General features: G+C 64.6%; 50 protein-coding genes and 1 rRNA gene (1 of these 51 only partly in view). 33 read left to right on the top strand and 18 right to left on the bottom strand.

The genetic code is table 11. The features are described from left to right. The first annotated feature begins 227 nt into the window (after positions 1-227). The 4 genes from rrf to FURADRAFT_RS11135 all read left to right on the top strand — a co-directional run bounded on the left by rrf (position 228) and on the right by FURADRAFT_RS11135 (position 7035). Positions 228-341, top strand: a 5S ribosomal RNA gene (gene rrf, locus FURADRAFT_RS11120). A gap of 615 nt (positions 342-956) precedes the next feature. Further along, positions 957-4574 (top strand): trifunctional transcriptional regulator/proline dehydrogenase/L-glutamate gamma-semialdehyde dehydrogenase, encoded by a 3618-nt coding sequence (gene putA / locus FURADRAFT_RS11125; protein WP_008954250.1) that lies wholly within the window; start codon positions 957-959, stop codon positions 4572-4574. A gap of 140 nt (positions 4575-4714) precedes the next feature. Beyond that, on the top strand, positions 4715-5938 hold the full coding sequence (locus FURADRAFT_RS11130; RefSeq protein WP_008954251.1) for a branched-chain amino acid ABC transporter substrate-binding protein: 1224 nt from the start codon (positions 4715-4717) through the stop codon (positions 5936-5938). Between the two features lie 68 nt (positions 5939-6006). Continuing rightward, on the top strand, positions 6007-7035 hold the full coding sequence (locus FURADRAFT_RS11135) for an adenosine deaminase (RefSeq protein ID WP_008954252.1): 1029 nt from the start codon (positions 6007-6009) through the stop codon (positions 7033-7035). 50 nt (positions 7036-7085) lie between these two features. Here FURADRAFT_RS11135 and FURADRAFT_RS11140 read toward each other — a convergent pair whose 3' ends face one another. After that, positions 7086-7658 (bottom strand): cysteine hydrolase family protein, encoded by a 573-nt coding sequence (locus tag FURADRAFT_RS11140; RefSeq protein ID WP_236261577.1) that lies wholly within the window; start codon positions 7656-7658, stop codon positions 7086-7088. Between the two features lie 133 nt (positions 7659-7791). On the opposite strand from FURADRAFT_RS11140, the gene FURADRAFT_RS11145 reads away from it, so the two are divergent. From FURADRAFT_RS11145 to FURADRAFT_RS11165, 5 genes are all read left to right on the top strand, one after another. Then, entirely contained in the window at positions 7792-8163 is a 372-nt protein-coding gene (locus FURADRAFT_RS11145) for a cysteine-rich CWC family protein (protein WP_008954254.1), read from the top strand. Between the two features lie 189 nt (positions 8164-8352). Then, entirely contained in the window at positions 8353-8988 is a 636-nt protein-coding gene (locus tag FURADRAFT_RS11150; protein WP_008954255.1) for a DUF1326 domain-containing protein, read from the top strand. 10 nt (positions 8989-8998) lie between these two features. Next, positions 8999-9820 (top strand): DUF2182 domain-containing protein, encoded by an 822-nt coding sequence (locus FURADRAFT_RS11155; protein WP_008954256.1) that lies wholly within the window; start codon positions 8999-9001, stop codon positions 9818-9820. A 10-nt stretch (positions 9821-9830) separates the two neighbouring features. Further along, positions 9831-12377 (top strand): cation-translocating P-type ATPase, encoded by a 2547-nt coding sequence (locus FURADRAFT_RS11160; RefSeq protein ID WP_008954257.1) that lies wholly within the window; start codon positions 9831-9833, stop codon positions 12375-12377. A gap of 251 nt (positions 12378-12628) precedes the next feature. Further along, positions 12629-14608, top strand: a complete 1980-nt coding sequence (locus FURADRAFT_RS11165) for a methyl-accepting chemotaxis protein (RefSeq protein WP_008954258.1) — start codon at positions 12629-12631, stop codon at positions 14606-14608. Positions 14609-14914: 306 nt separating this feature from the next. Here the strand turns inward: FURADRAFT_RS11165 and fabI are convergent, their stop codons facing one another. Beyond that, a complete protein-coding gene (gene fabI / locus FURADRAFT_RS11170; RefSeq protein WP_008954259.1) occupies positions 14915-15703 on the bottom strand; it encodes an enoyl-ACP reductase FabI in 789 nt (262 codons plus the stop codon). Between the two features lie 230 nt (positions 15704-15933). On the opposite strand from fabI, the gene FURADRAFT_RS11175 reads away from it, so the two are divergent. From FURADRAFT_RS11175 to FURADRAFT_RS11210, 8 genes are all read left to right on the top strand, one after another. Then, the gene (locus FURADRAFT_RS11175; RefSeq protein ID WP_008954260.1) at positions 15934-17733 is read left to right on the top strand and encodes an extracellular solute-binding protein; all 1800 of its coding nucleotides are present in this window, start codon (positions 15934-15936) and stop codon (positions 17731-17733) included. Then, the gene (locus FURADRAFT_RS11180; RefSeq protein WP_008954261.1) at positions 17733-18788 is read left to right on the top strand and encodes a microcin C ABC transporter permease YejB; all 1056 of its coding nucleotides are present in this window, start codon (positions 17733-17735) and stop codon (positions 18786-18788) included. Before FURADRAFT_RS11175 ends, FURADRAFT_RS11180 begins: the two co-directional genes overlap by 1 nt. Then, positions 18785-19804 (top strand): ABC transporter permease, encoded by a 1020-nt coding sequence (locus FURADRAFT_RS11185; RefSeq protein WP_008954262.1) that lies wholly within the window; start codon positions 18785-18787, stop codon positions 19802-19804. Before FURADRAFT_RS11180 ends, FURADRAFT_RS11185 begins: the two co-directional genes overlap by 4 nt. A 1-nt stretch (position 19805) precedes the next feature. Next, complete coding sequence (locus tag FURADRAFT_RS11190) at positions 19806-21374, top strand: ABC transporter ATP-binding protein (protein ID WP_008954263.1); 1569 nt, start codon at positions 19806-19808, stop codon at positions 21372-21374. 128 nt (positions 21375-21502) lie between these two features. Further along, positions 21503-21829 (top strand): thioredoxin TrxA, encoded by a 327-nt coding sequence (gene trxA, locus FURADRAFT_RS11195; protein WP_008954264.1) that lies wholly within the window; start codon positions 21503-21505, stop codon positions 21827-21829. Between the two features lie 124 nt (positions 21830-21953). Then, positions 21954-23210, top strand: coding sequence for a transcription termination factor Rho (gene rho / locus FURADRAFT_RS11200; RefSeq protein WP_008954265.1), 1257 nt, complete (start codon positions 21954-21956; stop codon positions 23208-23210). 64 nt (positions 23211-23274) lie between these two features. Beyond that, entirely contained in the window at positions 23275-23916 is a 642-nt protein-coding gene (locus FURADRAFT_RS11205) for a trimeric intracellular cation channel family protein (protein WP_008954266.1), read from the top strand. A gap of 5 nt (positions 23917-23921) precedes the next feature. After that, positions 23922-24539, top strand: a complete 618-nt coding sequence (locus FURADRAFT_RS11210; RefSeq protein ID WP_008954267.1) for a CoA pyrophosphatase — start codon at positions 23922-23924, stop codon at positions 24537-24539. Positions 24540-24736: 197 nt separating this feature from the next. On the opposite strand, the gene nadC is transcribed toward FURADRAFT_RS11210, so the two are convergent. Next, positions 24737-25579, bottom strand: coding sequence for a carboxylating nicotinate-nucleotide diphosphorylase (gene nadC / locus FURADRAFT_RS11215; RefSeq protein WP_008954269.1), 843 nt, complete (start codon positions 25577-25579; stop codon positions 24737-24739). Positions 25580-25692: 113 nt separating this feature from the next. Here nadC and FURADRAFT_RS11220 point away from each other — a divergent pair, with 113 nt between their 5' ends. Further along, positions 25693-26370, top strand: coding sequence for an energy-coupling factor ABC transporter permease (locus tag FURADRAFT_RS11220; RefSeq protein ID WP_008954270.1), 678 nt, complete (start codon positions 25693-25695; stop codon positions 26368-26370). A gap of 2 nt (positions 26371-26372) precedes the next feature. After that, complete coding sequence (locus tag FURADRAFT_RS11225) at positions 26373-27140, top strand: ABC transporter permease (protein ID WP_008954271.1); 768 nt, start codon at positions 26373-26375, stop codon at positions 27138-27140. A 49-nt stretch (positions 27141-27189) separates the two neighbouring features. Here FURADRAFT_RS11225 and murB read toward each other — a convergent pair whose 3' ends face one another. The 4 genes from murB to FURADRAFT_RS11245 all read right to left on the bottom strand — a co-directional run bounded on the left by murB (position 27190) and on the right by FURADRAFT_RS11245 (position 31016). Continuing rightward, positions 27190-28218 (bottom strand): UDP-N-acetylmuramate dehydrogenase, encoded by a 1029-nt coding sequence (gene murB / locus FURADRAFT_RS11230; RefSeq protein WP_040652807.1) that lies wholly within the window; start codon positions 28216-28218, stop codon positions 27190-27192. A gap of 6 nt (positions 28219-28224) precedes the next feature. Beyond that, complete coding sequence (locus FURADRAFT_RS11235; protein ID WP_008954273.1) at positions 28225-29631, bottom strand: MATE family efflux transporter; 1407 nt, start codon at positions 29629-29631, stop codon at positions 28225-28227. A gap of 77 nt (positions 29632-29708) precedes the next feature. Next, positions 29709-30011 (bottom strand): hypothetical protein, encoded by a 303-nt coding sequence (locus tag FURADRAFT_RS11240; RefSeq protein WP_008954274.1) that lies wholly within the window; start codon positions 30009-30011, stop codon positions 29709-29711. Positions 30012-30290: 279 nt separating this feature from the next. Then, positions 30291-31016, bottom strand: a complete 726-nt coding sequence (locus FURADRAFT_RS11245) for a 3'-5' exonuclease (protein WP_236261578.1) — start codon at positions 31014-31016, stop codon at positions 30291-30293. A 202-nt stretch (positions 31017-31218) separates the two neighbouring features. Between FURADRAFT_RS11245 and pcnB the strand changes: the two genes are divergently transcribed. The 7 genes from pcnB (at position 31219) to FURADRAFT_RS11280 (ending at position 36601) form a co-directional block, all read left to right on the top strand. Next, on the top strand, positions 31219-32586 hold the full coding sequence (pcnB, locus tag FURADRAFT_RS11250) for a polynucleotide adenylyltransferase PcnB (protein ID WP_008954276.1): 1368 nt from the start codon (positions 31219-31221) through the stop codon (positions 32584-32586). Beyond that, positions 32583-33065 carry a 2-amino-4-hydroxy-6-hydroxymethyldihydropteridine diphosphokinase gene (folK, locus tag FURADRAFT_RS11255; protein WP_008954277.1) on the top strand — a complete coding sequence of 161 codons (483 nt, stop codon included), beginning with the start codon at positions 32583-32585 and terminating at the stop codon, positions 33063-33065. The genes pcnB and folK overlap by 4 nt, the downstream gene beginning before the upstream one ends. A 15-nt stretch (positions 33066-33080) precedes the next feature. Then, positions 33081-33716, top strand: a complete 636-nt coding sequence (locus FURADRAFT_RS11260) for a deoxynucleoside kinase (RefSeq protein ID WP_008954278.1) — start codon at positions 33081-33083, stop codon at positions 33714-33716. Between the two features lie 79 nt (positions 33717-33795). Beyond that, a complete protein-coding gene (gene panB, locus FURADRAFT_RS11265; protein WP_008954279.1) occupies positions 33796-34587 on the top strand; it encodes a 3-methyl-2-oxobutanoate hydroxymethyltransferase in 792 nt (263 codons plus the stop codon). A gap of 185 nt (positions 34588-34772) precedes the next feature. Next, positions 34773-35606: a pantoate--beta-alanine ligase gene (gene panC / locus FURADRAFT_RS11270; protein WP_008954280.1), complete on the top strand. Its 834-nt coding sequence runs from the start codon at positions 34773-34775 to the stop codon at positions 35604-35606. Positions 35607-35638: 32 nt separating this feature from the next. Next, positions 35639-36019 carry an aspartate 1-decarboxylase gene (gene panD, locus FURADRAFT_RS11275; protein ID WP_008954281.1) on the top strand — a complete coding sequence of 127 codons (381 nt, stop codon included), beginning with the start codon at positions 35639-35641 and terminating at the stop codon, positions 36017-36019. A gap of 171 nt (positions 36020-36190) precedes the next feature. Further along, on the top strand, positions 36191-36601 hold the full coding sequence (locus FURADRAFT_RS11280) for a GFA family protein (protein WP_008954282.1): 411 nt from the start codon (positions 36191-36193) through the stop codon (positions 36599-36601). Between the two features lie 70 nt (positions 36602-36671). Here the strand turns inward: FURADRAFT_RS11280 and rraA are convergent, their stop codons facing one another. The 5 genes from rraA to FURADRAFT_RS11305 form a co-directional block, all read right to left on the bottom strand. Then, on the bottom strand, positions 36672-37151 hold the full coding sequence (gene rraA / locus FURADRAFT_RS11285; protein WP_008954283.1) for a ribonuclease E activity regulator RraA: 480 nt from the start codon (positions 37149-37151) through the stop codon (positions 36672-36674). A 123-nt stretch (positions 37152-37274) separates the two neighbouring features. Next, complete coding sequence (locus tag FURADRAFT_RS11290; RefSeq protein ID WP_008954284.1) at positions 37275-38801, bottom strand: DegQ family serine endoprotease; 1527 nt, start codon at positions 38799-38801, stop codon at positions 37275-37277. A 55-nt stretch (positions 38802-38856) separates the two neighbouring features. Beyond that, positions 38857-39489, bottom strand: coding sequence for an endonuclease III (gene nth, locus FURADRAFT_RS11295; protein WP_008954285.1), 633 nt, complete (start codon positions 39487-39489; stop codon positions 38857-38859). Continuing rightward, positions 39486-40184: an electron transport complex subunit RsxB gene (gene rsxB, locus FURADRAFT_RS11300; protein WP_008954286.1), complete on the bottom strand. Its 699-nt coding sequence runs from the start codon at positions 40182-40184 to the stop codon at positions 39486-39488. Before rsxB ends, nth begins: the two co-directional genes overlap by 4 nt. A 101-nt stretch (positions 40185-40285) precedes the next feature. Beyond that, on the bottom strand, positions 40286-42370 hold the full coding sequence (locus tag FURADRAFT_RS11305; RefSeq protein WP_008954287.1) for a TonB-dependent siderophore receptor: 2085 nt from the start codon (positions 42368-42370) through the stop codon (positions 40286-40288). Between the two features lie 150 nt (positions 42371-42520). On the opposite strand from FURADRAFT_RS11305, the gene FURADRAFT_RS11310 reads away from it, so the two are divergent. Further along, the gene (locus FURADRAFT_RS11310; RefSeq protein WP_008954288.1) at positions 42521-43609 is read left to right on the top strand and encodes a PepSY-associated TM helix domain-containing protein; all 1089 of its coding nucleotides are present in this window, start codon (positions 42521-42523) and stop codon (positions 43607-43609) included. A gap of 221 nt (positions 43610-43830) precedes the next feature. Here the strand turns inward: FURADRAFT_RS11310 and ctlX are convergent, their stop codons facing one another. After that, a complete protein-coding gene (gene ctlX / locus FURADRAFT_RS11315) occupies positions 43831-44751 on the bottom strand; it encodes a citrulline utilization hydrolase CtlX (RefSeq protein WP_008954289.1) in 921 nt (306 codons plus the stop codon). 200 nt (positions 44752-44951) lie between these two features. On the opposite strand from ctlX, the gene FURADRAFT_RS11320 reads away from it, so the two are divergent. After that, on the top strand, positions 44952-45374 hold the full coding sequence (locus FURADRAFT_RS11320) for an Lrp/AsnC family transcriptional regulator (RefSeq protein WP_008954290.1): 423 nt from the start codon (positions 44952-44954) through the stop codon (positions 45372-45374). 292 nt (positions 45375-45666) lie between these two features. On the opposite strand, the gene acs is transcribed toward FURADRAFT_RS11320, so the two are convergent. The 3 genes from acs to FURADRAFT_RS11335 all read right to left on the bottom strand — a co-directional run bounded on the left by acs (position 45667) and on the right by FURADRAFT_RS11335 (position 49686). Further along, the gene (gene acs / locus FURADRAFT_RS11325; RefSeq protein ID WP_008954291.1) at positions 45667-47634 is read right to left on the bottom strand and encodes an acetate--CoA ligase; all 1968 of its coding nucleotides are present in this window, start codon (positions 47632-47634) and stop codon (positions 45667-45669) included. A gap of 64 nt (positions 47635-47698) precedes the next feature. Next, positions 47699-49378 (bottom strand): cation acetate symporter, encoded by a 1680-nt coding sequence (locus tag FURADRAFT_RS11330; protein WP_008954292.1) that lies wholly within the window; start codon positions 49376-49378, stop codon positions 47699-47701. Continuing rightward, on the bottom strand, positions 49375-49686 hold the full coding sequence (locus tag FURADRAFT_RS11335) for a DUF485 domain-containing protein (protein WP_008954293.1): 312 nt from the start codon (positions 49684-49686) through the stop codon (positions 49375-49377). Before FURADRAFT_RS11335 ends, FURADRAFT_RS11330 begins: the two co-directional genes overlap by 4 nt. 425 nt (positions 49687-50111) lie before the next feature. Here FURADRAFT_RS11335 and FURADRAFT_RS11340 point away from each other — a divergent pair, with 425 nt between their 5' ends. The 5 genes from FURADRAFT_RS11340 to FURADRAFT_RS11360 all read left to right on the top strand — a co-directional run bounded on the left by FURADRAFT_RS11340 (position 50112) and on the right by FURADRAFT_RS11360 (position 55364). Further along, the gene (locus FURADRAFT_RS11340; RefSeq protein WP_008954294.1) at positions 50112-51008 is read left to right on the top strand and encodes a LysR family transcriptional regulator; all 897 of its coding nucleotides are present in this window, start codon (positions 50112-50114) and stop codon (positions 51006-51008) included. A gap of 23 nt (positions 51009-51031) precedes the next feature. Then, a complete protein-coding gene (locus FURADRAFT_RS11345) occupies positions 51032-51493 on the top strand; it encodes a hypothetical protein (protein WP_008954295.1) in 462 nt (153 codons plus the stop codon). 85 nt (positions 51494-51578) lie between these two features. Next, positions 51579-53045 carry a protein adenylyltransferase SelO gene (locus tag FURADRAFT_RS11350; RefSeq protein WP_008954296.1) on the top strand — a complete coding sequence of 489 codons (1467 nt, stop codon included), beginning with the start codon at positions 51579-51581 and terminating at the stop codon, positions 53043-53045. A gap of 195 nt (positions 53046-53240) precedes the next feature. Next, positions 53241-54398 (top strand): metallophosphoesterase, encoded by a 1158-nt coding sequence (locus tag FURADRAFT_RS11355; protein ID WP_008954297.1) that lies wholly within the window; start codon positions 53241-53243, stop codon positions 54396-54398. A gap of 258 nt (positions 54399-54656) precedes the next feature. Next, the gene (locus tag FURADRAFT_RS11360; protein ID WP_008954298.1) at positions 54657-55364 is read left to right on the top strand and encodes a DNA-3-methyladenine glycosylase I; all 708 of its coding nucleotides are present in this window, start codon (positions 54657-54659) and stop codon (positions 55362-55364) included. 36 nt (positions 55365-55400) lie between these two features. Here FURADRAFT_RS11360 and FURADRAFT_RS11365 read toward each other — a convergent pair whose 3' ends face one another. Together FURADRAFT_RS11365 and FURADRAFT_RS11370 are read right to left on the bottom strand one after the other, a co-directional pair. Next, positions 55401-56540, bottom strand: a complete 1140-nt coding sequence (locus tag FURADRAFT_RS11365) for an ABC transporter permease (RefSeq protein WP_008954299.1) — start codon at positions 56538-56540, stop codon at positions 55401-55403. Then, on the bottom strand, positions 56537-56553 hold the 3' end of the coding sequence (locus FURADRAFT_RS11370; protein ID WP_008954300.1) for an ABC transporter ATP-binding protein. It continues 913 nt past the right edge of the window; only the last 17 of its 930 coding nucleotides appear in the window; its start codon lies off the right edge, out of view — the gene reads right to left on this strand; its stop codon occupies positions 56537-56539. The genes FURADRAFT_RS11365 and FURADRAFT_RS11370 overlap by 4 nt, the downstream gene beginning before the upstream one ends.

The following is a 56553-nucleotide window of genomic DNA, read 5'->3' on the forward strand; positions in this document are numbered from 1 at the left end:
GGCTGACCCTCCTGAGAAGTCGTCGAGAACCAGACGTTGATAAGTCGGGTGTGGAAGCGCTGTGAGGCGTGAAGCTAACCGATACTAATTGCTCGTGAGGCTTGATCCTATCATTTGAGTGGCTTGGGCCACGCGGTGAATAGAGAGTGCGACGTACGATCGATTACCCAATTCGAAATGGAAGCCAGCTGGCTTCCAGGCTTCTTCTAGTTTGTTGACAGTTTATGTCTGGCGGCCTTAGCGAGGTGGTCCCACCCCTTCCCATCCCGAACAGGACCGTGAAACGCCTTAGCGCCGATGATAGTGCGGCATTGCCGTGTGAAAGTAGGACACCGCCAGACTCCCCATGCAGACCCTCAGTGCCACGCACTGGGGGTTTTTGCGTTTAGTCGGCCGAACGCCCGAACCGCCCGTCGGGGCTCGACGAGCTGGCGCTGGCTCCTCATTCCCCCTCCGCAGACGGCAAGAAAAAAGGCCGAAGAACCGGTCATGACGTCCCGTCAGCGCGGTACCCCAATAAAACTCTGAACGAATGGCTGATCGAAAGTGCAGCCCCGCCTGGCCTCCCTTACGGTGGCGTGTACCATTACCTCGAGGTCGGCGTGGTGGCACAGCATCTCGATCATGGACGACAGCGCCGATCGATTTTTGGCTGTTCGGGCAAGTTTGCTGGTACCGGTAGCTTTGGAGCTACTTCCCATTCCCCGGCTTTTTCCCTTCTTTGTTTTTGTTGCCTTGTTCCCATCCCAATATTTTCGTCTACAACGATAGGGCGTTGTTCGTTGCCTTCATGCAACATTTGACGCGTTGCTCGCTGGGCACTTGCGCTCGTTTTCACCGATTTTCCAGCTTTCCTGACGTGTCGCCGCTATATTTCGCCAAGGTTAAAAAATAATGTATACAATAGGCAAAAATTCATTGTTAGCCAAAGCTGATACATAGAGCAGGAGTTCAAGATGCAATTCGAGGTGTTTGCCCATACCCAGTCGCCTCTCCGGGACGCGATCACCGCGGCGTACCGCCGGGACGAGCGGGAGTGTGTACAGGCTTTGCTGCCGCAGGCGGCGATGAGCGAGGCGGAGGTGCGTACGGCTCAAGATCTGGCGCGTCGTCTGGTATCGCGTGTTCGCAAGGAGCGGACCCGGGCCAGTGGGGTGGACGCCTTGATGCACGAGTTTTCGTTGTCGAGCCAGGAGGGGATCGCCCTGATGTGCCTGGCCGAGGCGCTGCTGCGCATTCCCGACAAGGAGACGGCCGATCGCCTGATCCGCGACAAGATCAGCAAGGGTGACTGGAGTGCTCACCTGGGCAATAGCTCGTCGTTGTTCGTCAACGCGGCGGCATGGGGCTTGCTGGTGACCGGCAAGCTGGTGGCGTCTCACAGTGCGAAAGGGTTGTCGGCGGCGATGACCAAGCTGATCGCCAAGGGTGGCGAGCCGCTGATCCGCAAGGGTGTGGACATGGCGATGCGCATGCTGGGCAAGCAGTTCGTGACCGGCGAGACCATCGGCGAGGCGCTGGACAACGGTGTCGAGCGCGAGTCGCGAGGCTACCGTTTCAGCTACGACATGCTGGGCGAGGCGGCGATGACCGAGGAGGACGCGCAGCGCTATCTCGACGATTACGTGATGGCGATCCACGCCATCGGCAAGGCGTCCAACGGCCGTGGCGTCTACCAGGGGCCGGGTATTTCGGTGAAACTGTCCGCCATCCATCCGCGCTACGCCCGCGCCAAGCATGAGCGCATGATGGGCGAGCTGCTGCCGCGCCTGAAGCAGCTGTTCCTGCAGGCCAAAGAATACAATATCGGTTTGAACATCGATGCCGAGGAGGCTGACCGCCTGGAAATCTCGATGGACCTGGTCGAGGCTTTGGCCAACGATCCGGACCTGGCCGGTTTCGAGGGCATCGGTATCGTGGTGCAGGCCTATCAGAAGCGCTGTCCTTATGTCATCGACTTCCTGATCGATCTGGCGCGCCGCACCAAGCATCGTTTCATGGTCCGTCTGGTGAAGGGCGCCTACTGGGATGCCGAGATCAAGCGCGCTCAGGTGGATGGCCTGCCGGGCTACCCGGTGTACACGCGCAAGGTTTACACCGATGTGTCCTACCTGGCCTGCGCCAAGAAGCTGCTGTCGGCCCAGGATGCCATCTATCCGCAGTTCGCCACGCACAACGCCTACAGCCTGTCGGCCATTCACACGCTGGCCGGTGACAAGGATTACGAGTTCCAGTGCCTGCACGGCATGGGCGAAACGCTGTACGACCAGGTGGTCGGTTCGGCCAACCTGGGCCGAGCCTGCCGTATCTATGCCCCGGTGGGCTCGCATGAAACGCTGCTGGCGTACCTGGTGCGTCGTCTGCTGGAAAACGGCGCCAACTCGTCCTTCGTCAACCGCATTGTCGACGAGTCGGTCTCGATCGACGAATTGGTGGGCGATCCGGTGGCCGAGGCGGCGCGTCATGGTGGCCAGCCGCATGCCAAGATTGCCTTGCCGCTGGAACTGTACGGCAGCGAGCGGGCCAATTCGCGTGGCCTCGATTTGTCCAACGAGCAGCTACTGGCAACCTTGCAGATGGGCCTGATCGACTCCGAAAAACAGAGCTGGCAGGCTTGCCCGTTGCTGGGCGATGGCGAGGTGACCAGCGCCGAGCCGCTGCCGGTGCGCAATCCGGCCGATCGCAACGACGTCGTCGGCCAGGTGCATGAAGCGACCGAGGCCGACGTGGCACATGCGCTGGATCTGGCCGAAACCGCTGCCGCGGCGTGGGCCGGCACGCCGGTGGCCGACCGCGCCGCCTGCCTCGAGCGCATGGCGACGCTGATGGAAGACAATATGCCGGCGCTGATGGGGCTGGCGGTGCGCGAGGCCGGCAAGACGCTGACCAACGCGATTGCCGAGGTGCGTGAGGCGGTCGACTTCTGCCGCTACTACGCCGCCCAGATCCGTGCCGAGTTCAAGAACGACAGCCATGTGCCGCTGGGTCCGGTGGTGTGTATCAGCCCGTGGAACTTCCCACTGGCGATCTTCACCGGCGAGGTGAGCGCCGCGCTGGCCGCCGGCAACCCGGTACTGGCCAAGCCGGCCGAGCAGACCAGCCTGATCGCGGCGTTTGCCGTGCGTCTGTTCCACGAGGCCGGCGTGCCGCGCCAAGTGCTGCAATTGCTGCCGGGCCGAGGCGAGGTGGTCGGTGCGGCGCTGACGCGTGACCCGCGCATTCAAGGGGTGATCTTCACCGGCTCGACCGAAGTGGCGCAGATCATCCACCGCACCCTGGCCCAACGTGGCGGCGAGGTACCGTTGGTGGCGGAGACCGGCGGCCAGAACGCGATGATTGTCGACAGCTCGGCGCTGCCGGAGCAGGTGGTGACCGATGTGCTGTCCTCGGCGTTCGATTCGGCGGGTCAGCGCTGTTCGGCGCTACGCGTGCTCTACCTGCAAAGCGACATCGCCGACAAGGTGATCCGCATGATCAAGGGGGCGATGGACGAGCTGACCGTGGGCAATCCGGCGCACCTCACCACCGATGTGGGGCCGGTGATCGATGCCGAGGCCCAGCAGAACCTGCTGGCGCACATCGAGAAGATGAAGCCGCGCGCGCGCTGGACCTATCAGGCCAAGTTGGCCGAAGATGCCGGACAGGGCACCTTCGTGCCGCCGACGATGTTCGAAATCGACAGCCTGAAAGACCTGACGCGCGAGGTGTTCGGCCCGGTGCTGCATGTGTTGCGCTTCGAGGCATCCGACATCGACCGCGTGGTGGACGAGATCAACAGCACCGGTTACGGTCTGACCCACGGTATCCATAGCCGTATCGACGAGACCATCGACCGCATCGTATCGCGCATCAAGGTCGGCAACGTCTACGTCAACCGCAACATCGTCGGTGCGGTGGTCGGGGTGCAGCCGTTCGGCGGCGAGGGCAAGTCCGGCACCGGTCCGAAGGCGGGCGGGCCGTTCTATCTGTATCGTCTGACCCGCGCCAAGTGGCTGCCGGCGCTGAAGCTGACCCCGCAACCGGCTGAGCTGCCGGCGCTGCAGAAGCTCGACGCCGAGCTGGGTGGATTCGGGTTGGATGCGTCGATCCAGTCCCGCCTGCGTCAGGCGCTGAGCGAGGCGAGCCGGCACACGCCGCTGGCGCACGCGGTGGAGCTGCCAGGGCCGACCGGCGAGAATAACGCGCTGCTGTTCGCTCCGCGCGGTAAGATCGGTTGCGTGGCGTCCTCGACCGAAGGCCTGCTGCAGCAGTTGATCGCGGTGTTTGCCACCGGCAACCGGGCCGTGCTGGAGGATGGCGAGGGTGCACGCAAGCTGGCCGCGAAGCTGAACGGTTACGTCGAGTTGAGCCGCGATGTGGCCGAAGCCGAGGTGGCCGGGGTGCTGTTTGCCGGCGAGACCGCAGCGGCGGATCAGTTGCAGCGCCGCCTGGCAGCGCGTGACGGCGCGCTGATCCAGTTGCTGGCAGTGGAACCGGGCGAGATCAACTTGCACCGGCTGGTGGTGGAACGTGCCGTTAGCGTAAATACCACGGCTGCCGGCGGAAATGCCAGCCTGATGAGCATGGGAGACTGATCGGGCTTGTCATGGGGTGGCGGCGTTGGAATAATGCCGCCACACGTTTTACAAAGCGTTTTCTATTAACTGCAGTGACATCTACGCCACGTTACCCCATGGTGTGGGAAAAAATCCTGACTACAAACAGAGGAAAAACGATGCAAGTGACCAAGCTGACCACGATCTCGTTCGCCGTAGCTGCCGCCCTCGCGGTCTCCGCCTGCGGCAAAAAAGAGGAACCGGCTGCCGAGCAGGCTGCCGGTGGTGCCCCGGCTGCCGAAACGGTCAAGATCGGCTTTGCTGCTCCGCTGACTGGCCCGCAGGCCCACTACGGCGAGGAGTACAAGAACGGCGTAACGCTGGCGATCGAAGACGCCAACGCCGAGAAGCCGACCATCGGTGGCAAACCGGTAACCTTCGAGCTGGATGCCCAGGACGACCAGGCTGACCCGAAGACCGCTACCCAGCTGGCCCAGAAGTTTGTGGACGACAAGGTGGTCGGTATCATTGGCCACTTCAACTCCGGTTGCGCCATCCCGGCCTCCAAAATCTATTCCGATGCCGGTATTCCGATGATCGCCATGGCGACGTCGCCGGTGTTCACCGCCCAGGGCTTCAAGAACACCTTCCGTTCGATGACCTCCGACACCCAGCAGGGTAGCGTGATGGGCAAGTTCGTGGTGGATACCCTGAAGGCTAAGAAGGTCGTTATCGTTGACGATCGCACGGCCTATGGCCAAGGCCTGGCCGACGAGTTCGAAAAGGCGGTCAAGGCAGCCGGTGGTGAAGTCGTTAAGCGCGAATTCACCAACGACAAGGCCACCGACTTTGCCGCCATTCTTACCTCGATCAAGGGGGTGAGTCCGGACGTGGTCTTCTATGGTGGCGCCGACGCCCAGTCCGCCCCGATGGCCAAGCAGATGAAGCGTCTGGGTCTGAAGGCTCCGCTGATCTCGGGCGAGATGACCAAGACCCCGACCTTCCTGCAACTGGCCGGCAAGGAAGCCGAAGGCTCGATCGCCTCCCTGGCTGGTCTGCCGCTGGACCAGATGCCGAAGGGCAAGGACTATGAAGCCCGCTACAAGGCGCGCTTCAAGATGGACGTCGCCACCTATTCCCCGTACGGCTACGATGCGACCCGTGCCCTGATCCAGGCCATGAAAGACGCCAACTCTTCCGATCCGAAGGCGTACATGCCGGTTCTGGCCAAGATCAAGTACTCTGGCGTGACGTCGTCCAACTGGACCTACGATGACAAGGGTGACCTGAAGGATGGTGGCATCACCGTCTACAAGGTGGAAGGCGGCCAGTGGAAGGTCATGCAGACCATCGGTGGTGGGGCGGCCCCGGCTGCTCCGGCCGCCGCTTCGGCTGCTCAGTAATCCTTCCTGGCTCAGGAAACCGCAACGGCGCAGTGTATACTGCGCCGTTTTTTCATTGGAGAACGATCATGGCCCATCAGGATGTCGACGATCTGATCCGCCGTTTGCCCAAGACCGAACTGCACCTGCATATCGAGGGCACGCTGGAGCCTGAAATGATGTTCGCGCTGGCGCAGCGCAACGGCATCAGCCTGCCCTACGCCAGCGTCGAGGCGCTGCGCGCCGCCTACGATTTCAGCAACCTGCAGTCCTTTCTCGACCTTTACTACGCCGGGGCCGGCGTGCTGCAGACGCGGCAGGACTTCTACGAGCTGACCCGCGCCTACCTGCAGCGCGCCCATGCCGACAACGTGGCGCACGTCGAGATTTTTTTCGATCCGCAGACGCACACCGCACGCGGCATTCCTTTCGCCACCGTGCTGGACGGCATCCGCGAGGCGCTGGACGAGGCCGGCCGCGCGTGGGGCATGAGCTCGCGCCTGATCCTGTCCTTCCTGCGTCACCTGTCCGAGGACGAGGGCTTCGCCACCCTGGCCGAGGCCTTGCCGCACCTCGACCGGATCGACGGCTTCGGGCTCGATTCGAGCGAGCTGGGCCATCCGCCGTCCAAGTTCGCCATGCTGTTCGCCCGTTGCCACGAGCTGGGCAAGCCGTGCGTGGCGCACGCCGGCGAGGAGGGGCCGCCCGAGTACGTGTGGGAGGCGCTGGAACTGCTCAAGGTCTGCCGGATCGATCACGGTGTGCGCAGCCTGGAAGACCCGGCACTGGTGAAAAGGTTGGCCGAAGCCGGGATGCCGTTGACGGTGTGCCCCTTGTCCAACGTGCGCCTGAAGGTGGTGGACGAGCTGGCCCGACACAATCTGCGCCAGCTGCTGCAGGCGGGTCTGAAGGCGATGGTGAATTCCGACGACCCGGCCTATTTCGGCGGCTATCTCAACGCCAACCTGCTGGCCTGCCGCCAGGCGCTCGAGCTGAGCGCGGACGAGGTGGTGACGCTGGTCAACAATAGCTTCGAGGCGAGCTGGCTCGCCGAGGATGACAAGCAGCGCTGGCTGGCCGAGGTGAAGCGTATTCACGCGGAGTGGCTGGCGGCCTGATGGGGTCTTGGCATCGCGGGTTGGCCGAAGCGGCTTTCGGCCAACCTTCGTTATTGCCCGAGTGCGGCCAGCAGCGTGGCACAATCGGTGACGGAGCAGTACTCGCCGTCCAGGTTGGCCAGGCTCATCGCATGCACCTCGTCGGCGCTGTGCTCGACGCCGTTCCAGTCGCGGCGGTTGAAGGTGAAGCAGCCATCCGCCGGCAGTTGCACGCGAAAGCCGAGGTTGCCGGCCATGCGCACGGTGGCCTCGATCGAGTTGTTGGTGATGACCCCGAGCACCACCAGCGAGTGCAGGCCGGCGCGACGCAGGCGTTGTTCGAGATTGGTGCCGACGAAGGCGTTGTTGGTGTGCTTGGCGATGACCAATTCGTCCGCTTGCGGCTCGAAGCCAGCCTTGAAGGCGTGCCCCGGCTGACCGGGGCGATAGTGCGAGCCGGCTTCCAGCGAGTCGTGGCGCACGTGGATCACCGGCCAGCCGCGCTGGCGCCAGCGCGTCAGCAGCGCCTGCATGCGGGTTTCGGCGTGCGGGTTGTTGCGCACCCCCCAGTCGGGGTGGTCGATGGCGCGTTGCAGGTCGATCAGCAACAGCGCACTGGGGGCGGGCAGGGCGATCGCGGTCATGGGCAGCTCCGGGATGGGGCGTTCCAGCATAAGCGATGCCCCATGCCCTGTCATGGCAACAGGGCCAGGCCGCCTCGCCCGAGGCGCTGCCTTCTGTCCGCGACCATGTCCAAAATTTCTCCGGAGGATGCCGATGAGCACCAGCAAGCCGATTCCATCGCCGTGCATCCAGCAATGCCGGCTCGACGACGCCGGCCAGAGCTGTCTCGGCTGCCGCCGCACGCTGGATGAGATTGCCGGCTGGTCGGGCTTCGACGAGATGCAGAAGCAGGCGGTATGGGCCCGCCTGCGGGCCTTGCCGCTGCCGGTGGTCGGCAAGCACTGCCAGCGCTGCGGGGCGGCGTTCCGGTGTGGCGAAGGCGGGCCGGATGGGGGCTGCTGGTGCAGCGAGCTGCCGGCGGTGCTGCCGCTCGTGCCGAGCGGCAGCGATTGCCTGTGCCCCTCCTGCCTGCGCGACACCCTGCGCCAAGCCTACGCCGCGCGCGGCTTGTCCGCTCCGTTCTGAGTACCACCGCCGTCGCATGGCTCGATGCGGGCAGGGTCACCGCCGGCTGCCCGTGCGCGTATCATCCGCCGCCCGATATTTCCTGCCGGCACGCCTTGTTCCGGCCGCTGTCGGCGGTGCCATCTGCTAGCTTTAAAGTGAACACCAAAGCGTAGTGCGATGGCGCTAGCCGGACAGGAGGGTGTTGTGATGGACATGATCGAATGGCGCCTGCAGGGCGTCGAGTTTGCCACCTGCAATTGCAACTGGGGTTGCCCCTGCCAGTTCAGTTCGCCGCCGACGCAGGGCAAATGCGAGGCGGTGGTGTCGATGCGTATCGACCAGGGACAGTTTGGCGAGGTCAATCTGGACGGCTTGTGCTGGGTCGGCGTCTTCGCCTGGCCCGGTGCCATCCACCAGGGTAACGGCAGCTGCCAGCTCTATATCGAAGACAAGGCCAATGCGGCGCAGCGCGAGGCGCTGCTGACCATTCTGTCCGGGCAGCATTCCGACCCCGGCGCCAACGTGTTCCAGATTTTCAGTACCACGCTGAGCCAGCTGTACGAGCCGCAGTTCGTGCCGATCTCGTTTGCGGTCGACCCCGATAACCGGCTGGCCACGACGTCGATTGTCGGCGTGCTGGAGGCGAGCGGCGAGCCGATTCGCAATCCGGTGACCGGCATGGCGCAGCGGGCGCGCTTGACGTTGCCGGACGGCTTCGAGTTCACCGAAGCCGAAATGGGCAGCGGCAGCTTTGCCACCCACGGCGCCCTTGCAATTGCTTCCCCGAAAGGACACGCGCACTTCGCGCGCCTGCACATGACGGGTCACGGTGTGGTGCGCTGAACCCGTGTCGATGAACGGCGTGAAGCAGTCAGAACCCGCAGCCGCCGCCGCGCCGCCGCTGCGCGACCGGCTGCGCCCGGAGCAGTGGCCGGTGTTGCTGTGCCTGCTCGGGGTGGCCGGGCTGGCCTGGCTGGCGCTGTGGCGACTGAGCCAGAACATGCCGGCGATGGGCATGGCGGGGATGGCCGGCATGGTGATGACCGGGCCGATGGCGATGCCGTGGCAGCCGGCCGACTTCCTGCTGACCTGGGCCATGTGGGCGACGATGATGGTCGGCATGATGCTGCCCAGCGCCTTGCCGATGATCCTGTTCTACCAGCTGGTGGCGGGCCAGCGCCAGTCGCGCCGTGCCGCCGCCGGGCAGGTGGCGCTGTTCTCCTCCGCCTACCTGCTGGTATGGAGCGGCTTCAGCATCGCCGCCACGGCGCTGCAATGGGCGCTGGACCAGGCCGCCCTGCTGACACCCGAACTCGCCAGTGCCAATGTCTGGCTGGGCGGCGGCATCCTGATGCTGGCAGGTATCTACCAGTGGCTGCCGCTCAAGCAGGCCTGCCTCGGCCACTGCCGCTCTCCGCTGGGCTTCGTCATGGGGCACTGGCGTCCCGGTGCCGCCGGGGCTTTGCGCATGGGGTTGCTGCATGGCCTGTACTGCCTGGGCTGCTGCTGGGCGGTGATGGGGCTGCTGTTCGTGGTCGGGGTGATGAACCTGCTGTGGGTGGCGCTGCTCAGCGTCTTCGTGCTGTTGGAAAAACTGCTGCCGCTCGGCCGTTGGGGAGGGCGCCTGAGCGGTGCCCTGCTGATGGCTTGGGGGGCGGTGCTCTGGCTGCACTGAGTCCGCCACGATGTCCCCGGAGAACCCCCTCGCTGCCGCCAATCACGGACCGGATGGCCTGAGCGACGCCGAGGCCGCCGCGACGCTGGCCCGGGTCGGTCCCAACACCCTGTTTGTCGAACCGCGCCGTACCTTGTGGCGGCTGACGTGCGAAATCCTGCGCGAACCGATGTTCCTGCTGCTCTTGGTGGCGGGGTCGATCTACCTGCTGCTGGGCGATGTTCGCGAGGCGCTGCTGTTGCTGGGGTTCGTGCTGGTCATCGTGCTGATGACGGTGCTGCAGGAGCGCCGCACCGAGCGCGTGCTGGAAACCCTGCGCGACCTGGCGAGCCCGCGCGCCGTGGTGCGCCGTGGCGGGGTGCAGAAAACCGTCGCCGCCTCCGAACTGGTGCCGGGCGATATCGTGTTGATCGGCGAAGGGGACCGGGTGCCGGCCGACGGCGAACTGCTGGTGGCCAACGAGCTGTCGCTCGACGAGTCGCTGCTGAGCGGCGAATCGGTGCCGGTGCGCAAGCTGGCGGGTCTCGCCGGCACGAGCCGGGCCGGTGGCCCGGGGGGTGACGACACCCCGTTTGCCTACGCCGGTTCGCAGGTGGTGCAGGGGCAGGGGGTGATGCGGGTGTGCGCCACCGGCCTCGAGACCGAGCTGGGCAAGATCGGCAAGATGCTGGGCACGATCGAGCAGCCCATCTCCCCGCTGCAGCAGGAAACGCGCCGCTTTGTCCGGGTGCTGGCCATCTACGGGCTGGTATTGAGCCTGGTCGTGCTGGTGTTGTACGGGATCACCCGCGGCGAGTGGCTGGCGGGTCTGCTGGCCGGCATCACGCTGGCGATGGGCCTCTTGCCGCAGGAATTCCCGGTGATCCTGACCGTGTTCATGGCGCTGGGCGCACGCCGTCTGGCCCATGACCGTGTGCTGACACGGCGCCTCAACGCCATCGAGACGCTGGGGCAGACCAGCGTGCTGTGCGTCGACAAGACCGGCACCCTGACCCATAACCGCATGGCGGTGCGCCAGCTCTACGTCGACGGCCGCACGCTGGTGGTCGACGACGCCCTCTCCACGCTCGACGAGCCTTACCACGAACTGCTCGAATACCTGATCCTGGCCAGTGAGATCGATCCGATCGACCCGATGGAGCGGGCCTTCCACCGCTTCGGCCACAGCTACCTGGCCGGCACCGAGCACCTGCGCCCGGACTGGGCGCTGACCCAGGAGTACGAGCTGACGCCGCAGTTGCAGGCGATGAGCCACGGCTGGATCGCGCCGGACCGCGACTACTACCCGGTCGCCAGCAAGGGCGCGCCGGAGGCCGTGTTCGACCTGTGCCACCTGCCCGAGGCGCAGTGCGTGCAACTGCTGCGCGAGGTCGAAACGTTGGCCGAACAAGGCCTGCGCGTGCTGGCGGTGGCCAAGGCCCGCCATGACGGCGTGGAATGGCCCGAGAGGCAGCACGATTTCGATTTCGAATTCCTCGGCCTGGTCGGCCTGGCCGACCCGGTCCGCACCGAGGTGCCCGAGGCCATCGCCCAGTGCCGCGAGGCCGGGGTGCGGCTGGTGATGATCACCGGGGACTATCCCGTCACGGCACAGGCGGTGGCACGCCAGGCCGGCATCGACGATGCCCTGGTGGTCAGCGGCGACATGATGGAGCAACTGGACGACGCGGCGCTGCGCGGCGTGGTGCAGCAGGCCGAGGTCTTTGCCCGCGTGCGGCCGCACCAGAAACTGCGCCTGGTCGAGGCGCTCAAGGCCAACGGCGAGGTGGTGGCGATGACCGGCGACGGCGTCAACGATGCCCCGGCGCTGCGCGCGGCGCATATCGGCATCGCCATGGGGCGGCGCGGTACCCAAGTGGCGCGTGAGGCGGCGGCGCTGATCCTGCTCGACGACAACTTCACCGCCATCGTCGCCGCGATGCGCCAGGGGCGGCGTATCTACGACAATCTGGTGAAGGCGGTCACCTACGTGATTGCCGTTCACGTTCCCCTGATCGGCCTGACCGTGGTGCCGTTGTTGCTGGGCTGGCCGCTGCTGCTGGCACCGGCGCACGTGGTGTTTCTGGAGCTGGTGATCGACCCGGTCGGCTCCATCGTGTTCGAGAACGAAGCCGCCCATCCCCGCGTGATGCGCCGTCCGCCACGGGTGGTGGGCGAGCCGCTGTTCTCGCCGCGCAGACTGGCGCGCAGTCTGTGGCAAGGGGGCGTGCTGTTTGTCGGCGTGCTGGCGCTGTATGCCGCGGCGATGCGCTTGGGCAGCGCAACGGACGCGGCGCGCAGCATGGCGTTCCAGACGCTGGTGATGGGCAACCTGGGCCTGGTCTTCCGCAATCGCCACCCCGGCGCGCTGCGCCAGGAGCAGAACCGCGCCTTGTGGTGGGTGGTCGGCCTTACCCTCGCCATGCTGCTGCTGGTGACCCAGCTGGCCCCGCTGGCCGCCTTGTTCCATTTCGGAGCGGTGACGCCATGGCAGTACCTTTACTGCCTATTCGCAGCCGGTGTCATTTATCTGCTGGCCGGGGTGGTTAGGCAAGCCAAAGACCCGCTGGGGTCCTAGCCTGTCTTAGGCGTTGCCTGGCCTCGTCCCTACCCGAGAAAGCCACACGACTCGATGCTCCGAGAGGGGGGCGGAGTTCTGATTAAGGATTCTGGCCGGATATGGTAAAAAAAGTTTTTTATAGATGGCTTTATTTAAACAAGAACCGTAAAGTGTTTTGCGCCACTAATTGGTTTGATTTGCCTCAATTTTAGATAGATGTACTTTCCATAATATTTATATGGATAACATATTATGGATGGCGGTACATCATGTTTTCGACCATTGGAAAGCGGCTGGTACTACTTATGCTAGTGCCCTTGCTGGTGTTGTCTTGTTTTTCTCTTTTGCTGATCTGGCAAAACTATACCCAGTACCAAAAAGCCAGGACGACACGGCAGCTGATGGAAGTGGCCATCTCGACGGGTAATCTGATCCACACATTACAAATAGAGCGCGGCGCATCGGCTGGTTTTTTGCAGTCACATGGAGCCAAGTTTGCCGACAAGTTACCGACCATCCGGCAAGCCTCCGATCGCAACTTGCAGGCTTATCGAGACGCCATTTCGCAAGACCGGGCGTTGCTTGACCCGTCGATGATCCAGGATGTGCAAGGGCCGTTACAGCAACTGGCGGACTGGCGTTACAAAATTACCCAGAAAAATATACTGCCGGGCGAAAGCTCGACGTATTTCACCCATACTATTGCGCAGCTGCTCAAAAATATTACCGCCTTGGGACTGCAAAACGATCAGGCCGATATCGTGCGTCGTTTACAGGCCTATCAAACGCTGATTTTGGCCAAGGAAAATGCCGGTCTGGAACGGGCATTGTCAGTGCCGGTATTTATCGGCGATCACGTGGCGTGGCCGCAGTACCGTCTGATCCTGTCCAAGATTGATAGCCAGAATATTCTGTTGGAGGTGTTCACTGCGCTGGCCAAACCGGACGAGGTGGCGGGCGTCGCCAAAGTCATGCAAAGCCCGCAAGCACGCCAGGTGCAGCAATTCCGCGATGTGATGGCGCTGCATTTCGCCGAGGGCGGCTTCGGGGTCAATGCGGAGCAGTGGTTCGTTGCCATCACCGCCAAAATCGATGCCCTGTTTACCGTCGAGCAGCAGTTGACGGCCAATATCCAGGCCCAGACGCAGGCCCAGGAGGAACTGGCGTGGCGTCAGCTGTGGTTCGTGGTCGTGGCAGGGGGAATGACCATGCTGTTGACTGCCCTGGTCGGGATGTGGGTCGGGCGCAGTATCGGCCGCCCTCTGTTGAATGTCGCCGATGCGGTCGAGCAAACTGTCGCCAACCGCGACCTGTCCCGCACGGTTTCGGCCAAGGGTGTGCTCGAAGCCCGGCAGATCGCGACCGCCTTCAACCATATGCTGCAGTCTTTCTCGCGCCTGATCCAGGATACGCAGAGTTGCGGCCAGAACATGGGGGCGGTCGCCTCGCAACTGGCAGGGAGCAGCGTGCAGGTGAAGCAATGCGCGCAGCTACAGTTTGAAGCGACCTCTTCGGTGGCTGCCGCGGTGGAGCAGACGTCGGCCAGCATGAGCGGAGTGGCCGGCAGCGCTCGTTCGGTGATGGAACTGGTGTATCAGACCCGGACCGAAACGGGCCAGGCCCTGCACGTGATGCATGAAACCGTACAGCAGGTCCGGCAGATTGCGGCCCAGATTCACGAGTCGAGCGGTAACATCAGCTTGCTCGACGACAGTTCCAAACAAATCGGCGGCATCATCAATGTCATCAAGGAGATTGCGGAGCAGACCAATCTGCTGGCGCTCAATGCGGCCATCGAGGCGGCACGGGCCGGCGATATGGGGCGTGGTTTCGCCGTGGTGGCGGATGAGGTCAGGAGCCTGGCGGTACGCACCGCTACGGCGACCGGCGAGATTGCCGTGCTGATACAGGCGGTGCAGCAGCGCATCGATACCACCGTCAGCGGTATGCAGCGAGCCGACCAACTCTCCCAGATCAGCTTGCAGTCGGTCAGCGCCAGCGAACAGGGCTTGGGGCATATCGACGAGGGGTCGCAACGGATCTCGCAACACATGCTGAATATTGTCGGGGCGATCGACGAGCAGGATCAGGCCTTGCGCGGCATTGCGCAAAACATCGAGCAAATCGCCAGAATGACCGAGGAAAACAGCGTTGTGGCAAACAGCAATAGCAGCCACGCCGAGAGTCTTGACCAGCTATCGGGGCGCCTGGCCCAGGCGGTCAGCCAGTACCGTATCGCCATGGTGTGAGCGCTCGATTCCCTGCCGTTTTCCCGGTGTTCGGCTAGGGGGGATGCGGTCTCCTCCCGCTGGTCGTCCCCCGCTGACGGCTTGGCGAGGCGGCGCTGGTGGTCATTTACCGCTTGGGTCGGGAAGCAATAAAAAGGGGCATCAATCTGGAATTGATGCCCCTATGTGATGGTGCAGATGATCAGAATTTCGGGTGGTCAAAGCTCACTGGGTGCTGCCGGAACAGAATGCCATCGTTGTTAAAACGGTCATGGCATTTTATGAGCAGCGCCCCCCGTTTCTGCACCGCACGTACGCGCCGAGTACTTACTCTTCCGGCACGTTCATCGAGTTGATGTTGAAACCGCCGTCGACGTAGGTGATCTCGCCGGTGATGCCGGAGGCCAGGTCGGACAACAGGAAGGCGGCGGTGTTGCCGACTTCTTCGGTGGTCACGTTGCGGCGCAGGCAGGACTGGTTGGCGGCGATCGACAGCAGCTTGGAGAAGCCCGAGATGCCGGAGGCGGCCAGGGTCTTGATCGGGCCGGCGGAGATGCCGTTGGCGCGGATGCCGTCCTTGCCGACGCTGGCGGCCAGGAATCGCACCGAGGCTTCCAGGCTGGCTTTGGCCAGGCCCATCACGTTGTAGTGCGGGATGGCGCGCACGGCGCCGAGATAGGACAGGGTCAGCAGGGCGCCATTGCGGCCCTTCATCATCGGGCGGGCGGCCTTGGCCAGCGCCGGGAAGCTGTAGGCGGACACGTCGTGGGCGGTGTGGAACGCTTCGCGGCTCAGGGCGTCGAGGAAGTCGCCTTCCAGCGATTCACGCGGGGCGAAGGCGATGGCGTGCACCAGGCCGTCCAGGCCGTCCCAATCCTTGCCCAGATCCACGAACAGTTGCTCGATGTCGGCATCGTTCTGTACGTCGCAGCGGTACACCAGTTTGCTGCCGAAGTCGGCGGCCATTTCCCGCACACGGTCTTCCAACTTGTCCACCACGTAGGTGAACGCCAGTTCCGCGCCTTGACGATGACAGGCCTGGGCAATGCCGTAGGCGATGGAACGGTTGGAGATCATGCCGGTAATAAGAATTTTTTTGCCTTGCAGGAAGCCCATCTTGAGTCCTTCACGGTGTAAACAGGGCCGCATTATAACCAAGGCTGTGCCCTGCCTGACAGTCGGACGAGGCTGCGAGGCCGATTTTTTTGGTTTTCAAGCGCGGTAGCCTAGGGTAAAACAGCGACAGCATGCCGTCATGGCGCCGGGAACTGCGCCGGGCGGCGACGGTTCAGAGCATTCTCGGGCCGGTCCGCCAGGGGGCGGCCGGATCAGAACAAGAAGGTGACATGCGTATTTTGCTGCTGATAGGGGTGGTGGGGGTGTTGCTGGCCCGGCTGGCCGTGGGGGCGCCGGCGCTGGCGCTAGGCTACGCACCGAAATACCCGCCGAACTTCACTCATTTCGATTACGTCAATCCGGCCGCGCCCAAGGGCGGGCGGCTGGTGCTGCCGGCGCTGGGCAGTTTCGACACGCTCAACCCGTTTACCCTGAAGGGCGACAAGGAGGCGGGGGTCGGGACGCTGGTGGTGGAGACGCTGATGACGCAGGGCGAGGAGGAGCCGTTCACCGTGTACGGGCTGCTCGCCGACGACATCCGGCTGGCCGACGATGGACTGTCGGTGAGCTTCCACCTCAATCCGCGCGCGCGCTTCTCCAACGGCGACAAGGTCACGGCCGAGGACGTCAAGTTCTCGTTCGACACGTTGACGCGTGACCCGACCGCCTCGCCGTCGTACCGTTTTTACTGGGCCGACGTGGCGCGCGCCGTGGTGCTGGACGCCGCCAACGTGCGCTTCGACTTCAAGCGCCGCAACGCCGAGTTGCATCTGATCATCGCCCAGCTGCCGGTGTTCTCGCACAAGTGGCTGCCGCCCGGCACCAAGCTGGGCGACCGCGTGCTGCAAGCGCCGATCGGCTCCGGCCCTTACCTGCTGGAACAGTACGACCAGGGCAAGTTCTCCCGCTTCCGGCGCAACCCGGCGTACTGGGCGGCCAACGAGCCGGTGCGGCGCGGCATGTACAACTTCGACACCATTCTCTACCGCTACTACAAGGACGAGACGGCGCGGCTGGAGGCGTTCAAGGCCGGGGAGTTCGACCTGTCGGTGGAAAACGTCGCCAAGCAGTGGGCGCGCGGCTACCTCGGCAGCAAGTTCGAGGATGGCCGTATCGTCAAGAAGACGCTGCCGCACGGCAGTTCGGCCGGCATGCAGGGCTTCGTGTTCAACCTGCGCCGGCCGCTGTTCCGCGACAAGCGCGTGCGCGAGGCGCTGGCGCTGGCGTTCGACTTCGAATGGACCAACCGCCAGCTGTTCTATGGCCAGTACCAGCGCAGCGACAGCTACTTCACCAACAGCGAGTTGGCGGCCAAGGGGTTGCCGGGGCCGGACGAGCTGGCGCTGCTGAATCCCTTGCGCCGCAAGCTCGACCCCGAGGTGTTCGGCCCGGCGGTGGAGCCGCCGCAGGTGACGGGGCGCTACGGCGTGCGCACCAACCTGCGTCAGGCCCGCCAGTTGCTCTACCAGGCCGGCTGGCGCTACCAAGGCGGGCGCCTGGTGGACAAGCAGGGGCAGCCGTTCGAGTTCGAATTCCTGTCCTACTCGCGCACCTACGAGCGCATCGTCGCCTCGTGGCAGAAGCATCTGGCCAAGCTCGGCATCACGCTGACGGTGCGCGTGGTTGACCCGGCCATCTACCAGCGCCGCCTGAACGATTTCGACTACGACACCACCGTGGTGGTGTACGGGGCCAGCCAGAGTCCCGGCAACGAGCAGCTGGGCTATCACGGCAGCGAGGCGGCGCGCACGCCCGGTTCGAGCAACTGGGCCGGCGTGGCCGACCCGGCGGTCGACGCGCTGTTGCAGAACTTCCTGCACTTCAAGACGCGCCGCGACCTGATCGCCGCCAGCCGCGCGCTCGACCGCGTGCTGCGCGTCGGCCGCTACGTGGTGCCGAACTGGCACATTCCCTACCACCGGGCGGCATGGTGGAACCGCTTCGGCCAACCTTCCCGCCTGCCGCGCTATTACGACGCCACCAGCTGGGCGATCGAAACCTGGTGGGCCAAACCGCAGGAGGCACGCTGATGTGGCATTACATTCTCAAGCGCTTGCTGCTGATGATCCCGACCCTGGTGGGCATCCTCGCCATCACCTTCGCCATCATCCAGTTCGTGCCCGGCGGGCCGGTGGAGCAGATGGTGCAGCAGTTGACCCATGCCGGCGTCGCCGGCGAGGCGGCGCAGGGCGGCGGCAACAGTCCGTTCAAGGGCCGTGCCGGGCTGAGCCCGGAGGAGCTGGCCGCGCTCAAGGCGCAGTACGGCTTCGACAAGCCGGCGTTGCAGCGCTTCGGCGACATGCTGTTGAAGTTCTCCCGCTTTGACCTGGGCGAGAGCTTCTTCCACCACGAGTCGGTGTGGGCGTTGATCGTGTCCAAGCTGCCGGTGTCGATGAGCATCGGGCTGTGGAGCTTCTTCATCACCTACTTGGTGTGCATTCCGCTCGGCGTCAGCAAGGCGGTGCGCGACGGCTCGCCGTTCGACCTGTTCACCAGCACGGTGATCCTGGTCGGCTACGCCATTCCCGGTTTCGTGCTGGGGGTGGCACTGTTGGTGCTGTTTGGTGGCGGCAGCTTCTGGCAACTGTTCCCGCTGCGCGGGCTGGTCAGCGAGAACTGGGCCGACCTGGGGCCGCTCGACAAGGTGCTCGACTACCTGTGGCACATCACGCTGCCGGTGACCGCCTCGGTGGTGGGCAACCTGGCGGTGATGACGATCCTGACCAAGAACGTGTTCCTCGAGGAAATCCGCCGCCAGTACGTCTACACCGCGCGCGCCAAGGGGCTGTCCGAGCGGCGCATCCTCTACAAGCACGTGTTCCGCAACGCGCTGATTCCGCTCATCACTGGTTTTCCGGCGGCGTTCATCGGCGCCTTTTTCAGCGGCAGCCTACTGATCGAGACGCTGTTCTCGCTCGACGGGCTGGGGCTGTTGTCGTACGAGTCGGTGATCCGCCGCGACTACCCGGTGGTGATGGGCTCGCTCTACGTGTTCACGCTGATGGGGCTGGTGGCCAAGCTGCTGTCGGACCTGTCCTACGTGCTGGTCGACCCGCGCGTCAGCTTCGAGGAGGGCGGGCAATGAGTCTGACTCCCGGCCAGCGCGCCTGGCGCCGCTTCAAGGCCAACCGTCGCGGCTACGTCAGTCTGTGGCTGTTCGCCATCCTGTTCGTGCTGACGCTGGGTGCCGAGCTGCTGTCCAATGACCGGCCGCTGCTGGTGCGTTACCAGGGCGAGTTCTACTACCCGGTGCTGTTCGAGTACAACGAGACGGTGTTCGGCGGCGATTTCGATACCCCGGCCGACTACCTCGACCCCTACATCCGCGACCGGCTCTCCGCCAACGGCAATTTCGCCGTGTTCGCGCCCAACCCCTACAGCTACAACACGCTCAACTATTTCGCCAAGGCCCCCAACCCGGCGCCGCCGTCTTCGGCCAACCTGTTCGGCACCGACGATCGCGGCCGCGACGTGCTGGCGCGTCTGATCTACGGTTTCCGGCTGTCGGTGCTGTTCGCGCTGGCGCTGACCGTGGTCGGCACGCTGGTCGGCATCGTGCTGGGCGGGCTGCAGGGCTATTTCGGCGGCCGGCTCGACCTCACGCTGCAGCGCGTGATCGAAATCTGGGGCAGCCTGCCGGAGCTCTACCTGCTGATCATCCTGTCGTCGTTCTTCAACCCCAGCCTCACCTTGCTGCTGGTGCTGTTGGCGCTGTTCGGCTGGATGGGGCTCGCCGACTACGTGCGCGCCGAGTTCCTGAAGAACCGCCAGATGGACTACGTGCTGGCGGCGCGCTCGCTCGGGCTTGCCGATCGCCAGATCATGTGGCGCCACGTGCTGCCCAACAGCCTGACGCCGGTGCTGGCCTTCCTGCCGTTCCGCGTCAGCGGCGCCATCCTGGCGCTCACCAGTCTCGACTTCCTCGGCCTCGGGGTGCCGGCCAGCACGCCGAGCCTGGGCGAGATGCTGGCGCAGGGCAAGGACAACCTCGATGCCTGGTGGATCGCACTCTCCACCTTCACCGTGCTCACCGTCACGCTGCTGTTGTTGATCTTCATCGGCGAGGGGCTGCGCTCGGCACTCGACACACGCAAGGGCTGACATGGACCAACTTTTGTCGGTAGAAGACCTGCACGCCGGTTTCGGCTCCCGCGTCGCGGTGCGCGGCGTGAGCTTCACCGTGCGCGCCGGGGAAAAGGTGGCGCTGGTGGGCGAATCCGGTTCCGGCAAGACCGTCACCGCGCAGGCGCTGATGCGCCTCAATCCGGACGTGACGCTGTCCGGCGCGGTCCGTTTCAATGGGGAAGAGCTGCTCGGCGTGCCGGAACGCCGTCTGCGTCAGCTGCGCGGGCGCGAGATGGCGATGATCTTCCAAGAGCCGATGTCAGCCCTCAACCCGGTGTACACCATCGGCAACCAGATCATGGAGACGCTCAACCAGCACTTCGGGCTGGCACCGCGCGAGGCGCGCCGCCAGGCGATTGCCTTGCTGGCCCGCACCGGCATCCCCGACCCGGAAATCAAGGTCGACGCCTATCCCTTCCAGCTCTCTGGAGGCCAGCGCCAGCGTGCCATGATCGCCATGGCACTGGCCTGTCAGCCCAAGCTCCTGATCGCCGACGAGCCCACCACCGCGCTCGACGTCACGGTGCAGGCGCAGATCCTCGCCCTGCTCGACGAACTGCAGCGCGACCTCGGCATGGCGGTGCTGTTCATCACCCACGACCTCAACCTGGTGCGGCGCTTCGCCGACCGCGTGGCGGTGATGAAGGACGGCGAAGTGGTCGAAACGGGCACAGTGGCCGAGGTGTTCGGCCAACCCGCGCACCCCTACACCCGCGAGCTGCTGGCGAGCCGTCCCGACACCCTGGACGACGCCCCCGGCCAGGCCGCGCCACGCTTGCAGGCCGAGTCGATCCGGGTCGCTTTCAGCCGCCGCCGCGGCTGGTTCGGCAAGACCGTCACCCCGGTGCTGCACGGCATCAGTCTCGGCGTCCCCGCCGGACGCACCCTCGGCATCGTCGGCGAGTCCGGCTCCGGCAAAACAACGCTCGGGCTGGCGCTGATGCGGCTGATCCAGGCGGAAGGGCAGGTCACCCTCGACAGCACCCGGCTCGACACGCTCAGCGGGCAGGCCCTGCGCGCCTCGCGTCGCGACTACCAGGTGGTGTTCCAGGACCCGTTCGCCTCGCTGTCGCCGCGCCTGACCGTGGGCCAGATCGTCGGCGAGGGCGTGGCGCTGCATTTTCCCGAACTGGATGAGACGGCGCGACGCCAGCGTGTGCTCGATACCCTGACCGAAGTCGGGCTGGCCGCCGACAGCGTCGACCGCTACCCGCACGAGTTCTCCGGCGGGCAGCGCCAGCGCATCGCCATCGCCCGCGCCCTGGTGCTGCGCCCCAAGCTGATCCTGCTCGACGAGCCGACCAGCGCGCTCGACGCCACGCTGCAAAAACAGGTGCTGCAATTGCTGCGCCGGCTGCAGCACAAGTACGGCCTGAGCTACCTCTTCATCAGCCACGACCTGGCGGTGATCCGCGCCGTGGCGCACGAGGTGCTGGTGCTGAAGGACGGCAAGGTGGTCGAATCCGGGCCGACGCGGCGCGTGTTCGAGGCTCCCAGCCAGCCCTACACCCGCGATTTGCTCGCGGCGGCCCTGCTGGGGACTTGAAAGCACGGTGCCCAGCCTCATTATTATTGGCATGAAGCCGGTAGGGTTGCCCCTGGGGTCCGTGCTTGCTACCATCCCTTGTGCCATGCCGTTTGCCGGCAACAAGACAAAACCATCGAGAGGAAGATATGAGCGATCTGATCCAGCACGTGACCGACGATTCTTTTGAGCAGGACGTACTGAAGGCCCAGGGCCCGGTGCTGGTCGACTACTGGGCCGAGTGGTGCGGTCCGTGCAAGATGATCGCCCCTATCCTGGACGAAGTGTCGAAAGAGTACGACGGCCGCCTGAAAGTGGTGAAGCTGAACATCGACCAGAACGAGCAGACTCCGCCGAAATTCGGCATTCGCGGCATCCCGACGCTGATGATCTTCAAGGACGGCAACGTGGTTGCCACCAAGGTCGGCGCGCTTGCCAAGAGCCAGCTGACGGCGTTTATTGACAGCCACATTTAAACCGCCTATCCTTCTGTCAAATTCTTCACCAGCGGGCGACATCACTGTCGCCCGCTCCGTATCCGCTTCACACTCCTTGTCGAGCACTCCCGCTTAATCCGTATTCGAGTCGACCACGGCTGCCATGCACTTATCTGATCTAAAACACCTTCCTGTTACCGAACTCGTTGAGAAGGCCATTGCCAACGAGATCGACGGCGCCAACCGCCTGCGCAAGCAAGACCTGATTTTTGCCCTGCTGAAGAACCAGGCCAAGAAAGGCGAGAGCATTTTCGGAGACGGTACGCTGGAGGTGCTGCCGGATGGTTTCGGTTTCCTGCGCAGCCCGGATTCCTCGTACCTGGCCGGCCCGGACGACATCTACGTCAGCCCGAGCCAGATCCGCCGCTTCAACCTGCATACCGGCGACTCGATCGAGGGCGAAATCCGCACCCCGAAAGACGGCGAGCGCTACTTTGCATTGGTGAAGGTGGACAAGGTCAACGGCGGCCCGCCGGAGAACGCCAAGCACAAGATCCTGTTCGAGAACCTGACGCCGCTGTTCCCGACCGAGCGTCTGGTGCTGGAGCGCGACATCCGTGCCGAAGAGAACATCACCAGCCGCGTGATCGATCTGATTGCGCCGATCGGCAAGGGCCAGCGTGGTTTGCTGGTGGCTCCGCCGAAGTCCGGCAAAACCGTGATGCTGCAAAACCTGGCGCACGCCATCACTGCCAACCATCCGGAAGTCGAGCTGATCGTGCTGTTGATCGACGAGCGTCCGGAAGAAGTGACCGAGATGACCCGGTCGGTGCGCGGCGAAGTGGTGTCGTCCACCTTCGACGAGCCGGCCACGCGCCACGTGCAGGTTGCCGAGATGGTGATCGAAAAGGCCAAGCGCCTGGTCGAGCACAAGAAGGACGTGGTCATCCTGCTCGACTCGATCACCCGTCTGGCGCGTGCCTACAACACCGTGATCCCGGCCTCCGGCAAGGTGCTGACCGGTGGTGTCGATTCCAACGCGCTGCAGCGCCCGAAGCGTTTCTTCGGCGCCGCGCGCAACGTGGAAGAGGGCGGCTCGCTCACCATCATCGCCACCGCGCTGATCGATACCGGCTCGCGCATGGATGACGTGATCTATGAAGAGTTCAAGGGTACCGGCAACATGGAGATCCACCTCGACCGCCGCATGGCCGAGAAGCGGATCTTCCCGGCGATCAACATCAACCGCTCCGGTACCCGCCGCGAAGAGCTGCTGATTCCGCAGGACCAACTGCAACGCATCTGGGTGCTGCGCAAGCTGCTCTACCCGATGGACGATCTTGAGGCGATGGAATTCCTGCAGGACAAGATGCGCGCGACCAAGAACAATCTCGCGTTCTTCGATTCGATGCGTCGCTGAAGCGGCCGCCATTCACCAGCAGCGCCGGGCTTTCGAGTCCGGCGTTTTGTTATTGAGCAAAGCCATGGAACTGAGTCGTTTTGCTTCCATGCCGTGGTTTGCCGGCATCGGCACCGTGGCCTTCGCCTTTTCCGGCTACCTGGTCGGGGTGCGCAAGCAGCTCGACCTGCTGGGCATCCTGATCGTGGCACTGTTGACCGCCATCGGCGGCGGCATCCTGCGCGACGTGCTGGTCAGCCGCATCCCGCTGGTGTTCTATGATTACACTAACCTGATCGTCATTGCGGCGACGCTGCTGCTGTCCTGGCTTGCGGGCCTGCACCGGCGCGAGAGCGCCACCTTTGGCCGCTTGTTCCTGATCGCCGATTCGATCGGCCTGGTGGCGTTCAGCATGAGCGGTGCCCAAGTGGGACTGAGCCTGAATCTGAATGCCTTCGGCGTCGTGCTGCTGGGGTTCATCACCGCGGTGGGGGGTGGGGTGGTGCGCGACATGATGGTCAACGATATCCCCTTCATCCTGCACCGGGACTTCTACGGCATGGTGGCGATTCTGGTTGCCGCCGCCCTGTTTGCCATGGATGCCCTGGGGACGGTGAACGTTTTGACGCTGCAGCTACTCTTTATCTTGGGGTTGGGTGTGCGTCTGCTGGCACACTGGCGCGAATTGGCCCTGCCCAAGGTTCGTAGCGGCAGGCGCAGGGGGTGAGCGAGATGTTTCCGAGCGATGTGGAGGACGCCAGGCAGTGGATCCGGTCCCGCCTGGAGGGCGACTGGGAAACCGTCGTGGGCGGCGATCTGCCGCAGCGGCCCGCTACCGGCGCGGAGCGCCCGGCCGCGGTGCTGGTGCCCTTGGTGTGGCACGCAGAGGCGCCGGCGGTGCTGTTGACGCGGCGTAACGACGCGCTATCGACGCATGCCGGGCAGGTCAGCTTTCCCGGTGGCAAGATCGATCCGCACGACCCGAGCGCGGTACACGCGGCGCTGCGCGAGGCACGGGAAGAGGTCGGGTTGGCCGAAGCCGGCGTCGACGTGTTGGGCACACTGCCCGACTACATCACCATCACGCGCTTCCGGGTGACGCCGGTAGTCGGCCTGCTGGTGCCGCCCCTGGCGCTGGCGCCCGAGCCGTCCGAAGTGGCCGAGGTCTTCGAGGTGCCACTCAAGCTGGTGCTGGACCCTCGCCAGTACGAACGTCACAGCTACGTGCGCGACGGCATGGCCGGCGTCTACCTGTCCCTGACCTACGGCCCGCATCGTGTCTGGGGTGCCACCGCGGCCATGTTGCGGCAGCTGTCCGCCATCCTCAACCCCGGCGAGGCAGCGCTCTGATCTTAAGCCTGTAGCCCAGACGTCGTTCTCGACGTGGAAGGAGCCGGCGTCAGTACGGGGCGGCCGGAGCGCAGGAGCCGGAATGGACGCAGGGTCCATAAGGACCCTGGTCAGCGAATCTCGATTGGAGAGTTCGCTCGCTCAGAGTGCCACCCGCCCCAAGATCACTCTCGCGTAGCCACGTTGAGTGCGGCGTCTCAGAGCTGGAAGCGCATCGACAGGTCGATTGCCTCGACGTCCTTGGTCAGCTTGCCGACCGAGATGCGATCGACGCCGGTTTCGGCAATCGCCCGCACCGTCGTCAGCTCGACCCCGCCCGAGGCTTCCAGTTGGGCGCGCCCGGCGCTCAGGCGTACCGCTGCGCGCATGTCGTCCAGCGACATATTGTCCAGCAGCACCAGCTTGGCGCCGGCTTCGAGCGCTTCGTTCAGCTCTCCCAGTGTTTCTACTTCCACCTGCACGCTGACGCCGGCCGGCGCCAGGCGGCAGGCCTGCTCCAGTGCCTGGCGGATGCCGCCGGCGGCCATGATGTGGTTCTCCTTGATCAGGATGCCATCGTAGAGGCCGATGCGCTGGTTGTCGCCGCCGCCCACGGTGACGGCGTATTTCTGCGCCAAGCGCAGTCCCGGCAGCGTCTTGCGGGTGTCGAGGATGCGCGCGGCGGTGCCGGCCACCACGTCGACGTAGCGCCGGGTCTGGGTCGCCACCGCCGAGAGCAACTGCAGGAAGTTGAGCGCGGTGCGCTCGGCGGTGAGCAGGGAGCGCGCCGGACCGGCAATCTCGCACAGCACGGTATTGGCCGTGACGCGTGCGCCTTCCTCGACTTTCCAGTCGATGCGGCAGCGTGCGTCGACCTGGCGGAAGGTTTCCTCGAACCAGGCCTGCCCGCAGACGACGGCCTCCTCGCGCGCCAGCACTGTGGCCCGGCCGCTGGCGTGGTCGTCGATCAGCATGGCGGTCCAGTCGCAGCCGCCGATGTCTTCGGCCAAGCTGAGGCCGACTTGTTGGGCGATGAGGTGATGAGGGGGCAGGACTGGCATCGGGCGTTCTCCGCAAAAAGCGTATTGTAGCGGTCCGCCGCGGTGTTGTGGCGGCAGCGGGTCGGCCGCGTCTGGTATGATGAAGTAATTCTCCTCGCCGTCGTCGCCACCTCATGAATCTGCCCGCCGCTTTCTTTCCCCTCTGGGTGCAATGGTCGACCCTGCTGGCGGCCTTGGGACTGCTGGGGTGGGCGGCGAGCCGCGTGCGCTGGCGGGAGCTCGACCACGTCGCGCTCAACGCCTGGCTCGGCGCCTGCGTGCTGACCATGGCGATGTGGATGATGAAAGGCGGCCTCAAGCCCGGGCTGTCCTTCCACCTGCTGGGCGCGGCCATCCTGACCTTGATGATGGGGCACTGGCTGGCGCTCCTGGCGCTCGCCATCGTGCTGGCGGGGGTGACGGCCTACGGTGCCGGTGACTGGCTGGCGCTGGGGTTGAACTTCTGGCTGATGGCGGTGCTGCCGGTAACGCTGGTGAGTACCGTGCTGTGCCTGACACAGCGCCTGTTGCCCCCCAACCTGTTCATCTACGTGTTCGTCGGCGCGTTCCTGGCCGGTGGTGCCAGCCTGTTCGCCACCGGGCTCGCCGGCATCACGGTGCTGGGGATGACGGGCGCCTACCCCTGGGACGAGCTGCTGTCGGAGGCGCTGCCGTTCTACTTCCTGCTGTCCTGGTCCGAGGCCTTCACCTCCGGCCTGATCATGGCGATACTGATTGTGTATCGGCCGCGCTGGGTGGCGACCTTCGACGACAGCCGCTACCTCGACGACAACTCCGACCCGGGAGCCTGAGCATGCTGCCTCGCCTGTCGCTGCGCTTCATTCCGGTCTGGTTGCGCAATTTCCTGGTGTGGAAGAAGCTGGCGGCGCCGTCCATCCTCGGCAACCTGGCCGACCCGATGCTGTACATGCTGGGCCTGGGTTTCGGTATCGGCAGCCTGCTGCCGTCGATCGGCGGCGTGCCGTACATCCAGTTCCTGGCCGCCGGGACAGTGTGCTACAGCACGATGAACAGCGCGACCTTCGAGGCGCTGTACTCGGCATTTTCGCGCATGCACGTGCAGAAGACCTGGTCGGCCATCATCAACGCGCCGTTGACGGTGGACGACGTGGTGCTGGGCGAGTGGCTGTGGGCGGCGTCGAAGAGCGTGCTGTCGGGGCTCGCCATCCTGCTGGTAATGGGGCTCCTGGGGTTGATCAAGAGCCCGCTGGTACTGTGGATCGTGCCATTGATCGCGCTGTCCGGGCTGGCGTTTGCCGGCATGGGGCTGGTGGTGACGGCGCTGAGCCCGAGCTACGACTTCTTCATGTATTACTTCACGCTGGTGGTCAGCCCGATGATGCTGATTTCCGGGGTGTTCTATCCGGCGGAGAACCTGCCCGGCTGGATTCGCGCCGTGGCCGAGGTGCTGCCGCTGACCCACGCCATCCGTCTTGCCCGGCCGCTGGTCAACGCGACCGTGCCGCCGCTCATCTGGCCCAGCCTGCTGATCCTGCTGCTCTATGCTGTCGTGTCGTTCTCGCTGGCGGTGATACTGACGCGGCGGCGCCTGCTCAAATAACACCTGCTAGACGAGTTCACCACCGCGCCGTCGCCGTGCGTAAGGGGGCTCACAGCACCAGCGGTTCCGGCTCCAGCTCCACGCCGTAACGTTCCTTCACCGTGGCCTGCACTTTCTGCGCCAGGGTCCAGACTTCCTTGCCGCTGGCGTGGCCGTAGTTGACCAGCACCAGCGCCTGGCGCGCGTGTACGCCGGCGTCGCCCTCGCGGTAGCCCTTCAGTCCGGCACGGTCGATCAGCCAGCCGGCGGCGAGCTTGGTCTTGCCGGCGCCCGCCGGGTAGTGCGGCAGGTCGGGGTGATGCGCCAGCAGGGCTTCGGCCAACCCCGTGTCGATGATAGGGTTCTTGAAGAAGCTGCCGGCGTTGCCGAGCTGGGCCGGGTCGGGCAGCTTGGCCGTGCGGATGCGGATCACCGCTTCGCTGACGTCGCGCGGCGAGGCGCCGTCCGCCTTGCCCATCGCCGCCAGTTCCTTGCCGATGTCGCCGTAGCCGGTGTGCAGCGTCGACCGCTTGCTCAGGCGGAAGCGCACCGCGGTCACCAGCAGGCGGCCGTTCGCTTCGTGCTTGAACACGCTGTCGCGATAGCCGAAACGGCATTCGGCATTGGAGAGGATGCGCTGGGCGCCGTTGTCGTGCAGGTCGGCGCAGACCACCTCGGCGAGGCAGTCCTTGGCCTCAACGCCGTAGGCGCCGATGTTCTGGATCGGGCTCGCGCCCACGGTGCCGGGAATCAGGCTGAGGTTCTCGAGTCCGGCCCAGCCCTGCGCCAGCGTGTGCTGCACGAAGCCGTGCCAGTTCTCGCCGGCGGCGGCCTCGACCACGACCTCGTCGGCGTTCTCGCTCAGTACCGTGATGCCGCTGAGCGCCACCTTCACCACCAGTCCCGGGTAGTCGCCGGTGAACAGTAGGTTGCTGCCGCCGCCCAGCCACAGCACCGGTCCGCGCCGGTACGGTTCGCTCGCCAGCAGTTCGGGCAGCCGGGCCAGGTCGTCCAGCTCGCAGAACGTCGCGGCGCGCACGTCCATGCCGAAGGTGTTCAGCGTTTTGAGGGGGTGGTCATGAAGAAAAACAAGGCTCACGGCGGTTCAGCTTTCGGTGTGTTGACGGACCAGGCGGCGGCGACTTTCGCGCGACAGGTAGCCTACCAGCAAAAACGCCGCCACGCTCAGGCTGAATACCAGCGCCGCCCAGAAGCCCTCGATGCCCATGGGCAGGGTGAGAAAGGGCAGCGGCCAGTCGGTCAGCCCCAGTACCATGCCGAGACTCAAACCCAACCCCCAGAACGACACCACGTGGATGATCATCGGCGCCGTGGTGATCTTGTAGCCGCGCAAGGCGCCGGAGGAAATGCACTGGGTGGCGTCGGTCAATTGGAATACCGCGGCGAAGACCAGTAGCCCGGCGCCGATGCGGATCACCTCGGGGTCGGTGGTGTAGAGGCGGATGATGTCTTCACGCAACGTCAGCATCAATAGCATGGTCAGCCCGGCCAATACCAGTCCGGTGAGTAGCCCGGTGCCGGCGGTGAAGCGCGCTTGGCGGTAATCACCGGCGCCGACCGCCTGGCCCACCCGCACCGACATCGCGGTGGAGATGCTCTGCGGCATCATATAGATGATGCTGCTGACGCTCAGCACCGCCTGGTGGCTCGCCACCACCGTGGTGCCGAGCTTGGCCACCAGGAAGGCGATGAACGAGAACAGACTGACCTCGAAGAAGAACGACAGCCCGATCGGCAGCCCCAGCTTCAGCATGGCGCGGTAGCGCGCCCAGTCCGGCCAGCTCCAGCGGCGGGTGAAGGCGTAGGGGCGGAAATGGCGGTGGAGGGCGACGTAGCCCAACAGCGCCAGGAAGTTGAACCATAGCGCGGCGGCGGTGGCCCAGCCACAGCCGGCGCCGCCCATCGCGGGCAGGCCGTACAGGCCGTGGATCAGGGCGTAGTTGAGCGGGATGTTGAGCAGCAGCGCCACCACGCCGACCAGCATGATCGGCTTGGGCCGGCTGAGGCCGGAGGCGAAGGCGTGCAGTGCGCGCTGCATCAGGGCGGCGGGCAGCCCCAGCGCCACGCCGTCGAGAAACAGCATCACCTTGTCCTCGACGTCGTTCGACAGCGTCAGGCTGTCGCGCAGCCAGGGTTGGCCGAAGATCATCAGCGCGCTGCCGATCAGGCCCAGGAACAGGCAGAACCACATGCCCTGGCGCACCGTCTCGCCGATGGGCTCGCGCTCGCCGGCGCCGAACTGGTGCGCGATCAGCGGGTTGAGCGCGGTGGCGATGCCGACCAGCGTCACGTACACCGTGATGAAGACGCTGGAGCCCAGGGACACCGCGGCCAGGTCGTTGGTGCTGACGCGGCCGGACATCACGGTATCGACGAAGCCCATGGCGACGTGGGCGATCTGGGCCACCATGATGGGTAGCGCCAGGGCGAGAATCTGTCGGGCTTCCGCGACGATTTTGGTGCGCGGTTCCCGACTCAGTCCGAATAGCATGGCGGGGCCGGAGGGATGAAAACCGGTCAGTATACGGTCATCCCGCCGGGGCGTCGTTACAGCGTTGAGACACCGAGTTACGCGAAACGGGCCGGCGGATGACAGCGCAGGTCGCAGCTGATGACGAGGGCGCTGCCGAAACGGGCGTTGATCGCCAGGGCGTCGGGCAGGGTGACGTCGGCCAGTTCCAGTAGGTGCTCCCGCCTGCGCAAGGGGTAGCCGTGCTGGCGGGCGAATTGCGAAAGCTGCTCGAGGGTGGCCAGGTGATCGCTGTGGGCGGCGCTGGCCACCAGGGTGCCCTTGAGCGTGGATTGGATCGGGGCGGTGTGGCCGGCGTCGTAGGCGAAGTCGCGGCAGCTGTCGTTTTGGCAGTCGTACATGGCGTATTCCTTCAGGTTGGGCGCTGTGGCGTGCCCGGAACCCTTGCCAGGCGACGCTTTAGCAGGATTTTTGAGCGCCCTGCAAGTTGTCATTAACTCGGCGCTAATACGGTATGGCGGATTGCTACGGCGGGCGGGGAGGGGCGGCAGGCAAGAAAAAACCCGCTTGCCAGAGGCCAAAGCGGGTTTTGTCGCACGCTTTAGCTGGAATTTATCGGCGCCCCGCAAGCTGTATCAAATCGGCGCATGCAAAAAGACTACCCGGCGTTCGGGCGGGTGTCAACCCTGGGTCGATGACCATGCGGCGAGGAAGTCGCGCCAGTGCGGCGCGGCCTGTCGTCCGACCCAGCCGCGTGCCTGCGCCACGCTGTCATGGTAGTCGGCGGTGCCGAGCGTGCCCTGTACCAGGCGGTCGCGCAGGAATAGCAGGTAGGTGGCCATGGCTTCGATATCGCAGCGCGCCCGGATCTCGCCGAGACGGCCCGCCCGGTAGGCCTCCCACGGCGTGCCGCCCGCCACCACCGGCAGCGCGGGAAAGCCGCACAGCCTGGCCATGTCGTCGAGCGGGACCGTGGCGTAGGGCAACGGCGCGAGGCCGCTTTGTGTCGTATCCTCGGCGGACCAGTGCGGCGGCAGGGTGAGGCCGTTGATCAGGGCGCGGTAGCGCAGCAGCGGCAGGGCGAACGCCGCGCCGCTCCAGCTGGTGACGCAAGGCGCATGCTGCGCCACCTGGTCGAACAGGGCCTGCAGCAGCGCGGCCTCGTCGGTGTTGGCGTCGCCGCCGGTGTGGCAGGCGATCTCGTCGCCCAGTCGCAAGGTCCAGGAGATGGCAACGATGCGCTGCAGGTGAAGCGGCATGCCATCCTCGCCGCTGCGGGCGCGCTGGCGTTGCAGGGCGAATTCGGCGACGTCACTGTCGGCGATGTCGGCGGCAAAACCGTACAGGGTGCGGATGCCGGCCACGTCCGGAATGGTGGCGAGGGCGAAAGCGAGAATAGGGGTCACGGTGGGGCCGGCCTGCAGCAATGGAAACGGCTGAATTCTAGGTGGGCGGCGCGGTCAGGGCAATCGCCGGCTGGGGCGGCCTTGCCGGGGGCGGTCCGCCGTCATAGTGCGCGGTGTGTTTTCCCCGTCGTTTCAGGCTATAATCGGCGCCTTGAATGCGACGCTTTTCGGCGTAATTCCATACTCTCTCACCATTTCCCCGATGATCCGCAAGCTAATTCGACGAGTACTCGAGCTGCCCGCAGGCGTAGTAGGCAAGCGTCGCGTCAAACCGCGCGTTATTCCTCTTTCCCAACACGGAGTGCGGCGCGACCGGCTCAGCCATGCCGCGCTGAAAGTGACCTCCCGTCTGCAGGAAGCCGGTTTTACCGCGTACGTGGTAGGGGGCGCCGTGCGCGATCTCTTGCTGGACGTCAACCCCAAGGACTTCGACGTGGCCACCAGCGCCACGCCGGAACAAGTGCACCATCTGTTCCGCCGCTCGCGCATCATCGGCCGTCGTTTCAAGATCGTGCACGTGATGGTCGGGCCGGAGACGATCGAGGTCACCACCTTCCGTGGCGGCAGCATCGACGATACCAACGAGACCGGCCGCATCATGGCCGACAACTCCTATGGCAGCCAGGAAGAAGACGCCCACCGCCGCGACTTTACCGTCAATGCGCTGTTCTACGATCCGTCCGACGAGTCCATCGTCGACTATCACCACGGGGTGAAGGATCTGCAGGCACGCAAGCTGGTGATGATCGGCCAGCCGGCGCGCCGCTACCAGGAAGACCCGGTACGCATGCTGCGCGCCGTGCGTCTGGCGGCGAAGCTGAATTTCGAGATCGACGAGAATACCCGCAAGCCGATCCGTGCCCACGCTCACCTCTTGAAGAAGGAGCCACCGGCACGCCTGTTCGACGAAATGCTCAAGCTCCTGATGTCGGGGCAGGCCTACTCCTGTCTGTGCAAGCTGCGCGAGGAGGGGCTGTCGCGTGGGGTGTTCCCGCTGCTCGACGCGGTGCTCGACGAAGAAGGCAAGGACGAGTTCCTGAGGCTGGGCCTGCAAAGCACCGATGTGCGCATCCGCGAGGACAAGCCGGTGTCGGTCGGCTTCCTGCTGGCGACGCTGCTGTGGCGCCAGGTGTCGCAGCAGTGGACGGCGCGGCTCAAGGAAGGTGAACGGCCGGTGCAGGCGTTGTTCGACGCCATCGCCGAGGTCGAGTCGCTGCAGGACAACGAATTTGCCATTCCGCGCCGTTTCAGCGCCACCATGCGCGAAATCTGGCTGCAGCAGCCGCGTTTCGACAGCCGTAGCGGCCAGCGCCCGTTCCGCTTCCTGGAACAGCCGCGCTTCCGCGCCGCTTTCGATTTCCTCTCGTTGCGCGCCCAGGCGGGCGAGGTGCCGATGAGCCTGGTGCAGTGGTGGGACGATTTCCAGCACGCCGATCACGACGAACGCCAGGAACTGATCGCCAACGTGCGCGAAGAGGGCTCGTCCAGTGGCGCCCCGGCCAAGAAGCGCAAGCGCCGCCGTTCCAGCCAGCGTCGCCGCGAGGGCGGCGAGCAGGGCGTCGAATCGTGAGCCGGGCGTACATCGCGCTGGGCAGCAACCTGGAGCAGCCGCAGCAACAGGTCCGCGCCGCCTTCGCGGCGCTGAGCACCATCCCCGGAGTGCGTCTGCGGCGCGCCTCCTCGCTGTATCGGACCGCCCCGGTTGGCTATCTGGACCAGCCCGACTTCATCAACGCGGTCGCCGAGCTGGAAACCGACCTTTCCCCGCTGGCCTTGCTGGACGCCCTGATGGCGCTCGAAGAGCACTTCGGGCGGGTGCGCTCGTTCCGCAACGCTCCGCGCGTACTCGACCTCGACCTGCTGATGATGGAGGATGTCGAGCTGGAGTCCGAGCGTCTGACCTTGCCGCACCCGCGCATGCACGAGCGCACTTTCGTGCTGGCACCGCTGGCCGAGTTGCAGCCCGATCTCGCCGTGGGCCGGCATGGCCGCGCGGACCGGCTGCTGGCCGGGCTGGATGCATCGGGCGTGGAGCGGCTGGAAGGCTAATCAGTAGGGGGGGGTATGAGCCAATTGCGTTATGTGGTGGTGGAAGGGCCGATCGGGGCCGGCAAGTCGGCGCTGGCGCGCCGCCTCGCGGACTACTGGGGGGTGTCGTTGTTGGCCGAAGAGCCCGCCGCCAACCCCTTCCTCGGACGTTTCTACCGCAATCCGCAGCAGCATGGCCTGGCCACCCAGTTGTCGTTCCTGCTGCAGCGCGCCGATCTGGCCGCCGAGATGCAGGATGGCCCGCTGCGTACTGCGCCGCTGGTGTCCGATTTCCTGTTCGAGAAAGACGCGCTGTTTGCCCGCGTCAACCTCGACGAGCCGGAGCACGCCCTCTACCAGCGCCTGACCGACCGGCTGCTGCCGGCGTTCCCGGTTCCCGACCTGGTAATCTACCTGCAGGCGTCGGAAGACGTGCTGCTGTCTCGCGTGGCCAGCCGCGCCAAGGAAACCGAGTCGGCCTTCCCGGAGGGCTACCTCAAGCGCGTGCATGCCGCCTACAGCGAATTTTTCCACGGCTACGACGCCGCCCCGCTGCTGATCGTCAATACCGATCACCTCAACCTGGTTGATGGCAGCGACGATTTCGAGCTATTGTTGCGCTGCATCAGCGAGATGCGCGGTCAGCGCAGCTATTTCAACAAGAGCGTCTGATCGTCTGAAACAGCCGGGCGTGGCGGCCACGAGCAGTCGGCGTCGGCGGCTGTTTTCCCAAGCCACGAGGAAGAAGACAGTGAAAATCAACGTCAATACCCTGTTCAAAATGGCCGCCGAAGGCCAGAAGATCACCATGCTCACCTGCTACGACACGAGCTTCGCCACGCTGCTGGACGATGCCGGGGTCGAAATCCTGCTGGTGGGGGACTCGCTGGGGATGGTGATCCAGGGGGAGGACTCGACGCTGCCGGTGACCATGGAGCAGATGGAGTACCACACCCGCTGCGTGGCGCGCGGCGCGAAAAATGCTCTGGTCTTGTCCGACATGCCGTTCGGCAGCTATCAGGAAAGCCCGCAGCAGGCCTTTGCCAACGCGGCGCGCCTGATGCAGGCCGGCGCTCACATGGTCAAGGTCGAGGGCGGCGCGTTCATGGCGGAAACCACCCGTTTCCTGGTCGAGCGCGGCATCCCGGTATGTTCCCATATCGGCCTGACGCCGCAGTTCGTCAACAGCTTCGGCGGCTACCGGGTGCAGGGCAAGAGCGAGAACGATGCCGAGCGCATCCTGCACGATGCGTCTGCCCTGGCCGACGCAGGTGCCAGCCTGGTGCTGATGGAGTGCGTGCCGGCCGCCCTGGCCAAGCGGGTGAGCGACGGCATCGCGGTGCCGACCATCGGCATTGGCGCCGGGGTCGACGTTTCCGGGCAGGTCCTGGTGCTGCATGATATCCTCGGTGTCTACCCTGGGCGGAAAGCCCGTTTCGTCAAGAATTTCATGGCCGGCGCGGACAGCATCCAGGCGGCGGTGGCGGGCTACGTCACGGCGGTCAAGGCGCGTTCGTTCCCGGCGGAAGAGCATTGCTTCTGAGGCGTACCAGCCTGTTCAGGGTCTGTCGCGAGCGGCCCTCAGCGGGGTGAAGAGCAGCACAGAAACCGGAATGTACAGGGGTACATGAGGATTTCTGATCGCTGAGCGAAAGATTCGCACGCAGTGCGCATGAGCCCCGATCAGGGCCGTGCAGCAAGACTATGGGTAGGTTCTAAGGAAGGAAGATGGAAGTCATTCGTAATATCGCCGAGCTGCGAGCCTGGCGTCGCCAGGCCGGCAAGGTGGCGTTCGTGCCCACCATGGGCAATCTGCACGAGGGCCACCTGGCTCTGGTGAAAGAGGCGCGCCAGCGCGCCGACAAGGTGGTGGTGAGCATTTTCGTCAACCGTCTGCAGTTCGGCCAGGGCGAGGACTTCGACGCCTACCCGCGTACTTTCGATGCCGACAGTGCCAAGTTGCGCGATGCCGGTGTCGACGTGCTGTTCTTCCCGATCGAGCAGGAGTTGTACCCGCGCATCCGCCAGGACTTCAACGTCGAGCCGCCGCATATCCAAAACGAGCTGTGCGGCGCCTTCCGTCCCGGCCACTTCCGCGGCGTGGCCACGGTGGTGACCAAGCTGTTCAACATCGTGCAGCCCGATCTGGCCTGTTTCGGCAAGAAGGATTACCAGCAGCTGCACGTGATCAAGGCCATGGTGGACGATCTCAACCAGCCGGTCGAGGTCGTGCCGGTCGATACCGGCCGTGCCGAAGATGGCCTGGCGCTGTCGTCGCGCAACGGCTACCTGAGCGCCGAGGAGCGTGCCGAGGCGCCGCGCCTGTACCGTCACCTGGCGGCGATTCGTGACCGTCTGCTGGCCGGGGAACAGGATTACGCCAGCCTGGAGGCGGCGGCACGCCAGGATCTGGAAGCACATGGCTGGCGTGTCGACTACGTCGAAGTGCGTCAGGCCGACACCCTGGAGATCGCCCACGCCGGCGAGAAGCGCCTGGTGGTGCTGGCCGCGGCGCGTCTGGGCAAGACCCGCCTGATCGATAATGTGGAAGTGCTGCGCTGAGCGCGGCGTCATTGCTAGCAAGGAACGGAATTATGCAGCGCAGCATGCTGAAATCGAAACTCCACCGCGTGACCACGACCCACGCCGAATTGCACTACATCGGTTCGTGTGCCATCGACGAGAACCTGCTCGAGGCGGCGGATATCCGCGAGTACGAAGAAGTGCAGATCTGGAACGTGACCAATGGCGAGCGTTTCGCTACCTACGCCATCAAGGCCGAGCGGGGGTCGGGGGTGATTTCGGTCAACGGTTCCGCCGCGCGCCGCGCCGCGCCGGGCGACCTGCTGATCATCGCCTCGTTCGCGGTCTACGAGGACGCCGAGCTGAAGGATCATGCACCGAAACTGGTGTTTGTCGACGGCAGCAATCACATTACCGAACTGGCGGGGTCGACCCCGGTCCAGCCGGCCTGAGGATCCTTCGGGACAAGACAAAGCGGACTTCGGTCCGCTTTTTTTATGGGTAAAGCGAAATGGGACAATTTGAAATTCGCCGTCCGGGTGCCATAGTGACAGAGTGGAGTATTGCCGGCTGCGCTCGGGACGGCCTGCCCTGACGCGCGATGCCGAAACGGGAGGGCCTGCATGGCGCATTTGAGAGGCAGTTGCTTGTGTGGAGCCATTTACTACTGCGTGTACGGGGAGCCGAGTTTTGTCACGCATTGCCACTGCTCGGCGTGCCGCAAGGCAAGCGGAGCACTGTTCGTGACCTGGTTCACGGTGCGTGAGTGCGAGGTGGAGTGGCACGGCGAACCGCTGATGCACTATCACTCCTCGTGCCCGGTGGAGCGCGGTTTCTGTCCCCATTGCGGCACGACGCTGACCTATCGGCACGAGGCCGATCCGGACAGCATCGATATTACCCTGGCCTCGCTGGATCAGCCGGAACGCGTTATGCCGGAACACCATACCTGGTGGCAGGAGCATGTGCCGTGGGTCGAGCCGGAGGTGTGGGCCGGGCTGCCGCATTATACCCGGGCCAAGGCGGGCAATTGATGGCGTCAAAACGCTTCGGCCAACCTGCAAAGGTTGGCCGAAGCGTTTGGGGGCAGGGCGTGGGGCCGGGTCAGAGCAGGGCCCGATCGGCCACGATCACGCCGTCTTCATCGGCGTAGAGCCAGTCGCCGGGGCTCAGGCTGACGCCGCCGAAGGTGACGGCGAGGCCGCGCTGGCCTTCGCCGCGCTTCACCGATTTGCGCGGGTGGGTATCCAGCGCCCGGACACCCAGGGGCAGGGCGTTGAGTGCCACCGAATCGCGGATGCAGCCATACACCACGATGCCGGCCCAGCCGTTCTTCACGGCCAGTTCGCCGATCTGGTCGCCAACCAGGGCGCAGCGGCGGGAGCCGCCGCCATCCACGACCAGCACCCGGCCGTTGCCCGGCTCGCTCAGCACCTCGCGCACCAGGGTATTGTCCTCGAACACCTTGAGTGTCTCGATCTGGCCCTGGAAACGTGGGCAGGCGCCAAAACGCTGGAACATCGGCTCGAGCACGCGCACATCGTTTTCGTGTTCGTCGCACAGGTCGGTCGTCAGAAAAGTCATGCTTTCTCCTTGTGGTGTGTTGTGTTGATGGGGCGCCTGCTACCGTGCCCCAGGTTCGGCGAGTAACCGTCTGGCTGGGACTGACGGGGCAAAAAAAACCGCCCCGGAGGGCGGCTTGGTCGATCAGTCGAGGCGCAGCGGCACGAACAGCGTGTTGTCCTGTCGCCGCACCAGAAGGGCAATGCTGCCGCCAGCGTTGGCCAGGGCGCGTTCGAATCCCTTCACATCGAGCACCTGGCTCTGGTTCAGGCCGATGATGATATCGCCGTGCTGCAGGCCGGCGCGTGCCGCCGGCCCCTGGGCTTTCTGGATCAAGAGGCCGCCAGGCAGGCCCAGTTCGGTTTTCTGGGCGGCGGTCAGTTCGGTCAGCGTCAGACCCAGCTTGTTGAACTGGAAGCTTTGCGGAGCCGGTTCTTCCTGCTGGGGCTGCGGCGCGTTGGCCGCTTCGTTGGCGAGTTCACCCAGCACCACCGGGACGTCCTTTTCCGCTCCCTTGCGCCAGACGCCGAGCTTGATCTTGGCGCCCGGCTGCAGGCCGCCGACCAGGATCGGCAGATCCTTGGAGCTTTCCACCAGCTTGCCGTTCATGTGCAGGATGATGTCGCCGACCTGCAACCCGGCCTTGGCGGCCGGACCGTTGGGTTCCACCCGTACCACCAGCGCACCGTTGGGTTGTTTTAGGCCGAAGGACTGCGCCAGTTCCTGGCTGACTTCCTGAATGTGCACGCCGAGCTGGCCCCGGCTGACCTTGCCCTTGGTCTTGATCTGCTCGGCCACGTTGATGGCGATGTCGATCGGGATGGCGAAGGAGATGCCCATGAAGCCGCCGGAGCGGCTGTAGATCTGCGAGTTGATGCCGACGACCTCGCCACGCAGGTTGAACAGCGGCCCGCCGGAGTTGCCCGGATTGATCGCCACGTCGGTCTGGATGAAGGGCACGTAGTTTTCGTCGGGCAGGCTGCGTCCCTTGGCGGAGACGATGCCGGCGGTGACGGTGTTGTCGAAACCGAACGGTGCGCCGATGGCGGCGACCCACTCCCCAACCTTGAGCTTGGCCGGATCGCCGATCTTGGCCACCGGCAGGCCGGCCGCCTCGACCTTGAGCACGGCGACGTCGGTGCGCTTGTCGAGCCCGACCAGCTTGGCTTTCAGTTCGCGTTTGTCGGTCATCACGACCTTGATCTGCGAGCCGCCCGCGACGACGTGGGCGTTGGTCAGGATGTAGCCGTCATCGCTGATGATGAAGCCAGAGCCGAACGACACGCTCTCGCTCGGGGTCTGATCCTGCTGCGGCGGCTGGTTCGGCATGAAGCGACGGAAGAAGTCGTAGAGCGGGTCGTCTTCGGGGATCGGGAAGGGCAGCTCGTTCTGGGCCGCGGCCGCTTCGAGCTTGTTGGCCTGAATGTTTACCACGGCTGGCCCGTCGCGCTCGACCAGCTGGGTGAAGTCGGGCAGCAGCATGGCCACCCGCCCGTCGGACTGGGCAGGAATCGCTACGTTGGGGTTATCGCCTTTGAACAGGCGTTCGATCTTGTCGCAGCCAGCAAGCAGCGTCACTGCCAGGGCGGCGCTGACAATGGTGCGGAAATACGGAGTCACGGAACATCCTTTCTGGTAGTGACAGAGCGGAACTCGGGCCGGAGCGGTCATTTTTCAAGTCCAGATTGCATGACGGAGGCCGCTTGAGTTCACTCTCCCGCTTTCATCATACCGTTTTTGCAGGGTATTCACAGAGATCGACGATAGGACAGCGTTCGCATTCAGGCCGGCGGGCCTTGCAGGTATAGCGGCCGTGCAGGATCAGCCAGTGGTGGGCATCGACCAGGTATTCGGCCGGAATGACCTTCATCAGCTTGTCTTCCACCGCGCGCACGTCCTTGCCGGGGGCCAGGCGGGTGCGGTTGGCGACGCGGAAGATATGGGTGTCCACCGCCATGGTGGCGTGGCCGAAGGCGGTGTTGAGCACCACGTTGGCGGTCTTGCGGCCGACGCCGGGCAGCGCCTCCAGCTCTTCGCGGGTTTGCGGCACTTCGCCGCCGTGCTTTTCCAGCAGCAGGCGGCAGGTGGCGATGACGTTCTTGGCCTTGGTGCGGTAGAGGCCGATGGTCTTGATGTACTCGGAGAGCCCTTCTTCGCCCAGCGAGAGCAGGGCCGCCGGGGTGTTGGCGACCGGGAACAGCAGGCGTGTGGCCTTGTTGACGCCGACGTCGGTGGCTTGCGCCGACAGTACCACGGCGATCAGCAGCTCGAACGGTGTGCGGTATTCGAGTTCGGTGCGCGGCGCGGGGTTGAGTTCTTTGAGACGGCGGAAGATCTCACGGCGTTTGGCGGCGTTCACTGCGAGTCCTTGTCGGCATCTTCCTTGGCGGCGCGCAGGGCGGCGGCGCGTTCCATCGCCTTGCGGATCAGTTCGTTCTTGTCGACGGCGGAAGTTTGTGGTGCCGGGCGGGTCTCATCGGCAGCAGCCGGGGGCGGAACCGGAGTGCTCACCGCGGCGCGCTCGGCCAGGCGCTGCGCTTTTTCGGCCTGATCGCGCGCCTTGCGTGCCTGGTGGTGTTCGTAACGCTTGCGCGCCTGCTGGGCTCGCGCCATGACGTGTTCGCGCTTGCCATCGTCCGGGTCGTCCACCGGCACCAGATCGATGCAGTCCACCGGACAGGGGGCCACGCACAATTCGCAGCCAGTGCATTCGGCCGCGATCACGGTGTGCATCAGCTTGGCCGCGCCGACGATGGCGTCCACCGGACAGGCCTGGATGCACAGGGTACAGCCGATGCAGCTGTCTTCCTGGATCACGGCGAGCGCGCGCGGCTTGGGCTGCGGGCCGTCGGCAGCGAACGGGATGACGGGCTGTTCCAGCAGTTCTGCCAGCGCCCGGATGCCGTCCGCGCCGCCCGGCGGGCAACGGTTGATCGGGTCGCGTCCTTCCGCCAGTGCCTCGGCATAGGGCCGGCAACCGGCGTGGCCGCACTGGCCACACTGGGTCTGGGGCAGGAGGGCGTCGATCCGCTCGACGAGAGTGATCACGGGCATGCTGTCGGAGTCCACATCAAAACCGTTTATTATCCGTCCTCCAGGCGGCAGCTTCAATGCCTGCGCTGTGATGGTCGGCGCGCGGCTCACCCTCCCGCCGGTCAGAACGACAGCTTGGTCTGCAGCACCACCTCGCGCGGTTCGCCGACGTTGACTTGCAGGTTGCTGCCGCTGGTCGAGGTGTAATAGGTCTTGTCGAACAGGTTCTTGACGTTGAGCTGCACGTCGAGCCTGTTGCCACCCAGGCGGGTCTGCCAGGCGACGAAGGCGTCGGCCACGGTGTAGGCGTCGAGCGCGAAGCTGTTGAGTGCGTCGCCCTGGCGCTTGCCGACGTAGCGTGTGCCGCCGCCGACACGCCAGCGGTCGCCGTTGCCGGCCGGTGTGAAGTCGTAGGCGAGGAAGGCCGAGGCGGTGTGGCGGGCGACGTTGAACAGTTGCTTGCCGACGTAGGCGGCCTGGTCGTCCAGCACCTCGGCGTCGGTGTAGGCGTAGCTGCCGATGGCGCTCAACTGGCGCGTGAGCTTGCCGCTGACGTCGAGTTCGACGCCCTGCGAGCGTACCTTGCCGACCGCGCGCGAGACGTCGTTCTCGGTTACCAGCACATTGCGCTTGACGATGTGATAGAGCGCGGCGGTGGCCGAGACGCACTCGGTCTCCAGCTTGACCCCGCCTTCGTGCACCACGCCACGTTCCGGCTCAAAGGGCCCGCCTTCGCTCACCGAGCTGTTCGGTTTGAACGACTCGCTGTAGTTGGCGTACAGCGACACGGCCGTCGTCACACGATAGACCACGCTGGCCTGCGGCAGGGCCACGTTGCCGCTCGCTTCGCCAGTGATGGTGAACGGTCGGCCGGCGCCATCGCTCTGGCGGTAGTGCTGGTAGCGCAGGCCGCCGACGGCGATCCACTGCTCGTTCAGATGCAGTGAATCCTTCACCAGCACGGCCTCGGTCTCGACCTTGCTGCGCACGTCGCTCTTGCTGGCGCTGACCGTGCTCGGGTAGGCGAGCTGGCCATAGTCCGGGTCGAACACGTTGAAGCCGCCGACGGCGCTGCCGCGCAGCGCGTCGCCCTTGCTCTGGCGGTTTTGCTCCAGGTCCACGCCGAACAGCAGTTCGTGGCGCATCCCCAGCCAGTTCACGTCGCCCAACAGGTTGGCCGAAGCCAGCAGATTGGTGTCGTCGAAGGCGCGGTTGCCGTCGGCGCTGCGCCGCAGGATGCCGGGGCTGGCGTTATAGGAGACCGGGCGCGCCTGGTTGTCGCTGTAGCGGTGGTTGTTCCAGCCGGCGTTGAAACGTGCGCGCCAGCTGTCGTCGAGATCGTGCTCGATTTCGGCGGTCACGCTCTGCGCCGTGCCTTGCGCCACGTTCCACGCTTCGTCGAGGCGGCGTTCGCGCGGGATGGCGATGGGCTGGCCGTTGCTGAACACGGTGCCGCGGTCGTAGGGCACCGAATAATCCAGGTATTCGTAAGCGACGCGGGCGCGGGTGCTGCCGTCGCGCCAGGCCAGCGACGGGGCGATCAGCTTGCGCCGGGTGGTGCCGAAGTTGCGCCAGTAGTCGGTTTCCTCCAACTCGCCGATCAGGCGGTAGGCCAAGACGCTGTCGCCGATCGGCCCGGTCAGATCGAGGCTGCCGCTGCCGCCACCGAAGCTGCTGCTGGTCAGCGTCACGCTGCCGGCCTGCTGGTACTGCGGTTTCTTGGTGATGACGTTGATGATGCCGCCCGGTTCCTGGATGCCGTACAGCAGCGAGGCCGGGCCTTTGAGGACCTCGACCTGCTCGGTGGTGGCGCTGAAGTTGCGCGGCAGGGTGGAGCGCACGCCGTCGCGCAGGATGGAGCCGTCGGCACGGCTGCCGAAACCGCGCCGGATGAAGCTGTCCCAGGTGTTGGCTAGGGTGTTGGTCTGGGCCACGCCGCTGACGTTGGCGAGCGCTTCGTCGAGCGAGGTGACCTGCTGGTCTTGCAGCACCTGGTGAGGCACCACGTTAAGTGCCTGCGGGGTCTCGATCAGCGGCGCCGGGCTGCGCGTGGCGCTGCTGCTGATGCGAGGTTGATAGTCGTTGCCGGCGGGGGGGGCGGCGCTGACTTCGACCACGGCAAGTTCGGTGGTGTCGTTCTGGCTGGCGTAGGCGGGGGCGGCAAGGACGAGGCTCAGTGCCAGGAGCGAGGTATCGGTTTTCTTCATTGTTGCGGGGGCTCGGGGCGGAAACGGTCGGCAGGACTTGGCCGAGAATGGTGTGGTTCGGCTAGTTAATGATAAAGATTCTCATTATAATTGTCGTTTTGCCTCACGCCAATAGGCCCGGCCTGGCGCCGGGGCCGACAAGGACACACCATGAAACGAGGAATCATCCTGCTGCACCGCTACCTGGGGCTCGCCTGTGCGCTGGGCGCGCTGATACTGGGCCTGAGCGGTGGCCTGCTGGTGTTCAAGAAAGAGCTGTCGACGCTCAGCGGTGAGCGGCCGGTGGCGGTGAACGGGCCGTTCGTCGGCTACCAGGCGCTGTACCAGGCTGCGGAATCGCGCCATCCAGGTGGCAGCGTCAACCTGCGCTTCGGCGAAACGTTGGCCGAACCAGTGCTGGTGCGCATCCGTGGCGCCGGCGAGGAGCGCTTGCTGTGGCTCGACCCGGTGACGGCCGAGGTGGTGAGCGATAGTGCTCCCGGCGAGGGGCTGTTCAGCTGGCTGCGGGAACTGCACGAAATGCTGCTGATGGACGACGCCGGCGAAACGCTGGTCGGCATCATCGGCATCGGCCTGCTGCTGATGGTGATCAGCGGTCTGATCTACTGGTGGCCCAAGGACTGGAAGCGGGCGTGGCGCGTGCGCACCGACAAGGGGGTGCGCATTCTGGTGGCCGATCTGCACCGCGTCGCCGGTACGGCCTTGTCGGTGGTGCTCTTGATCAGCGCGCTGACCGGCGTGCTGCTGGTGTTCTCCAAGCCCATCAACGGCTGGATCAACGCGCTCTACGGTGCCAAGCCGGCCAGGAGCGCCAAGGTCGTGCCGGGCGAAGCACGGCTGCCGCTCGACCTGCTGGTGGCCAAGGGCAACGCGGCGCTGCCCGGCGGCCGGCTGGTGGACGTGCGTGTCGATGCCAAGGCCGACAAGCCGGTGGTGCTGCGCAAGCGCCTGCCGGGTGAGATTCAGCCCAACGGGCGCAGCATGGTCGAGGTCGACCCGTACCGCGGCGAGGTGTTGACGGTGCGTCCGGTCGACCAGGCCGAGCCGGGGATCCGCCTGACTACCTGGGTGTTCGCCTTTCACGTCGGCTCGGTCGGTGGCCTGCCGCACCGCGTGTTGATGCTGGTGACCGGCCTGGGGTTGGCCCTGCTGGGCGGCTCGGGCGTGTACCAGTGGAGCGCACGCGAGTGGAAGCAGAGGCGGGCTATGCCGAATCGCCTGGCGCCGCGCGCGGGGTGAGCGTGGCGTGATGCCCGCGCGCTCTCGGTGGGCTTCCCGTTCAGCCTTGGGGGCGGAGTGAAGAGGGCGCTTCACCTCATGCTCCCGCCGACGCTTCCGCTGGGGCCGCGACGTCCTGCTTCGAGATTTCCCTTCGGAAACGGCGGCAGGCGCTCGCTCCTGACGCTTGGAATACCGTCTCGGGGTGGTCCTGCGCCCCGAGCTAGCCCTGATGTGAAATATCAGCGGGCGCGGCGAGGCAGGAAAATCTCCGCGACCATGCAGCGCGCGCCGCCGCCGCCCAGCCGCTCGATGGTGTCGATCGGGGCGAGAGCGACCCTGGCGTAAGACGAAATGGCGGTTTGTTGCTCTGGCGTCAGCGAGGACCAGGCCTGGCGCGACAGGGCGAACACCGGTTCGCCGTTGCGGGAGGAGAGTTCGATCATGTTGCCGGCGAAGTGCTCTAGCTGATCGTAGGAAATATCGATGATCTCTTTGCCGCTGTCGGTCAGGGCCTGTATCAGGGCGTCTCGTTCGTTCCAATCCCGGATCGATTCCAGGCATACGACGGCGAGCGTCTTGCCCACGCACATCATCACGTTGGTGTGGTAGATCGGCTTGCCGTGACGGTCGACCGAGTGAAACCAGAACGACTGGTAACCGATGGTTTCCGAAACCGCCTTCATTACGTTCTCGCTGCTGCGCGACGAGAAGCAGACGTAGGTCATTTTCTGGTCGTGGTCGAAAATCATGGTGCCGGTGCCTTCGTGGTACTGCCCGACCCTCTCGAAGCCGCTCAGATCGATGACTTCCTCGACGGCGAATACATGCTTGATCTTTTCCAGGACCTTGTTGTTGCGCTCCAGGCGACGGTTGGGCGCTTCCATCGGGTAGAGCAGCACCTTGCCGTCGGCGTGCAGGCTGATCCAGTTGTTGGGGAAGATCGAATCGGGCGTGTGCGGCTCCACCGTGTCGTCGATGACCAGCACGTCGACGCCGCAGCGGCGCAACTCACCCACGTAGGCATCGAATTCGGCGAGCGCGTTTTGCTGCGCTTCCTGGTGGTCGATGTCCGATTTCTGAAAGGCGTTCGAGGGCGACGTTTGCGGATTGGACAGGAATCGCGCCGGGCGGATCATCAGAATCGTGCTGGTGGTTTGCATGCTGCTTAATCGTCCTTGCTGGAGGGGGGAGTAAGGGGCCATTTTTATGGTCTCGGGTCGACATCGTTGGCGGCTCACGAGCAATGTCGATCTCGGTTTTGCCGCTATTGTGGACCGCTGCCTTGTTGGCAAAAAGTTGGCAAACTTCGCAAATTCTCACTATATTTTGCAAATTGATATATTGAATTGGCGTTTTGACAATGAATGACACGGATCGACAGTTGCTGGCCTTGCTGAGGGACGATGCGCGCATGTCGGTGACGACGCTGGCGGAAAAGCTGAGGGTGTCGCGGGCGACGGTGCAGAGCCGGATCAACAAGCTGGAGGAGACGGGGGTGATCGTGGGTTACACCGTCCGGCTCAAGCCGGAGGCGGAAACCCATCGTATCAGGGCGTGGATGGGCATTGCCGTCGAGGGCAACAAGGCGCCGTCGGTGCTGCAGGCACTGCGCGGCGATCCCAACGTGCAGACCCTGCATTCGACCAACGGGCGTTGGGACATCGTGACCGAACTGCGCGCCGATACCCTGGAGCAGTTCGACCGCGTGCTCGGGCGCATCAGGCTGATTCCCGGCATCGCGTCGACCGAGACCAGCATCCTGCTGTCGACGCACAAGGTGTAGCGTTGCCGTGCGCCAAGGTCGCCGCAACGAGGGCGGATTTCCCCTGTTTGGGCGGCTGACAGTGGCCGAAGAGGGCGCCCGCGTTCGTCGGGCCCGGTGACGCTATGCCGTTGGCCGGGAGGCCAACGGTGAATGACCCGCGCGCGGCCAGGCCGGCACAGGGGTTGGCCGAAGCTCACGCCTGACGTTTAGGGGAAAGGGGGGCGAGCGGGGTGCGCAAAAAAAAGCCCGGCGGGTGCCGGGCAAAGTCCTGTTTCACACAGACAGATACATCAGGAACAGGTAGTTGGTATCAAGACACGGTTTCCTTCAGCTGGCCGAGGATCTGCGGGTTCTCCAGCGTGGAGACGTCCTGCACGATTTCTTCGCCCCGCGCCAGCGAGCGCAGCAGGCGGCGCATTATCTTGCCGGAGCGGGTCTTGGGCAGGTTCTCGCCGAAGCGGATATCGTCCGGCTGGGCGATCTTGCCGATTTCGTGGGCCACCCAGCTCTTCAGTTCGGCGGCGACCTTCTTGGCTTCGTCGCCTTCCGGGCGGGCGCCCTTCAGGACCACGAAGGCCACCACGGCTTCGCCTTTCACCTCGTGCGGCTTGCCGACCACGGCGGCTTCGGCCACCAGCGGGTTGGCAACCAGCGCCGATTCGATTTCCATGGTGCCCAGACGGTGGCCGGAGACGTTCAGCACGTCGTCGATACGGCCCATGATCCAGAAGTAGCCGTTCTCGTCACGGTTGGCGGAGTCGCCGGCGAGGTAGTACTGGCCGTTGAACTCTTCCGGGAAGTAGGTCTTCTTGAAGCGCTCCGGGTCGTTCCAGATGGTGCGCACCAGGCTCGGGAACGGCTTCTTGATGACGAGGAAGCCACCGCGGCCCGGTTCTACCTGGGCGCCGGATTCGTCGACGATGTCAGCCATGATGCCCGGCAGCGGCAGGGTGCACGAGCCCGGCTTGGTCGGTACGGCGCCCGGGGTCGGGGCGATCATCACCGAACCGGTTTCGGTCTGCCACCAGGTATCGACGATCGGGCAGCGGCTGCCGCCGACCACTTCGTAGTACCACATCCAGGCTTCCGGGTTGATCGGCTCGCCCACGGTGCCCAACAGGCGCAGGCTGGAGAGGTCGTGCTGTTTCGGCAGATCGGCACCCAGCTTGATCAGCGAGCGGATGGCGGTCGGCGCGGTGTAGAAAGTGGTGACCTTGTGCTTCTCGATCATGCTCCAGAAGCGGCTGGCATCCGGGTAGGTCGGCACGCCTTCGAACACGACCTGGGTGGCGCCGTTGGCGAGCGGGCCGTAGCAGATGTAGGAGTGGCCGGTGATCCAGCCCACGTCGGCGGTGCACCAGAATACGTCGTTGGGTTTGTAGTCGAACACCCAGCGGAAGCTGTTGGCCGCGCCCAGCAGGTAGCCGGCGGTGCTGTGCTGGATGCCTTTCGGCTTGCCGGTGGAGCCGGAGGTGTAGAGGATGAAGAGCGGGTCTTCCGCGTTCATCCATTCCGGTTCGCAGGCCTCGGATTGGCCTTCGACCAGCTTGTGCCACCAGACGTCGCGGCCTTCGGTCCAGTTGGCGCCGCCGTTGGTGCGCTGGTAGACGATGACGTTCTTGACGCTGGAGGTGCCTTCCATGGCCAGCGCTTCGTCGACGGTGGCCTTGAGCGGAACGGTCTTGCCGCCGCGCAGGCCTTCGTTGGCGGTGATGACGGCCTTGGCGCCGGCATCTTCGATACGGTCCTTCACGGCGCCGGCGGAGAAGCCGCCGAACACCACGGAGTGGATGGCGCCGATGCGGGCGCAGGCCTGCATGGCGACGATGGCTTCGATCACCATCGGCATGTAGATCACCACGCGGTCGCCCTTCTCGATGCCGAGGCTCTTCAGGCCGTTGGCAAACTGGCAGACGCGGCGGTGCAGTTCGGCGTAGGTGACGCGGGTGACTTCGCCGTCATCCGCTTCGAAAATCAGCGCGATCTTGTTGGCATTGAGCGGCAGATGGCGGTCGAGGCAGTTGTAGGAAACGTTCAGCACGCCGTCGTCGAACCATTTGAAGAACGGGGCGTTGCTGTCGTCGAGCACGCGTGAGAACGGCTTCTTCCAGGTGATCTGTTCGCGAGCCAAGTCCCCCCAGAACGACAGGTAATGATCGTCAGCCTGCTCGCACAGCGCGTTGTAGGCTTCCATGCCGGAAATGCCGGCCTTGCGACGGAAGTCGTCGGAGGGCGGGAAGCTGCGGGTTTCTTTCAGGATCGATTCGAGGGTGGACATTGTGTTCTCCTTGTAGCGTGCCGGATGCCGCACCCTGGCGGGTGCGGCGGGCATGAGTTGCAGATTAATGCTTGGACGCACCGGTGGCGCCGATGCCGGTCATGGCACGGACGTACTGGGCGTCGAACTTGGCTTTTTCTTCGCTGGCCTGCTTCGAGTTATCCAGCACCGAGAACAGCCAGGTGAAGGCGAAGGCCAGGGGCATCGAGAAGATGGCCGGGTTCTTGTACGGGAAGATGGCGGCTTCGTGCTTCATCACGTCGACCCACACTGCCGGGCCCAACACGATCAGCAGCACCGCCGAGATCAGACCGATAAAGCCGCCGATCACCGCGCCGCGGGTGGTCAGACCCTTCCAGAACATCGACAGGAACAGGATCGGGAAGTTGGCCGAAGCGGCGATCGAGAACGCCAGGCCGACCATGAAGGCGATGTTCTGCTTCTCGAACAAGAGGCCCAGCACGATGGCGACCACGCCCAGGACCACGGTGGTGATCTTGGAGACGCGGATTTCGTCGGCTTCGTTGGCCTTGCCCTTCTTGATCACCGAGGCGTACAGGTCGTGCGATACCGCCGAGGCACCGGACAGGGCCAGGCCGGCTACCACTGCCAGAATGGTGGCGAAGGCGACCGCCGAGATGAAGCCCAGGAACAGGTCACCGCCCACGGCGTTGGCCAGGTGGATGGCTGCCATGTTGGAGCCGCCCACCAGCTGGGTCACTTCCTTGCCGTTCTTCACGATGGTTTCCATGAAGTGCGGCTGGTTGAGTACCAGCATGATGGCGCCAAAACCGATGATGAAGGTCAGGATGTAGAAGTAGCCGATGAAACCGGTGGCGAAGAACACCGACTTGCGGGCTTCCTTGGCGTCGGACACGGTGAAGAAGCGCATCAGGATGTGCGGCAGGCCAGCGGTACCGAACATCAGGGCGAGACCCAGCGAGATCGAGTCGATCGGGTCGGCCTTACCCGGAGACATGATGGCGATGCCCTTGGCGTGGATTGCCGTGGCTTTCTGGAACAGTGCTTCAGGGCTGAAACCGACCGAGGACATCACCATGAACGCCATGAAGGTGGCGCCGCACAGCAGGATGACGGCCTTGATGATCTGCACCCAGGTGGTGGCCAACATGCCGCCGAAGGTCACGTACAGCACCATCAGCACGCCGACCAGTACTACGGCGGACGAGTAGCTCATGCCGAACAGCAGCTGGATCAGCTTACCGGCACCGACCATCTGCGCGATCAGGTACAGCGCCACCACGACCAGCGTGCCGGTGGCGGCGAAGGTACGTACCGGCATCTGCTGCAGGCGATAGGAGGCGACGTCGGCGAAGGTGAACTTGCCGAGGTTGCGCAGGCGTTCGGCGACCAGGAACAGGATCACCGGCCAGCCCACCAGGAAGCCGATGGAGTAGATCAGGCCATCGAAGCCCTTGTCGAACACCATGGCGGAAATACCGAGGAAGGAGGCGGCGGACATGTAGTCGCCGGCGATCGCCAGGCCGTTCTGGAAGCCGCTGATGCCGCCGCCGGCGGTGTAGAAATCGCTGGCGGAGCGGGTGCGGCGAGCAGCCCAGTAGGTGATCCCCATGGTGAACGCAACGAACAGGAAGAACATGATGATGGCGTGCCAGTTGGTCGCCTGCTTCTGTACGTCGCCTTCGATGGCGCCACTGGCAAACGCTAGTGCCGGCGCCAGCGCGAGGCCGGCCAAGGCCAGGGTGGTCAGGGGTTTTTTCATTGTTTTGCCTCCTCAACGATTTCCTGGTTCAGTTGGTCGAATTCGGTGTTGGCCTTGCGCACGTAGACGCCGGTCAGAACAAATGCCGACAGAATGATCAGTACGCCGATCGGAATGCCCACGGTGGTCACGCTGCCCTCACTGAGCGGCGTACCGAGCACTTTCGGGGCAAACGCCAGCAACAGTATGAATCCGTAGTAGATCACCAGCATGACTGCGCTCAGCGTCCAACCCAGGCTCGTCTTCTTGTGAACGAGCTCTAAAAATTTGGGGTTGGATTGCACGCGCTTCAGAACATCTTCGTTCATTGCATCCTCCTTTGTGATGGCGATCCGTCGACCGCTGTTGCAACCTTACGAGGAGCGCTGGAGAGCGGCTAATCGCTTTTTCTGATCAGGAAAATTTGTTGAGTGGATGTTGCGACGCAAAAATTAAATAAAAACAAATACTTAACCTTGAGCAAATGCTTGGTTTGCCTCGTGGGAGGGGCGTGATCGTTTTTTTTGATGGGGGAAATTAGCCGGAACGGTGTGGCGTAAAAAAGGCCATGGAAAACAAGGGGCTGGGAATGGTTGTCATAGCTTTAAGCCATTTTGCAATCGGGGTTATCCTGGTGTTGCGCCGATGCGCACGGGGGCTTGTCTCGTCTTTCCGATGGATCAACAATAGGTTCCCCGCCGGGTCGGGGCCATAGAAAAACACAGACAGCCCGGTGCTTGCGAACGAGAGCTAAATGGAAATCTATCAGTTGCGTACCTTTGTCACGGTGGCCCAGCAGGGCCATCTGACGCAGGCGGCGGAGTTGCTGCACCTGTCCCAGCCGGCGGTAACGGCCCAGATCAAGGCGCTGGAGGAGGAGGTGGGGATGGCGCTGTTCGAGCGCACCACCGGCGGCGTGATGCTGACGCGGGCGGGGCAGGAGCTGCTGCCGCGCGCGCAGTCGATTCTCGAATCGGCCAAGGACATCCTCAATCACGCCCGCCACCTCAAGGGGCAATTGTCCGGTAAGGCGCTGATCGGGGTGTCGCTGACGCCGGAAATCCTCAAGCTGGGGGCGTGGGTGGCGCGTCTGACCGAGAAATACCCGCTGCTCGACCTGCGCCTGCAGCACGGCGTGACCGGCGGCATTCTCAACCTGGTGCGCAAGAAGGAGCTGGATGCCGGCTTCTATCTGGGCAAGAACCCCTACATCAACGTCAATACGGTACTGCTGACCGAATTACCCTTCGTCATCGTGATGCCCAAGGGCTGGGAGAGCCGGGTCGACATCACGGTGCCCAAGGAGCTGGGCAAACTGCCCTGGGTCGGGATTTCTCAGTTCTCCAGTCTTTGCAAGATCACCTCTGAAGTATGGCGGGAACTGAACATTTCGCCGAAGAAGGTCGCCGAATGCGACCATGTGAACACCATCCTCGACATGGTCTGTGCCGGTGTCGGGCTGGCGCTGGCGCGTGCCGATGAGGCGCAGGCGGCCGCCGACAAGGGGCTGGTGACCATCGTGCCGGGTATCAGCAAGCTGGCCGAGCTGCAGTTCGTCTACCCCGCCGACCGCGTCGGCGATCTGATTCTGGACGTATTGCTGGAAGAACTGGCGGCGGTCTGGCAGCTTGCACCGTCGTCCCCGCATTGATGATTCCCTCCTGGGAGGCTGGCATGACCTATCAGTTGATGGCCGGTACGCTGGCCGCCTATTTCAAGGCTCTGGAAGCCAGCCAGCGGCGCTGGCTGGACGCGCAGCGCGACGTCTACCAGAGCTGGTCGGCGGTGTTGAAACCGGCCTACCCCCTGGCCGAGAACGAGATCCAGCGCCGTCTCGACAGCGCCTTGCTGGCCGGGGTGTCGCTGAGTCAGGTGCCGTTCGATTCGCAGCATCGCCTGATGCAGGTGACCGAGAAATGGGTGGCGGCGTTGAACCGCTCCGTGCTCGACAAGCTGGAGCACGACAGCCTGCACCCTTCCATGGCAGTGGTGCGCCAGGCGCTGCAACTGGGTGATGTCTCGTACGGGGCGTTGTCGAAGGCGTCGCGCCAGGTGGGCCATTTCGCTTCGACCAGCTTTTCGTCGGCGACGGTCAAGGCGGCGCACGATATGCGCCACGCCTGGAAGCTGCGCTGACGCGGGCGCCGCGCCCGGCTCGGGGCGTCAAAAACCCTCTTGCTTGTCAGGTGTTTATCGCGCGCCCCAATGTTTAGAATGGGGCATGAACGCCTTTTCCTCACTCGGCTTCGGCCAACGTTTCCAGACACTTCCGCCGGCGTTCTACCGCCGCGTCGATCCTACCCCCTTGCCCGGCCCTTACCCGGTCGCCGTCAGCCGTCCGCTGGCGGCCGAACTCGGCGTGGTCGGCGAGTCGCTGCTCGGTGCCGACGCCGTCGGCGTGCTGAGCGGTTCGGCACTGCGCCCCGATATGCGACCGGTGGCGGCGATCTATTCCGGCCACCAGTTCGGCGTCTACGTGCCGCAACTGGGCGATGGCCGCGCCTTGCTGCTGGGGGATACCAAGGCGCCGGATGGGCGCCTGATGGAGTGGCAGATCAAGGGCGCCGGCCTGACGCCGTTCTCGCGCATGGGCGACGGGCGCGCGGTGCTGCGCTCCAGCATCCGCGAGTTCCTCTGCTCCGAGGCGATGCACCATCTCGGCATCCCCACCACGCGGGCGCTGGCGATCATGGGCTCGGATGAGCCGGTGTACCGCGAGACCACGGAAACCGCGGCGGTGGTGACGCGGGTGGCGGAAAGCTTCCTGCGTTTCGGCAGCTTCGAGCTGTTCTACCACCGCGGCATGCATGACGAAATCCGCGTGCTCGCCGACTACGTCATCCGCCACCATTACCCGGCCTGCCAAGAGGCCGCCAACCCTTATCTGGCGCTGTTCGCCGAGGTGACGCGGCGTACCGCCGAACTGATCGCGCAGTGGCAGGCGGTGGGCTTCTGTCACGGTGTGATGAACTCGGACAATATGTCGATCCTGGGCCTCACCATCGACTACGGTCCGTTCGGCTTCATCGACGGCTTCAACGCCGCGCATATCTGCAACCACTCCGACCATGCCGGGCGTTACGCCTACAACCAGCAGCCGCAGATCGGGCTGTGGAACCTGCACTGCCTGGCCTCGGCCTTGCTGCCGCTGGTGAGCGAGGAGGAGCTGGTGGCGGTGCTCGGCAGCTACCGCGACACCTTCGAGGCGGCGCACCTGATGCGGCTGCGCGCCAAGCTCGGCCTCACGGCCGAGCACGACGACGATGCCGACCTGATCAACAGCCTGTTCCTGACGCTGCACGCGCACCGCACCGACTTCACTATCTTCTTCCGCCGCCTGGCCGGTTTCCGCCAGGACGACGCCGTGAACGCGCCGGTGCGCGACCTGTTCGTCGAGCGCGAGCAGTTCGACGCCTGGGCCCGGCGCTACCGCGAGCGGCTGGCGTGGGAGGCCAGCGTCGACGCCGAGCGTGCCGTGCGCATGAACCGCGTCAATCCCAAGTACATCCTGCGCAACTACCTGGCCGAGGCGGCGATCGCCAAGGCGCGTGACGAGCGCGACTACAGCGAGATCGAGCGTCTGGGGCGCTGCCTGGAAAAACCGTTCGACGAACAGCCCGAGTTCGAGGCGTACGCCGGTTTTCCGCCGGAGTGGGCCGAGCAGATCAGCGTCAGCTGCTCCAGCTGAGTCGATGGCGTGTCGTGCCGGGCTGGTCCGCCGCGGTGGCGGACGGGCTTCGGCCAACCTTGGCTCGTGTTGACGGTGTCGACGCGAACCATGCCGAAGGCATCGATGTCCAACCGTCTGGGGTCCCTGCGCGAGCGGCGCTGTTGCCGAGCCTCATCGCCAGCGCGGGGCGATGATCTGAATCGAGGAGTCGTGATGCGGCCAAGCCGTTTCATTGTGGTGGCGTCCAGCCTGCTGCTGTTGCTGCACGCCTATATCGGCGTGCGCCTGCTGCCCGACCTGCCGCTCGGCCCGGAGGGGCGGGGGCTGGGGGTGCTGGCGCTGACGTTGTCCTGCGTCTTGATGCCGCTCGGCCTGATGGCGCGCGGCATCGAACGCCAGCCGCTGGCCGACCGCCTGGCGTGGGCCGGCTTGCTGCTGATGGGCGTGTTCTCGTCGTTGCTGGTCCTGACGTTGTTGCGCGACATCGTGCTGGGCATTGCCGCCCTGGCGCTGCCGGCGGCAGAGCTGCCGCCGCTGGTGCGCGACTCGGCGCTGGCAGTGCCGTTGCTGGCGGGGCTGGTCAGCCTGGTCGGCCTGGTCAACGCACGCCGCCGCGCCCGCGTGGTGGAGGTCGAGGTGCCGCTGGCCGGCCTGCCTCCCGCCCTCGACGGCTTCACCATCGCCCAGATCAGCGACATCCACGTCGGCCCCACCATCAAGCGCGGCTACCTGGAGGCGATCGTCACGGCGGTGAACGGGCTCGAGGCCGACATGGTCGCGGTGACGGGCGACCTGGTCGACGGCAGCGTCGAGCAGCTGGCGCCGCATACCGCGCCGCTGAGCCGGCTCACGGCACGGCACGGCGCCTATTTCGTCACCGGCAACCACGAGTACTACTCCGGCGCCGCCGCCTGGGTCGAGGAACTGCGGCGGCTGGGTCTGAGGGTGCTGGAAAACGAGCACGTGGTGCTGTGCCATGGCGAAGCCGAACTGGTGGTGGCGGGCGTCACCGACTACGGCGCGCACCATTTCGACCCGGCGCAGCGCAGCGACCCGCACGCCGCGCTCGAGGGGGCGCCTGAGGCGGCCGGTGCGCGCATCCTGCTCGCCCACCAGCCGCGCAGCGCGCCGGCGGCGGCGGCGGCCGGCTTCGACCTGCAACTCTCCGGCCACACCCACGGTGGGCAGTTCTGGCCGTGGAACCTGTTCGTGCGCCTGCAGCAGCCGTACACCGCCGGGCTGCATCGCCTCGACGCGCTGTGGGTGTATACCAGCCGCGGCACCGGCTACTGGGGGCCGCCGAAACGCTTCGGCGCGCCGTCGGAAATCACGCTGGTGCGGTTGGTGGCGGCGCGGGAAGCCAGCCGTTAACAACGCTGTCCGATAAAACGATGGGGTGTCTCCTCCGCCCCAAATCGGCTTCATGCACGGTTTGGCTTTGCGCAAGTGGCAGCATTGTCACCCGAAAGTAGAGATGGCATTGCGCACGGTGGCGTGGGAGGGGGGAGGCTTGTTCCCATCCCGATTAAGAAACACGGGAAAACAAGGAAGCCTCCACCTGAGCACTTCAGGCCATTTCCTTCACGCAATGGGTATCACAAAGTACGATCAAATGAGATGGGGCATTAGATGCTGAAGCAGAACGAAATAAGCATGGTCTTTAACTATCGCTGGCTGTACGACACAGTACGCAAGCGTTTTGACTCTGACGAGGCCATGGAGGCTTTTCTGCCCAAAGCGCTCACGCCTGAAGAGCTAAAGCATAAGGGCGATGATCGCTATCTTTCTGCCATGAGCCAGCGGGTATTTCAGGCTGGCGTGCAACACTCGGTGGTCGATGCCAAGTGGCCTGAATTTGAAAAAGCCTTCTCTGGCTTTGCCCCCGAGCTAATGGTGTTGCTCAGTCCGGAACATATAGAAAGTCATATGAAAAATGACCGGATTATCCGTGATCGCACCAAGCTAAAAACCATTCCAATCAATGCCCAGCTTATCTTGGATATCCGCCAGGAGCATGGCAGCAGTTTTGGCGAGTTCATTGCCGACTGGCCGAGTGCCAACATCGTTGGCTTATGGCGTTTGCTGGCCAAACGTGGCTCTCGCCTGGGCGGGCGCTCGGCTGCCGGGTTTTTACGTTTGGCCGGGAAGGACACTTTTTTATTGACCAGTGATGTGATTGCACGCCTGCTGGCTGCAGGCATTATCGGCCATGAGCCTACCAGTCAGCGCGATCTGCAAATCGTACAGGATGCTTTCAATGAGTTGCAGCAAAGCTCCGGAAGACAGTTGTGCCAGCTATCGGCTATGTTGTCGTTGAGTATCAATCCGAGGTTTTAGTAAAACCATCACGCTTCGACGTTTTATCGGCGGCTCCTAATCCAGCGTGCGGCGGAAGGTTTTCAGCCCCACCCCCAGCACGACCGCCATGAACGCCAGGATCGGCCACACCTGCGGCCATAGCAGGCTCACGTCGTTGCCCTTGAGCAGGATGCCGCGCACCAGCACCAGGAAATGGGTCAGCGGCAGGCAGTTGCCGATGACCTGGGCCCACTCCGGCATGCCGCGGAACGGGAACATGAAGCCCGATAGCAGGATCGACGGCAGGAAGAAGAAGAACGTCATCTGCATCGCCTGCAGCTGGTTGCGCGCGATCGAGCTGAAGGTGATGCCGAGCGTCAGGTTGGCGCAGATGAACAGCAACACCACGGCATAGAGCAGCACCAGGCTCCCCAGCATCGGCACGTCGAACACCCAGCGCGCCGCCAGCAGCACCAGCGACACCTGGATCAGTCCGATCAGGATGTAGGGCACGATCTTGCCGGTCATCACCTCGAGCGGTGTGGCCGGGGTGGCGAGCAGGTTCTCGAAGGTGCCGCGCTCGCGCTCGCGCGTCATGGCGAGCCCGGTCATCAGCACCATGGTCATGGTCAGGATCACGCCCATCAGCCCCGGCACGATGTTGTACGCGGTGATCCCTTCCGGGTTGTAGCGCTTGTGCAGGCGCAGCTCGATCAGCTGCTTTCCCTGCGGGTGGAAGCCGGGCAGGTCCGGGGTGAACACCTCGTTGCCGAGGTGGTTGAGCACGGAAATGGCGCTGCCTGCCGCCACCGGGTCGGTGGCGTCGGCCTCGACCAGCAGGCTCGGCTGCTCGCCGCGCACCAGCGCGCGCTGGAAGCCTGGCGGGAAGGTGACCACGAACTGCACGTCGCCGCGGTCGAGCAGGCGCGCCGCCTCCGCCTCGCTCTCGACGCTGCCTACCAGGTCGAAATAATCGCTGTTCCGCATCGCGGCGAGGTAGGCGCGTGCGAATGGGCTCGCCTCGGCCATCACCACCGCGGTCGGCAGGTGCTTGGGGTCGGAGTTGATGGCGAAACCGAACAGCAAGAGCTGGATGATCGGGATGCCGATGATCATGCCGAAGGTCAGCCGGTCGCGCTTGAGCTGGATGAATTCCTTGACGACGATGCCGAGCCAGCGCTGCAGCGAGAGGTGGAACACGGTAAAGCGCCTCATGACGCGGCCTCGA

The organism is Pseudogulbenkiania ferrooxidans 2002, assembly GCF_000174355.1.
GTDB classification, from domain to species: domain Bacteria; phylum Pseudomonadota; class Gammaproteobacteria; order Burkholderiales; family Chromobacteriaceae; genus Pseudogulbenkiania; species Pseudogulbenkiania ferrooxidans.

Coding starts and splice junctions, on each gene's coding strand:
- putA (WP_008954250.1), top strand. CDS start 957: ATGCAATTCGAGGTGTTTGCCCATACCCAGTCGCCTCTCCGGGACGCG.
- FURADRAFT_RS11130 (WP_008954251.1), top strand. CDS start 4,715: ATGCAAGTGACCAAGCTGACCACGATCTCGTTCGCCGTAGCTGCCGCC.
- FURADRAFT_RS11135 (WP_008954252.1), top strand. CDS start 6,007: ATGGCCCATCAGGATGTCGACGATCTGATCCGCCGTTTGCCCAAGACC.
- FURADRAFT_RS11140 (WP_236261577.1), bottom strand. CDS start 7,658: ATGACCGCGATCGCCCTGCCCGCCCCCAGTGCGCTGTTGCTGATCGAC.
- FURADRAFT_RS11145 (WP_008954254.1), top strand. CDS start 7,792: ATGAGCACCAGCAAGCCGATTCCATCGCCGTGCATCCAGCAATGCCGG.
- FURADRAFT_RS11150 (WP_008954255.1), top strand. CDS start 8,353: ATGGACATGATCGAATGGCGCCTGCAGGGCGTCGAGTTTGCCACCTGC.
- FURADRAFT_RS11155 (WP_008954256.1), top strand. CDS start 8,999: ATGAACGGCGTGAAGCAGTCAGAACCCGCAGCCGCCGCCGCGCCGCCG.
- FURADRAFT_RS11160 (WP_008954257.1), top strand. CDS start 9,831: ATGTCCCCGGAGAACCCCCTCGCTGCCGCCAATCACGGACCGGATGGC.
- FURADRAFT_RS11165 (WP_008954258.1), top strand. CDS start 12,629: ATGTTTTCGACCATTGGAAAGCGGCTGGTACTACTTATGCTAGTGCCC.
- fabI (WP_008954259.1), bottom strand. CDS start 15,703: ATGGGCTTCCTGCAAGGCAAAAAAATTCTTATTACCGGCATGATCTCC.
- FURADRAFT_RS11175 (WP_008954260.1), top strand. CDS start 15,934: ATGCGTATTTTGCTGCTGATAGGGGTGGTGGGGGTGTTGCTGGCCCGG.
- FURADRAFT_RS11180 (WP_008954261.1), top strand. CDS start 17,733: ATGTGGCATTACATTCTCAAGCGCTTGCTGCTGATGATCCCGACCCTG.
- FURADRAFT_RS11185 (WP_008954262.1), top strand. CDS start 18,785: ATGAGTCTGACTCCCGGCCAGCGCGCCTGGCGCCGCTTCAAGGCCAAC.
- FURADRAFT_RS11190 (WP_008954263.1), top strand. CDS start 19,806: ATGGACCAACTTTTGTCGGTAGAAGACCTGCACGCCGGTTTCGGCTCC.
- trxA (WP_008954264.1), top strand. CDS start 21,503: ATGAGCGATCTGATCCAGCACGTGACCGACGATTCTTTTGAGCAGGAC.
- rho (WP_008954265.1), top strand. CDS start 21,954: ATGCACTTATCTGATCTAAAACACCTTCCTGTTACCGAACTCGTTGAG.
- FURADRAFT_RS11205 (WP_008954266.1), top strand. CDS start 23,275: ATGGAACTGAGTCGTTTTGCTTCCATGCCGTGGTTTGCCGGCATCGGC.
- FURADRAFT_RS11210 (WP_008954267.1), top strand. CDS start 23,922: ATGTTTCCGAGCGATGTGGAGGACGCCAGGCAGTGGATCCGGTCCCGC.
- nadC (WP_008954269.1), bottom strand. CDS start 25,579: ATGCCAGTCCTGCCCCCTCATCACCTCATCGCCCAACAAGTCGGCCTC.
- FURADRAFT_RS11220 (WP_008954270.1), top strand. CDS start 25,693: ATGAATCTGCCCGCCGCTTTCTTTCCCCTCTGGGTGCAATGGTCGACC.
- FURADRAFT_RS11225 (WP_008954271.1), top strand. CDS start 26,373: ATGCTGCCTCGCCTGTCGCTGCGCTTCATTCCGGTCTGGTTGCGCAAT.
- FURADRAFT_RS11235 (WP_008954273.1), bottom strand. CDS start 29,631: ATGCTATTCGGACTGAGTCGGGAACCGCGCACCAAAATCGTCGCGGAA.
- FURADRAFT_RS11240 (WP_008954274.1), bottom strand. CDS start 30,011: ATGTACGACTGCCAAAACGACAGCTGCCGCGACTTCGCCTACGACGCC.
- pcnB (WP_008954276.1), top strand. CDS start 31,219: ATGATCCGCAAGCTAATTCGACGAGTACTCGAGCTGCCCGCAGGCGTA.
- FURADRAFT_RS11260 (WP_008954278.1), top strand. CDS start 33,081: ATGAGCCAATTGCGTTATGTGGTGGTGGAAGGGCCGATCGGGGCCGGC.
- panC (WP_008954280.1), top strand. CDS start 34,773: ATGGAAGTCATTCGTAATATCGCCGAGCTGCGAGCCTGGCGTCGCCAG.
- panD (WP_008954281.1), top strand. CDS start 35,639: ATGCAGCGCAGCATGCTGAAATCGAAACTCCACCGCGTGACCACGACC.
- FURADRAFT_RS11280 (WP_008954282.1), top strand. CDS start 36,191: ATGGCGCATTTGAGAGGCAGTTGCTTGTGTGGAGCCATTTACTACTGC.
- rraA (WP_008954283.1), bottom strand. CDS start 37,151: ATGACTTTTCTGACGACCGACCTGTGCGACGAACACGAAAACGATGTG.
- FURADRAFT_RS11290 (WP_008954284.1), bottom strand. CDS start 38,801: ATGACCGCTCCGGCCCGAGTTCCGCTCTGTCACTACCAGAAAGGATGT.
- rsxB (WP_008954286.1), bottom strand. CDS start 40,184: ATGCCCGTGATCACTCTCGTCGAGCGGATCGACGCCCTCCTGCCCCAG.
- FURADRAFT_RS11305 (WP_008954287.1), bottom strand. CDS start 42,370: ATGAAGAAAACCGATACCTCGCTCCTGGCACTGAGCCTCGTCCTTGCC.
- FURADRAFT_RS11310 (WP_008954288.1), top strand. CDS start 42,521: ATGAAACGAGGAATCATCCTGCTGCACCGCTACCTGGGGCTCGCCTGT.
- ctlX (WP_008954289.1), bottom strand. CDS start 44,751: ATGCAAACCACCAGCACGATTCTGATGATCCGCCCGGCGCGATTCCTG.
- FURADRAFT_RS11320 (WP_008954290.1), top strand. CDS start 44,952: ATGAATGACACGGATCGACAGTTGCTGGCCTTGCTGAGGGACGATGCG.
- acs (WP_008954291.1), bottom strand. CDS start 47,634: ATGTCCACCCTCGAATCGATCCTGAAAGAAACCCGCAGCTTCCCGCCC.
- FURADRAFT_RS11330 (WP_008954292.1), bottom strand. CDS start 49,378: ATGAAAAAACCCCTGACCACCCTGGCCTTGGCCGGCCTCGCGCTGGCG.
- FURADRAFT_RS11335 (WP_008954293.1), bottom strand. CDS start 49,686: ATGAACGAAGATGTTCTGAAGCGCGTGCAATCCAACCCCAAATTTTTA.
- FURADRAFT_RS11340 (WP_008954294.1), top strand. CDS start 50,112: ATGGAAATCTATCAGTTGCGTACCTTTGTCACGGTGGCCCAGCAGGGC.
- FURADRAFT_RS11345 (WP_008954295.1), top strand. CDS start 51,032: ATGACCTATCAGTTGATGGCCGGTACGCTGGCCGCCTATTTCAAGGCT.
- FURADRAFT_RS11350 (WP_008954296.1), top strand. CDS start 51,579: ATGAACGCCTTTTCCTCACTCGGCTTCGGCCAACGTTTCCAGACACTT.
- FURADRAFT_RS11355 (WP_008954297.1), top strand. CDS start 53,241: ATGCGGCCAAGCCGTTTCATTGTGGTGGCGTCCAGCCTGCTGCTGTTG.
- FURADRAFT_RS11360 (WP_008954298.1), top strand. CDS start 54,657: ATGCTGAAGCAGAACGAAATAAGCATGGTCTTTAACTATCGCTGGCTG.
- FURADRAFT_RS11365 (WP_008954299.1), bottom strand. CDS start 56,540: ATGAGGCGCTTTACCGTGTTCCACCTCTCGCTGCAGCGCTGGCTCGGC.